General features: G+C 66.5%; 50 protein-coding genes (2 of these 50 only partly in view). 35 read left to right on the forward strand and 15 right to left on the reverse strand.

The genetic code is table 11. From position 1 onward, the window contains the following. The 8 genes from CUJ89_RS33400 to CUJ89_RS33435 all read right to left on the reverse strand — a co-directional run. A protein-coding gene (locus CUJ89_RS33400) for a MipA/OmpV family protein (protein ID WP_114181750.1) crosses the window boundary here: on the reverse strand, positions 1-120 show its beginning. The gene continues 699 nt to the left of window position 1, outside the view; 120 of the gene's 819 nt are visible here — the first part of the coding sequence; it begins with the start codon at positions 118-120; the stop codon falls past the left edge of the window. Positions 121-453: 333 nt separating this feature from the next. Further along, entirely contained in the window at positions 454-1221 is a 768-nt protein-coding gene (locus CUJ89_RS33405) for a hypothetical protein (protein WP_152036687.1), read from the reverse strand. A 359-nt stretch (positions 1222-1580) separates the two neighbouring features. Further along, positions 1581-2648 (reverse strand): porin, encoded by a 1068-nt coding sequence (locus tag CUJ89_RS33410; protein WP_114181752.1) that lies wholly within the window; start codon positions 2646-2648, stop codon positions 1581-1583. 227 nt (positions 2649-2875) lie between these two features. Next, positions 2876-4870, reverse strand: coding sequence for an acetate--CoA ligase (gene acs / locus CUJ89_RS33415; protein WP_114181753.1), 1995 nt, complete (start codon positions 4868-4870; stop codon positions 2876-2878). A gap of 238 nt (positions 4871-5108) precedes the next feature. Further along, positions 5109-6992 (reverse strand): sigma-70 family RNA polymerase sigma factor, encoded by a 1884-nt coding sequence (locus CUJ89_RS33420; protein ID WP_201752439.1) that lies wholly within the window; start codon positions 6990-6992, stop codon positions 5109-5111. After that, positions 6976-7293, reverse strand: a complete 318-nt coding sequence (locus CUJ89_RS33425; protein ID WP_114181755.1) for a high-potential iron-sulfur protein — start codon at positions 7291-7293, stop codon at positions 6976-6978. Before CUJ89_RS33425 ends, CUJ89_RS33420 begins: the two co-directional genes overlap by 17 nt. 73 nt (positions 7294-7366) lie before the next feature. After that, positions 7367-8617, reverse strand: a complete 1251-nt coding sequence (locus CUJ89_RS33430) for a c-type cytochrome (RefSeq protein WP_114181756.1) — start codon at positions 8615-8617, stop codon at positions 7367-7369. Between the two features lie 77 nt (positions 8618-8694). Next, positions 8695-10422: a methanol/ethanol family PQQ-dependent dehydrogenase gene (locus tag CUJ89_RS33435; protein WP_114181757.1), complete on the reverse strand. Its 1728-nt coding sequence runs from the start codon at positions 10420-10422 to the stop codon at positions 8695-8697. Positions 10423-10879: 457 nt separating this feature from the next. On the opposite strand from CUJ89_RS33435, the gene CUJ89_RS38740 reads away from it, so the two are divergent. From CUJ89_RS38740 to CUJ89_RS33455, 4 genes are all read left to right on the forward strand, one after another. Next, the gene (locus CUJ89_RS38740) at positions 10880-11878 is read left to right on the forward strand and encodes an energy transducer TonB (protein ID WP_236655127.1); all 999 of its coding nucleotides are present in this window, start codon (positions 10880-10882) and stop codon (positions 11876-11878) included. Positions 11879-11888: 10 nt separating this feature from the next. Then, positions 11889-12608: a MotA/TolQ/ExbB proton channel family protein gene (locus CUJ89_RS33445; protein ID WP_114181758.1), complete on the forward strand. Its 720-nt coding sequence runs from the start codon at positions 11889-11891 to the stop codon at positions 12606-12608. Further along, positions 12605-13033, forward strand: coding sequence for an ExbD/TolR family protein (locus CUJ89_RS33450; RefSeq protein ID WP_114181759.1), 429 nt, complete (start codon positions 12605-12607; stop codon positions 13031-13033). The genes CUJ89_RS33445 and CUJ89_RS33450 overlap by 4 nt, the downstream gene beginning before the upstream one ends. An 82-nt stretch (positions 13034-13115) precedes the next feature. After that, on the forward strand, positions 13116-15416 hold the full coding sequence (locus CUJ89_RS33455) for a TonB-dependent receptor (RefSeq protein ID WP_114181760.1): 2301 nt from the start codon (positions 13116-13118) through the stop codon (positions 15414-15416). On the opposite strand, the gene CUJ89_RS33460 is transcribed toward CUJ89_RS33455, so the two are convergent. Continuing rightward, on the reverse strand, positions 15401-16387 hold the full coding sequence (locus CUJ89_RS33460) for an alpha/beta fold hydrolase (protein ID WP_114181761.1): 987 nt from the start codon (positions 16385-16387) through the stop codon (positions 15401-15403). The two genes, CUJ89_RS33455 and CUJ89_RS33460, sit on opposite strands and share 16 nt — an antisense overlap. A 320-nt stretch (positions 16388-16707) precedes the next feature. Between CUJ89_RS33460 and CUJ89_RS33465 the strand changes: the two genes are divergently transcribed. The 21 genes from CUJ89_RS33465 (at position 16708) to CUJ89_RS33560 (ending at position 38875) form a co-directional block, all read left to right on the forward strand. Then, on the forward strand, positions 16708-18702 hold the full coding sequence (locus tag CUJ89_RS33465) for a sigma-54-dependent Fis family transcriptional regulator (protein ID WP_114181762.1): 1995 nt from the start codon (positions 16708-16710) through the stop codon (positions 18700-18702). A 282-nt stretch (positions 18703-18984) separates the two neighbouring features. Next, positions 18985-19059 (forward strand): pyrroloquinoline quinone precursor peptide PqqA, encoded by a 75-nt coding sequence (gene pqqA, locus CUJ89_RS33470; RefSeq protein ID WP_083302111.1) that lies wholly within the window; start codon positions 18985-18987, stop codon positions 19057-19059. A 64-nt stretch (positions 19060-19123) separates the two neighbouring features. Continuing rightward, positions 19124-20047 carry a pyrroloquinoline quinone biosynthesis protein PqqB gene (gene pqqB, locus CUJ89_RS33475; RefSeq protein WP_114181763.1) on the forward strand — a complete coding sequence of 308 codons (924 nt, stop codon included), beginning with the start codon at positions 19124-19126 and terminating at the stop codon, positions 20045-20047. 1 nt (position 20048) lies between these two features. Further along, entirely contained in the window at positions 20049-20768 is a 720-nt protein-coding gene (pqqC, locus tag CUJ89_RS33480) for a pyrroloquinoline-quinone synthase PqqC (protein WP_114181764.1), read from the forward strand. Next, complete coding sequence (gene pqqD / locus CUJ89_RS33485) at positions 20765-21046, forward strand: pyrroloquinoline quinone biosynthesis peptide chaperone PqqD (RefSeq protein WP_114181765.1); 282 nt, start codon at positions 20765-20767, stop codon at positions 21044-21046. The genes pqqC and pqqD overlap by 4 nt, the downstream gene beginning before the upstream one ends. A 1-nt stretch (position 21047) precedes the next feature. After that, the gene (gene pqqE / locus CUJ89_RS33490) at positions 21048-22172 is read left to right on the forward strand and encodes a pyrroloquinoline quinone biosynthesis protein PqqE (RefSeq protein ID WP_114181766.1); all 1125 of its coding nucleotides are present in this window, start codon (positions 21048-21050) and stop codon (positions 22170-22172) included. A gap of 493 nt (positions 22173-22665) precedes the next feature. Next, positions 22666-23166 carry a hypothetical protein gene (locus CUJ89_RS37900; protein ID WP_152036688.1) on the forward strand — a complete coding sequence of 167 codons (501 nt, stop codon included), beginning with the start codon at positions 22666-22668 and terminating at the stop codon, positions 23164-23166. Positions 23167-23576: 410 nt separating this feature from the next. Continuing rightward, the gene (locus CUJ89_RS33495; RefSeq protein WP_236655128.1) at positions 23577-24521 is read left to right on the forward strand and encodes a helix-turn-helix domain-containing protein; all 945 of its coding nucleotides are present in this window, start codon (positions 23577-23579) and stop codon (positions 24519-24521) included. 853 nt (positions 24522-25374) lie between these two features. Further along, the gene (locus tag CUJ89_RS33500) at positions 25375-26451 is read left to right on the forward strand and encodes a sugar transferase (RefSeq protein ID WP_114181768.1); all 1077 of its coding nucleotides are present in this window, start codon (positions 25375-25377) and stop codon (positions 26449-26451) included. Positions 26452-26634: 183 nt separating this feature from the next. Continuing rightward, positions 26635-27810: a polysaccharide biosynthesis/export family protein gene (locus CUJ89_RS33505; RefSeq protein WP_114181769.1), complete on the forward strand. Its 1176-nt coding sequence runs from the start codon at positions 26635-26637 to the stop codon at positions 27808-27810. Continuing rightward, the gene (locus CUJ89_RS33510; protein ID WP_114181770.1) at positions 27807-28241 is read left to right on the forward strand and encodes a low molecular weight protein-tyrosine-phosphatase; all 435 of its coding nucleotides are present in this window, start codon (positions 27807-27809) and stop codon (positions 28239-28241) included. The genes CUJ89_RS33505 and CUJ89_RS33510 overlap by 4 nt, the downstream gene beginning before the upstream one ends. A 52-nt stretch (positions 28242-28293) precedes the next feature. Further along, a complete protein-coding gene (locus CUJ89_RS33515; protein WP_114181771.1) occupies positions 28294-30531 on the forward strand; it encodes a polysaccharide biosynthesis tyrosine autokinase in 2238 nt (745 codons plus the stop codon). Positions 30532-30594: 63 nt separating this feature from the next. Beyond that, positions 30595-31827 carry a lipopolysaccharide biosynthesis protein gene (locus CUJ89_RS33520; protein ID WP_114181772.1) on the forward strand — a complete coding sequence of 411 codons (1233 nt, stop codon included), beginning with the start codon at positions 30595-30597 and terminating at the stop codon, positions 31825-31827. A 28-nt stretch (positions 31828-31855) separates the two neighbouring features. Next, positions 31856-33055 carry a capsular biosynthesis protein gene (locus tag CUJ89_RS33525; protein WP_114181773.1) on the forward strand — a complete coding sequence of 400 codons (1200 nt, stop codon included), beginning with the start codon at positions 31856-31858 and terminating at the stop codon, positions 33053-33055. 1 nt (position 33056) lies between these two features. Continuing rightward, entirely contained in the window at positions 33057-33587 is a 531-nt protein-coding gene (locus CUJ89_RS33530; RefSeq protein ID WP_114181774.1) for a serine O-acetyltransferase, read from the forward strand. Next, positions 33584-34558, forward strand: a complete 975-nt coding sequence (locus tag CUJ89_RS33535; RefSeq protein ID WP_114181775.1) for a glycosyltransferase — start codon at positions 33584-33586, stop codon at positions 34556-34558. Before CUJ89_RS33530 ends, CUJ89_RS33535 begins: the two co-directional genes overlap by 4 nt. A 54-nt stretch (positions 34559-34612) precedes the next feature. Beyond that, on the forward strand, positions 34613-35695 hold the full coding sequence (locus CUJ89_RS33540; RefSeq protein ID WP_114182432.1) for a glycosyltransferase: 1083 nt from the start codon (positions 34613-34615) through the stop codon (positions 35693-35695). A 92-nt stretch (positions 35696-35787) separates the two neighbouring features. Then, positions 35788-36642 (forward strand): 3-deoxy-8-phosphooctulonate synthase, encoded by an 855-nt coding sequence (kdsA, locus tag CUJ89_RS33545; RefSeq protein WP_114181776.1) that lies wholly within the window; start codon positions 35788-35790, stop codon positions 36640-36642. Further along, a complete protein-coding gene (locus CUJ89_RS33550) occupies positions 36642-37181 on the forward strand; it encodes a KdsC family phosphatase (protein ID WP_114181777.1) in 540 nt (179 codons plus the stop codon). The genes kdsA and CUJ89_RS33550 overlap by 1 nt, the downstream gene beginning before the upstream one ends. Beyond that, positions 37165-37962 (forward strand): 3-deoxy-manno-octulosonate cytidylyltransferase, encoded by a 798-nt coding sequence (gene kdsB / locus CUJ89_RS33555; protein WP_114182433.1) that lies wholly within the window; start codon positions 37165-37167, stop codon positions 37960-37962. The genes CUJ89_RS33550 and kdsB overlap by 17 nt, the downstream gene beginning before the upstream one ends. Continuing rightward, the gene (locus CUJ89_RS33560) at positions 37940-38875 is read left to right on the forward strand and encodes a KpsF/GutQ family sugar-phosphate isomerase (protein WP_114181778.1); all 936 of its coding nucleotides are present in this window, start codon (positions 37940-37942) and stop codon (positions 38873-38875) included. The genes kdsB and CUJ89_RS33560 overlap by 23 nt, the downstream gene beginning before the upstream one ends. Positions 38876-38939: 64 nt before the next feature. Here CUJ89_RS33560 and CUJ89_RS33565 read toward each other — a convergent pair whose 3' ends face one another. The 4 genes from CUJ89_RS33565 to galU all read right to left on the reverse strand — a co-directional run bounded on the left by CUJ89_RS33565 (position 38940) and on the right by galU (position 43168). Beyond that, positions 38940-40142, reverse strand: coding sequence for a sialidase family protein (locus CUJ89_RS33565; RefSeq protein ID WP_114181779.1), 1203 nt, complete (start codon positions 40140-40142; stop codon positions 38940-38942). Then, positions 40139-41332: a hypothetical protein gene (locus CUJ89_RS33570; protein ID WP_114181780.1), complete on the reverse strand. Its 1194-nt coding sequence runs from the start codon at positions 41330-41332 to the stop codon at positions 40139-40141. Before CUJ89_RS33570 ends, CUJ89_RS33565 begins: the two co-directional genes overlap by 4 nt. Positions 41333-41671: 339 nt before the next feature. Further along, a complete protein-coding gene (locus CUJ89_RS33575) occupies positions 41672-42259 on the reverse strand; it encodes a phosphatase PAP2 family protein (RefSeq protein WP_114181781.1) in 588 nt (195 codons plus the stop codon). A gap of 24 nt (positions 42260-42283) precedes the next feature. Continuing rightward, the gene (galU, locus tag CUJ89_RS33580; RefSeq protein ID WP_114181782.1) at positions 42284-43168 is read right to left on the reverse strand and encodes a UTP--glucose-1-phosphate uridylyltransferase GalU; all 885 of its coding nucleotides are present in this window, start codon (positions 43166-43168) and stop codon (positions 42284-42286) included. Positions 43169-43519: 351 nt separating this feature from the next. On the opposite strand from galU, the gene CUJ89_RS33585 reads away from it, so the two are divergent. The 6 genes from CUJ89_RS33585 to yjfF all read left to right on the forward strand — a co-directional run bounded on the left by CUJ89_RS33585 (position 43520) and on the right by yjfF (position 49448). Continuing rightward, positions 43520-43753, forward strand: coding sequence for a flagellar transcriptional regulator FlhD (locus CUJ89_RS33585; RefSeq protein WP_114181783.1), 234 nt, complete (start codon positions 43520-43522; stop codon positions 43751-43753). Between the two features lie 131 nt (positions 43754-43884). Next, the gene (locus CUJ89_RS33590) at positions 43885-44193 is read left to right on the forward strand and encodes an H-NS family nucleoid-associated regulatory protein (RefSeq protein ID WP_114181784.1); all 309 of its coding nucleotides are present in this window, start codon (positions 43885-43887) and stop codon (positions 44191-44193) included. 591 nt (positions 44194-44784) lie between these two features. Further along, positions 44785-45747, forward strand: a complete 963-nt coding sequence (locus CUJ89_RS33595) for an ABC transporter substrate-binding protein (protein ID WP_114181785.1) — start codon at positions 44785-44787, stop codon at positions 45745-45747. Positions 45748-45808: 61 nt separating this feature from the next. Then, the gene (locus tag CUJ89_RS33600) at positions 45809-47323 is read left to right on the forward strand and encodes a sugar ABC transporter ATP-binding protein (protein WP_114181786.1); all 1515 of its coding nucleotides are present in this window, start codon (positions 45809-45811) and stop codon (positions 47321-47323) included. Next, complete coding sequence (locus CUJ89_RS33605; RefSeq protein WP_114181787.1) at positions 47320-48363, forward strand: ABC transporter permease; 1044 nt, start codon at positions 47320-47322, stop codon at positions 48361-48363. The genes CUJ89_RS33600 and CUJ89_RS33605 overlap by 4 nt, the downstream gene beginning before the upstream one ends. Next, positions 48360-49448, forward strand: a complete 1089-nt coding sequence (yjfF, locus tag CUJ89_RS33610; RefSeq protein ID WP_114181788.1) for a galactofuranose ABC transporter, permease protein YjfF — start codon at positions 48360-48362, stop codon at positions 49446-49448. Before CUJ89_RS33605 ends, yjfF begins: the two co-directional genes overlap by 4 nt. A gap of 104 nt (positions 49449-49552) precedes the next feature. Here the strand turns inward: yjfF and CUJ89_RS33615 are convergent, their stop codons facing one another. Together CUJ89_RS33615 and CUJ89_RS33620 are read right to left on the reverse strand one after the other, a co-directional pair. Further along, the gene (locus tag CUJ89_RS33615; RefSeq protein ID WP_114181789.1) at positions 49553-50641 is read right to left on the reverse strand and encodes an aldose epimerase family protein; all 1089 of its coding nucleotides are present in this window, start codon (positions 50639-50641) and stop codon (positions 49553-49555) included. 27 nt (positions 50642-50668) lie between these two features. Next, complete coding sequence (locus CUJ89_RS33620) at positions 50669-51862, reverse strand: XylR family transcriptional regulator (protein WP_114182434.1); 1194 nt, start codon at positions 51860-51862, stop codon at positions 50669-50671. Between the two features lie 262 nt (positions 51863-52124). On the opposite strand from CUJ89_RS33620, the gene xylA reads away from it, so the two are divergent. From xylA to xylG, 4 genes are all read left to right on the forward strand, one after another. Then, positions 52125-53447, forward strand: a complete 1323-nt coding sequence (gene xylA, locus CUJ89_RS33630) for a xylose isomerase (protein WP_114181790.1) — start codon at positions 52125-52127, stop codon at positions 53445-53447. A 4-nt stretch (positions 53448-53451) separates the two neighbouring features. After that, positions 53452-54930 (forward strand): xylulokinase, encoded by a 1479-nt coding sequence (xylB, locus tag CUJ89_RS33635; protein ID WP_114181791.1) that lies wholly within the window; start codon positions 53452-53454, stop codon positions 54928-54930. A 109-nt stretch (positions 54931-55039) separates the two neighbouring features. After that, positions 55040-56068, forward strand: coding sequence for a D-xylose ABC transporter substrate-binding protein (xylF, locus tag CUJ89_RS33640; RefSeq protein ID WP_114181792.1), 1029 nt, complete (start codon positions 55040-55042; stop codon positions 56066-56068). A 60-nt stretch (positions 56069-56128) separates the two neighbouring features. Then, a protein-coding gene (gene xylG, locus CUJ89_RS33645; protein ID WP_114181793.1) for a D-xylose ABC transporter ATP-binding protein crosses the window boundary here: on the forward strand, positions 56129-57671 show its 5' portion. Its footprint extends 17 nt past the window's final position; the window shows 1543 of its 1560 coding nt (coding positions 1-1543); its start codon is at positions 56129-56131; its stop codon lies off the right edge, out of view.

Below are 57671 nucleotides of genomic sequence, written 5' to 3' on the forward strand. Positions count from 1 at the left end.
GGTGCCGTCGGTGTCGGGCGGCTCCGGGCTGGCCTCTTGCGCGCGCACCGCGCCCGCATGCAGGCATACCGAAGCCACGGCCAGCAGGAGCTGGTGCTTACGACGAAAGGTTTTTTTCACGGTCGATCCTGGAGTCGGAGAGTGGAACGGGATCGACTTTAGGACTGGCAGACTTACTCGTTACTTACTCGCGCGGATGGCTTGCCTGACACTGATCATCCACGCACGGATCGCAGAGGGTTCGCTTGATCCGCAACGGATATCGCGCGGTAAGTGAATGGTAAGCCCGCACACTTCATCATCGAACCGACCGGTTGAACGGCTCGCACATGTCGTCGCGGGTGCGGGCAGAGAATGCCCAAGTGCGACGAAAGCGTATGGCTTTGAACAGGAATTGTTGTGCTTTTCACGCAATTTCTGGCGGCTTGTATCGAAAAGCACGGATACCCCTTCTCACGCCCCCAGTGGCCGTTCGTCGTCCGCGCGTTCGATGGGAGGCGCACGCCAAATGACCAACAGCATCGTGAGTGCGACACCCGTGATTGCGGCGCTGACGACGAGAGACAGAAAAAACGCGGACATATCGCCGACGTTGGTGCCCCACCATCTGACGGCGACGACCACGGCCCAGTAACTTGCTGCGCCGACCCAGGCCATCCGCGACTTCACACTCAGGATCACGAGGAGTGCGACGGTGGCGATTGATGCGGAAAGGGGAACTCCAATCTGGACCGACGAGAACGAATGGCCAATGCCGTCCGCCATCACAGTGCCGAGCGATCCCGCAGTCAGCATCGTGAACCAGTAGAGGCTCCCCGTCGGCGGCAGCCCGGTGGTTATCGGCTTCCGCCGCAACACCTGGGGCAGTGCGATCAGGCCGATCAGAATTATCGCCAACGCGACGGAAACTTCGACGTAGGTGAAGTGCGCGTGACCTATCGAGTAATCGGCAATGTTGGTCGCAGCGGCTCGTACGATGAGGATTGCCACCCAGTAAAACACCTCGCTTCCACGCGTGGTCGCCCGCTCGGCGAGGGTGACGACCGCGAACATGATCGCGAGCATTGTGAGGCTCGCGCCCGGACTCATCTTGAGGATGTCGGAAACGATGTCGCCCTGGTTTGCTCCGCACATGCTCGCGATGGCGATCGCGGCCCAGTATCGAGGCCCGACGTTCGGAGTGATCTTGAATCGCATGTCGATCTTCTGATAGTCGTTCAAAGGGAAATGGAGAATGTCGGCGGACGAGACTCGGAAAGCCCGGGACATCGATCGATCCCATCATCTATCAATACGGCTTACTCGACACTTACGGCAGTCGCAATAGCTTCGTTAAGCGACATGGGGCCGCTTCGGAATCCGGAAAACAAAGGTTCGACCAGGCGTTTGAGGCACGCAAAATTTAGCGCACGGTCAACTCGAACGAAAAACTGAAATTCCCCTTATAGCTCAATCGTATAAGGCCATTTTGGCGAAAATTTCACGAATCCCGGCCGACCCTCGATCCGGCTTCCGTAAATGTCGTTCGGAATGCGAATAAAGAAATGAGGCGGCCCGTCGGAAAGGCCGCCGCTTGCGCATCAGAACATGTGGTGGATCCCGACGTTTGCACCGACGGTCGTGCCCGTCACCGCGTAGAGCGCGTTGTTGATCCCGAGCCCGGTGTTCATCGCGCCGTGGTTGTTGACCATTGCGACCTGCGCGTACAGCGCGGTGGCTTTCGACAGGCTGTAGCTCGTGCCGACGGCCGCGAGCAGCGAGTGATTGGCCGTGTCGTTGCGATCGCTCGTGAACCAGACGCCGCCGTTCACGTCGACGGCCGGCGTCGCCTGGTAGTCGAGGCCGCCGCCGTAGACGTTGTTGCTGAACGATCCGCCGACCTTGTAGCTCGCGAACGATGCCTTCGCGGTCACGGGGCCGAACCGGTACGCGGCGCCGATCGTGCGCCCGACGAACGCGACGGTGCTCGGGACCGGTGTCGGGGTAGTGCCGTCGTTGCCGTCGTAGAACGCGGCGTCGATCATGAAGCCGCCATGCTCGTATTTGAGGCTCGCCGAGTACTGGCGCCCGGCCTGGAAGTCGCCGGCCTTGCCGCCGAACGCGAACATCGCGCTGCCGGTGAGGCCGGCGATCGTCGGGCTCGTATACGACACGGCGTTCGCGTTGAACAGGCCCGTGACGAGCACGTTGTCGACGTAGTTGATCAGCCCGCTGCCGAAGTGCGAGAAGCTGCGCGGATCCGAATCGAAGATCGCGAGCAGGAACGGCGAATATTGCAGGCCGGCCTTGACCGTGCCGAATCCCCCGTCGAGGCCGACCCATGCCTGGCGGCCGAAGAAATTGCCGTTCGAATGATTGAACGCGCCGTTGGTGACGGCGAAGCCGCTTTCGAGCTGGAATTTCGCCTTGAGGCCGCCGCCGAGATCCTCGGTGCCGGTCATCCCGAACGTCGTCGGCGTCATGCCGGTGTCGGTCATCGCGAACTGATGGCCCGCATTCCCGCCGGTGGCGGAGTCGAGCGTCTTGCTCGTATACAGCAACGCGGCGTCGAGGTTGCCGTACAGCGTCACGCTGCTCTGCGCGAAACCGCTGGTGCTGGCCATCGCGCCTGCCAGCGCGGCGCAACCGATCAGGGTGCTGCTTTTCATTGAGTGTCTCCAGTGTTGTTGTACGTCCATGCATCGAACAGGGGATGCGACGGAAGCCGGCCAAGCGGTGTCCGTCGCGCAAGCCGTGCAGGCGGGGTGGGGCGCGGCGGGACGCACGTCCGCGGTCGGGTGTCGACCGCGCGTGACGCGTTCGCGGCGGGGATGGGCGCCGGGACGCGCGTGCGTCGAAGGTGTCGGGAGGGGCCGGTCGCTGCCGGCCGCGTCAGTTACAGTGCGTGGCCAAGCTGGTCGAGGATGGCCGGGTTCTCGAGCGTGGAGGTGTCCTGCGTGATCGCCTCGCCCTTGGCGAGCGAGCGCAGCAGGCGCCGCATGATCTTGCCCGAGCGCGTCTTCGGCAGGTTGTCGCCGAAGCGGATCTCCTTCGGCTTCGCGATCGGCCCGATCTGCTTGCCGACCCAGTCGCGCAACGTCTTCGCGAGCGCCGCGGCTTCCTCGCCTTCCGGACGCGCGCGCTTCAGCACCACGAACGCGACCACGGCCTCGCCCGTCGTATCGTCCGGACGGCCGACCACCGCCGCCTCGGCAACGAGCTCGTGCGAGACCAGCGCCGACTCGATCTCCATCGTGCCGAGCCGGTGGCCCGACACGTTCAGCACGTCGTCGATCCGGCCCATGATCGTGAAGTAGCCGGTGTCCTTGTCGCGCACGGTGCCGTCGCCGGCAAGATACAGCCGGCCGCCGAGCTCCTCGGGGTAGTAGCTCTTCCTGAAGCGCTCCGGGTCGCCCCAGATCGTGCGGATCATCGCCGGCCACGGGCGCTTGACGACGAGGATGCCGCCCTGCCCGTTCGGCACGTCCTGGCCCGTCTCGTCGACCACCGCAGCCATGATGCCCGGCAGCGGCAGCGTGCACGAACCGGGCACGGTGGGCGTCGCGCCCGGCAGCGGCGTGATCATGTGGCCGCCCGTCTCGGTCTGCCACCACGTGTCGACGATCGGGCAGCGCTCCTGGCCGACGTGCTTGTGATACCACATCCACGCTTCCGGATTGATCGGCTCGCCGACGGTGCCGATGATGCGCAGGCTCGACAGGTCATGGCTCTTCGGATGCACCTTGTCGTCGGCCTCGGCCGCCTTGATCAGCGAGCGGATCGCGGTCGGCGCGGTATAAAACACGGTGACCTTGTGATCGCCGATCATCTTCCAGAAGCGGCCGGCGTCAGGGTAGGTCGGCACGCCTTCGAACACGACCTGCGTGCCGCCGCAGGCGAGCGGGCCGTACGTGATGTACGTGTGGCCGGTGACCCAGCCGATGTCGGCCGTGCACCAGAACACGTCGTCGGGTTTCCAGTCGAAGGTCCACTTCATCGTCTGCGCGGCCCACAGCAGGTAGCCGCCGGTGCTGTGCTGCACGCCCTTCGGCTTGCCGGTCGAGCCCGACGTGTACAGGATGAACAGCGGATGCTCGGCGCCGACCCATTCCGGCTCGCAGCGCTCGGACTCGCCGTCCGCCAGCTCGTGCATCCACAGGTCGCGGCCTGCATGCCAGTCGATCTTGCCGCCGGTGCGGCGATAGACGATCACGCTCTTCACCGCTTCGCAGCCGCCCATCGCGATCGCCTCGTCGGCGATGCTCTTGAGCGGCAGCGTCTTGCCGCCGCGCGCCTGCTCATCGGCGGTGATGAGCGCCACCGCGCCGACGTCGACGAGCCGCTCGTTCAGCGATTTCGCGGAGAAGCCGCCGAACACGACCGAGTGCGTCGCGCCGATGCGCGCGCAGGCCTGCATCGCGACGATGCCTTCGATCGACATCGGCATGTAGATGACGACGCGATCGCCCTTGGCGATCCCGCGTTTCTTCAGCGCATTCGCGAAGCGCGACACGCGTGCCAGCAGATCCGCATAGGTGACGCGCGTGACGGTGCCGTCGTCGGCCTCGAAGATCACCGCGACGCGCTCGCCGTTGCCGGCTTCGACGTGACGGTCGAGGCAGTTGTACGACGCGTTCAGCTCGCCGTCGTCGAACCACGTGTAGAACGGCGCGTTGGACTCGTCGAGCACGTTCGTGAACGGCTTGTGCCACGCGAGGCCCTCGCGCGCGAGACGCGCCCAGAAGCCCTCGTAATCGCGTTCGGCCTCGGCGGCGAGCGCACGATAGGCCGGCATGCCGGAAAGGGTCGCGCGGGCGCGCGTGTCGGCCGTCGGTTCGAAGATTCGGCGTTCCTGAAAGATCGATACGAGGGCGGTCAAGGTGTTCTCCATGGAAATCGTAGGGTGTGGCCTGCCTGTCGAAACGCAACTTGCATGCCAGTCGCGAGCCGGCGCGCGGGCATCGGCGTGCATGCGGCGCCGGCAGTGCGGCGGCGTCTTTCGCGTCATGCGATACGTACTGCGAAGCATTGTCGATGGTGCGCCCGGTGCGCCGAAATGCAGCAGCGGGTGTTGCAGGCGACAACACGGCGAACGGTGCAGCGCGCACGCCGTGCCGACGCGGCCCGTGCTACGCGATGAACGACCGGAGGGCGCCGTGCGCGTCGGACGCGCGCAGCCGCGCGAGCGCCGAGGCCTCGAGCTGCCGCACGCGTTCGGCGGACAGATTCAACTGGCGGCCGATATCGCGCAGCGAGCATCCTTCGCCCGTGCGAATTCCGTAGCGCAGCCGCAGGATCATCGCCTCGCGCGGCGGCAGCCGGTCGATCGCAGTGGCGATTGCATCGCGCAACTGCGCGGCGCCGGCGGCGTCGTCGGGCGAGGGTGTCGCGGTATCGGGCACGACATCGGCGAATGTCATGTCGCCGTCCGGCGACACGGGCAGGTCCGCGGAGATCGGCTCCTTCACGATCGCCATCAGGTCGCGGACCTTTTCGACCGGCTCGCCCATGTGCGCCGCCAGTTCTCCCGGCGTCGCGGCCGTACCCGATCGCTGCCGATGGTCGCGCCCGATCCGCGTCAGCTTGTTGAGCGCGTCGACCGTATGCGTCGGCACGCGGATCGTGCGTCCGAGGTCGGCGAGCGCATGCGTGATCGCCTGCCGTATCCACCAGGTCGCGTAAGTCGAAAACCGGAAGCCGCGCCGGTGGTCGTAGCGCTCGACGGCTTTCAGCAGGCCGATATTGCCTTCCTGGATCAGGTCCGCGAACGGCAGGCCGCGATCGGGATAGCGCTTCGCGATCGATACGACGAGCCGGAGGTTCGCGTTGAAGAGTCCCGTCCTCGCCGGCTGCATCGCGCGTTCGATCGCACCGAGGCGCGCATCGAGCAACGCGGTAGCGTCGGGCGGCAGATCCTGCGCAAATGCACCGCGCACGACCGCCTCGCGCGCATCGACGAGCGCCGCCGCGCGCCGGGTCAACGCCGGCTCGCAGCCCGGATGCGCGGCAATGCACGACGCGAGCCAGCCGGCGTGGTCGTCGTCGGCGGCATGCGCGGATGACGGCGGGACGCCCGCGTCGGCCAGCATGCGCTCGAGCCGGCTCCGCAGTTCGCGATGCCGGCGTGCGCGGCCGCGCAAAGGCGCGCTCATCCGCTCGACCGCGCGCGCGGACAGGCGCAGCGTGCCGAGCAACGCGGCGGCGTCGCGTACGTATGCACGATACGCGGAAGAGGTGGTGCCGCCGGACGTCAGCGCCTCACGCATGCCATTCGCGAGCGCGTCGATGCGTGCCAGCCGCGCCAGCACCGCGTTGCGCCAGGCCGAATCCTCCGGCGGCGTGTCGTCGTCGCGTGCGGGCGCGACGACGGCCGGCGAGACACCCGTGCTCGGGCTCGCGGCAGGTGCATCCTCACGCGGACCATCGGCCAGAAAGATCACATAGGTGGATGCGGCCGTCCGGCATTCGGCGATCTCGCCGCGTATCGACACCAGCGCACCGAGCGCGTCCGGATCGCCGCACAGCACCGCGACCGATGCCGCGCGGCCGCGCTCGATACGCTGCGCGTGCGCGAATTCCTCGTCGCGCGTGAGGAGCGGCGTCGTGCCCATCTCGCGCAGATACAGCCGAACCGGATCGGTCGTGCGCGGTGCGAGCAGGTCGGCCGCGACGAGTGCGCCGGCGCCTTCGGCCCATGCGCGCGCGTGTAGCGCGGGCCGGAAGTAGCGGTCGAGCGTCCAGCTGGTCGCCGTGTCGGCGCCGTCGCACACCGCGATGCCGAGTTCACCGAGTACCGCGGCCGTCGCATCGATCCCGCTTTCGTTCGCATCGTCGTCGGGCAGCGCATCGATGATGTCGGCGCGCGTGACGAAGCCGCGTGACAGGCCGGTCGCGATCAGCGCATGGAGACGGGCGACGGCTTGCGGCGGCAAGCCGTCATCGATGCCGGCCACGAGTGCCGGCGCGCGCAGCGTCGGCATCCCGCCGCGCGATGCGTCACGCGCGCCTGGCATACACGTTGCACCAGCCGTCCGCCGCGACCGACTTGCCGCCGAACATCGGGCACGTGCCGACGGCATCCGATGCGTCCGCCTTGTAGAAGCGGCAATTCGCGCAGCGTTCGCCCGACTGGTATTTCGGGAACTTCGCCGTATCGACGGTCGATGCGCGGGCGCGATAGCCGAGCGTTTTGGCCGCGGCGTCGTTCTCGTCGACGAGCGGCGGCGCCGCAAGTGCGCGGTGTGTCGCGGCGAGCGCCGCGCACAGTCCGATGGTGTTGACGATGAAGGTTCTACGGGTGGTCGGGTGGGTCACGGTCGTTTCCTCGTGAAGATGAAATCGTGGGAAGGGCGCGGCCCGATGCGCGTGCCCGGGCCGCGTGCCGGCTTCACTGGCTGGCGTCCTTGTGCGCGGCGGGGCCGGCGACGAGCGGCGCGTTCGACGCGCGCGCCGCATCGGCCGTGAGCTTGCCGTTGCCCGCGACATAGCCGTTCGACGCGAGCAAGAAGGCCATCAGGTCGGCATAGTCGTCGTCCTTCAGCTTACCGGGCTGGTCCGCCGGCATGTTGCTGGCCATGTAGCCGAACACGCCGCCGATCGTCAGGTGCGAATGCGACAGCGGCGCGAACGACGGACCGCTCAGCGCGGGCGCCGTGTTGCCTTCGAGGTCGGCGCCGTGGCACTTCGCGCACGAATTGACGTAGAGCGTCTTGCCGTGCGCGGCCTGCGCGGCGTCGAACGCCGGGGCGGCATCGCCGGTGCTCGCGGCGACGCGGATGAAGGCGCCGCCGGCCGGCACGCCGCGCGTGCGGACGATGCCGCCGGGTGCGCGACCGGCGGACGCCATCGCGCCATCGGCGAAGCGTGAAGCCGGACGTGCCGCGCGCGCTTCGAGAGCGCTGCCGGGCAGCGCCCATTTGCGGGTCAGCGCAGCAAGCCGGCCGTTGTTCTTCATGCGCGTCAGCGCCGTATCGATGCGCTGCTGCAGCGCGACCGAGCGCGCGGCGAACGCGAAAGTCAGCTGCCAGTCCGCATACGGGGACGAGGTCGGTCCGATATGGAACGCCTGTTTCGGGTGTGCGGCCTGGTACGCGACGACCGCCGGATACCAGACGATCGCGCGGTGTGCGCGGCCGCTCGCGACGGCGTCGACTGTTCGCTCGGACGTGTTCTCGAGATCGAAGCGGGCGTTCTTCTGCTGGACGGCGATTAGTTGCGCGGGGCTCGCGTAGGTGGCCGCGACGATCTCCCGGTCGGTCGTGGGTGTGCCGGCGTTGCGCAGCGTCACGCTCACGTAGCCGGAGCGCAGGTAGCCCTGCGAGAACAGCAGCGTCGTATCGGATGCGTCGGCGATGGCCGAGCGCGGAAAGCCGGCGAGTACGTCGCAATCGCGTTCGAGTAGCTTGGCGAGCTCGTGTGCGGACACGCCGTCGTCATCGTCGCCGCCTTCGGCGCCACGTGCGGCAAACGTCGCGGCAATGCCGGCCGTGTGGAACGCCTCGCGGGCGACGGCCTTGTCGAGCGCGGCCGTCGGCGTGCCGGGAAGCGAGCAGACGCGGACCGGTGCCGCGGCCGCGGACAGCGCCGTGCCTGCCGCGAGCGCGCAGGCCACGGCGAGGTGGGGAAGTCGAATGTTCATGATCGTACGCTCGGGTGGAAACGGAGGGGGGCGCCCGCGCCGGTGGCGCGGGCGCGATGCAGGCGGGCGCGCGATGCTCAACCGTGGTCGAGGGCGAACACGTACAGCGTGCCGCCGCGCGGCACGTCGTCCGCCGCCTTGGCCATCGGGCCGCCCCAGATCGGATTGGCGCCGCCGTAGCCGGCGAGCACCGCGACATACTCCTTGCCGTCGACTTCGAAGACCGACGGCTGCGCGATGATCCCGCTCGCGAGCTGCGGGCTCTCCCACAGCACCTTGCCGGTCGACACGTCGAACGCGTACAGGTGGCCGTCGAGCGAGCCGCTGAACGCGAGCCCGCTCGCGGTCGTCGCGACGCCGCCGTTCCACGGCAGCTTGCTCCAGTGGCTCCACACCTTCTTGCCGGTGTTGACGTCGATCGCCTGGAGTTCGCCGTAGCCTTCGCTGCCCGGCTCGGGCTTGATCTCGAAGCCTTCGCCGAGATACGGCAGCCCTTCCATGTAGTTGACCGATTTGCCCGACAGGCTCATGCACGCGTGCAGCGACGGCACGATCGCCAGATGGCGTTCCGGGTCGTAGGACACCGACCACCAGTTCTTGCCGCCAAGGAAGCTCGGGCACGTGTCGATCGTGGTGCCGACTTTCGGGTACTTCGCGGGATCCTGCACCGGCGCACCGTTTTCCGTGTAGCCGGTGACCGACGTCGCCTTCACGAACGGCTCCGCGTAGATCAGCTTGCCGGTGTCGCGGTCGATCGCATGGAAGTAGCCGTTGCGGTCCGCGTGGATGATCGCGTCGTGCTCCTTGCCCTTGTATTTGATCGTCGCGAGGACCGGCGTGTTGACGCCGTCATAGTCCCAGGTGTCGTGCTTCGTGTACTGGTAGTGCCACTTGAGGTCGCCGTTCTTCGGGTCCAGCGCGAGCAGCGAATCGGAGTACAGGTTGTCGCCCGGGCGCAGGTCCGCGAGCCACGGCCCCGGGTTGCCGACGCCCCAGTACAGCGTGCGCGTCGCGGCGTCGTAGGTGCCGGTCAGCCAGGCCGGCGCGCCGCCGTGCGCCTGCATCCCGTCGGGCCAGGTATCGGCGTTCTTCTCGCCCTGGCCGGGGATCGTGAAGCGCTTCCACAGCAGCGCGCCGTCCTTCGGGCTGAGCGCCGCGATGAAGCCGCGCGCGCCGTATTCGCCGCCCGAACTGCCGACGACGATCGCGCCGTCGAGCGCGAGCGGTGCCAGCGAGAACGCGTAGCCGAGGCCCGGTTCGAACATCTGCTTCTTCCATACGAGTGCGCCGGTCTGCGCGTCGAGCGCGGCCACTTCCCCGCTGAGCATCGCGACGTAGACATTCTTGCCGTACAGCGCGACACCGCGGTTCACGACGTCGCAACAGGCCGTCTTGAACGATTCCGCACCGAGCTTCGGTTCGTATTTCCACAGTTGCGCGCCGGTGGACGCGTCGAACGCATACACGTTGTCCTTCGGCGTGGTGACGAACAGATAGCGACCATTGACGATCGGCGTGGCCTCGAAGCCCTGCTTCAGCTCGGCCGGAAACTTGTAGCTCCACGCCTGCGTGAGCTTCTTGACGTTCGATGCATCGATCTGCTTGAGCGGCGAATGCGCCTGGCCGTTGTACGTGCGGTAGTAGGTCAGCCAGCCCGGATCGCGTTGCGCGTCGGTGAGCCGCTGGTACGTGACGGCCGGGTAATCCGCGGCTGCATCCACCAGGCCGGGATTCAAGGCGATGGCGACGGCCGCCGCGATTCCGATCGTTGCCAGCCGGCTCGTCGAAGCCGAGAGTTTCTTCATGGTTGTCTCCTGAGTCATTGTGGTCGCACCGCGGCGAACATCGGCCGGGCCGGCAGGGTGGGTTCCGGATCCAGTGCACAGCCAGTTACGCAAATCGCATGCCATTGCGGCGCGCGCCGCGCGCTGCAAGGCCGAGCGGCGGATGACGCGCGATCGGGCCGAGCTATGCGACAGGTCGCGGGTGATCCGCATGTGTTGCGTTCGGGAACATCCGCGGCCGCGGTGTTGCGAAACATGACAGTGCCGGGCGCGCAGCACGCGTCGCGAAGAGGGCGGGGCGAACGACGACCTGCGGGTGATGAATCGCGCACGTGCTTGTCACGCTGCGTGCGCGGCGGTCGACGTGCGGACGATGCCATGACCGATCCGCGCAGCCGTGACGCGCACGATGGCGAACCGTCGCGTCGCTGATCCGGATTGACACAGGTGCAACAGGCGTTGGCACGAACTGCAACAGATGCGCGACGGCACGCGGCGCTGCTCCGGTGCGTGGCGGCGTCGGCCCGTTGTCGGTCGGGCGATGCGCGCATCGGCATGCTTCTTGCCGTTCGGAACGGGAAACGATTCCGCGCAGCGAGATCCCGCCATGAATGTCCCGACATCGTCCGACGCTGCTCGCCTGTCCGGTCGCCGCCATCTGGCCGCGCTCGCCTATGGCGTCGCACCTGTCGGCACGTATCCGGCGACGGTCCGGATGGCACCGGCCCGGCGGCCGCGCGAACCGCTGCATGCCGTTGCGCTGGCTGTCCTCGTGGTGCATGCGGCGATCCTCGTCGCGCTCTGGCATGCGTCCACCGACGACGCGCGCTCGACGCTGCCCCGCGCGCTCGCCGTCGAAATCGACGCGAGCGCGCCCATGAACGCTGCCGTGCCGGCCTGGCATCGCCAGCCGGACGCCACGGTCTCCCGCCCGCGGGCGCACGCGCAGGTGAGTCGCGATGTGCTCACGCATCGGGATAGTCGACCGAGCGTGCCGGCGCCGCGTCGCGCCGACCAGCGCACACCTGCGCGCACCGCGGCAACCGAGGCCGCGAAGCCGGCCGGCGAGGGATCGCGCGCCGTGTCGGCACCGTCACCGGCGCTGCCGGCTGCCGCTTCTGCGCCGACCGATACCACCGCAGCGGCGGCACGCACGGTGCCAGCCTCGCCGGCCACAACGGCCGCCGAACCCGTTACCGCGCCGCGTTTTGCGGCGGCCTATCTGCGCAATCCCGCGCCGGATTACCCGGACCTCGCGCAGCAGCGCGGCTGGGAGGGCACCACGTTCCTGAACGTGCATGTGCTCGCAAACGGCCGGCCCGATCAGGTCCTGCTGTCGGCAACGAGCGGACACGACGCGCTCGACGACGCGGCTGTCGCGGCGGTCCGTGACTGGCGTTTCGTGCCGGCGAAACGTGGCATGGAACCGACCGACGGGTGGGTCAAGGTGCCCGTCGTCTTCAAACTCGGAAACTGAGGAATCCATCATGTCCGACTTTATCCACCATGCGGTTGTCGGCGCCTTCGCGCTCCTTGCGGTGCTGTCGGCGATCACCTGGACGCTGATCGTCGCCAAGGCGCTGCTGTATGCGCGCGTGGCACTCGGCAACCGGCGTTTCGCCGCGCGACGCGGCGATGGCGCCGCGTTGTCGATGCCGGCGGACGACGATGCGGCCGCCAGCCAGAACGCACGCCTGCAGCGAGCGGTGTGCCATGCGTTGCGCCATGCGCCCGCGGCCGATCCGGATGCGCCGGCCACGCTCGTCGCGTGGGATCGCCGCGACATGCTCGAGCGCACGCTCGCGCGCGAGATCGGGCGCGAGCGGCGGCCGCTCGAGCGCGGGCTCACGGCGCTTGCATCGATCGCGAACGTCGCGCCGTTTGTCGGGCTGTTCGGAACGGTGTTCGGCATCGTGCACACACTGCAATCGATGACGGCGTCGGGCGCGAACGGGATCGACGCGATCGCGGGCCCGATCGGGCAGGCACTGGTCGCGACCGGGATCGGCATCGGCGTCGCGATTCCGGCCGTCCTTGCGTACAACCTGTTCCTGCGACGGCTCAAGACTGTCATGACCGAGCTCGACGACTTCGGGCAGGATCTGGTCGCGCTTGCCGAGCAGCGCGATTTCCGGATCGACGCGCCGGTGCATGCGGCGATACCGGAAGCTCGCGCCACGGGCGCCGCGCGCCGGGCGGCCGTATGAAATCCGATTGCCGTGAAGCCGACGGGGGCGAACCGCTCGGCGAGATCAACGTGACGCCGCTGGTGGATGTCGTGCTCGTATTGCTGGTGATTTTCCTGGTCGCGGCACCGCTGATGACGCATGCGATACGTGTCGACCTGCCGAAGGCGGCGGGCATCGCGCGCGATTCGCCTGCGCGGGCCGTCATCGTGACCGTCGACGCGCATGGCGCGATCGATATCGACGGCCGCCCGACAACACCGGCCGACGTCGAATCCGCGCTCGCCCGCCGCGTCGCGCAGGACCCGCGGACGAGCGTCAGCCTGCATGCCGACCGCGGCGAGTCGTTCGGTGCCGTCGCCGCGGTCATTGCGTCGATCGGACGCGCACACGTGGCGCACGTCGCGATCGCGACCGCGGACGGCGAAGCCGGCGCAACGCCATAGGCCAACCATGCGGGGCGGCCATTGCCGTCGACGCATCGTTACGGATAACGATACAAAAGACACCCGCAGAGGAGGCAGGAAGATGAAGGAAGCCGATACGTCGAAGCACCGCTTCGTCGCGCGACGTGCAAGCGTCACGCTGTGTTTCGGCGGCATGCTCGGCGGGCTGATGATGCCCGCGTCGGCGCAGGTCGCGCCATCCGGCAACGCCGATGCGCCGACGCTCGCGCCGGTTGTCGTCGTCGGCACGACGCCGCTGCTCGGGATCGGCACGCCGCTGTCGCGCGTGCCGGCCAACGTGCAGACGTTTCGCGGTGGCGACATCGAGCGTCAGCACAAGAGCGTATTGACCGACTACTTCGAGAAGAACGTGTCGAGCGTCGATATCAACGAGGCACAGGGCAACCCGTACCAGACTGACGTGAACTATCGCGGCTTCACGGCATCGCCGGTCGTCGGCACGCCGCAGGGGCTGTCGGTGTTCGTCGACGGCGTGCGCGTCAACGAGCCGTTCGGCGACGTCGTGAACTGGGATCTCATTCCGCAGTCGGCGATCGACACGCTGCAACTGATCCCCGGTTCGAACCCGACCTACGGGCTCAACACGCTCGGCGGCGCATTCGCGATCACGACGAAGAACGGCAAGACGAGCCCGGGTGGCGCGGCGCAGGTGTCGGCCGGCTCGTGGGGGCGCAAGACCGTGCAGATCGAGCAGGGCGGACGCATCGGCAGCCACCTCGACTACTACGTGACGGGCAACGTCGCGAACGACAATGGCTGGGCCGATCACAACGCGAGCCGCGTGCGGCAGGGGTTCGGCAAGCTGCGCTATACGGACGCCGATACGACGCTGTCGATCTCGGCCGGCGGCGCGGACAACGCGCTGCAGGGCACGCAGACCATTCCGCGCTCGTTTCTCGACAATCGGACGCAGGCCTATACCTATCCCGACCTGAATCGCAACCGCGCCGGGTATGTCACCGTGTCGGGCGACCATTCGTTCAACGACCACGTTCAGCTCAGCGGCAACGTGTACTACCGCCACTACCGCAACACCAATATCAGCAGCAACGTGAACAACGATTTCGGCAACGTGGACGACAGCGGCGCCACCGACACCGTGCAGGCGACCAACGACCGGTCGGTCATCACGACCGACAGCTACGGCGCGAACCTGCAGCTCACGCTGCTCGGCAAGCTGGCCGGGATGGACAACCAGTTCGTCGTGGGCGCGTCGGCCGATCTCGCGAACTCGGGTTTCGAACAATCGTCGCAGGATGCGTCCTTCACGGCGCCGCGCGCGACGATCGGCCTCGGCGATTTCACGCAGACGACCCGTGCGAAGACGCGCAACGCGAACTATGGCTTCTATTTCGACGACACGCTGTCGCTGACGCGGCAGTGGTCGCTGACGCTGGCCGGGCGCTACAACAGGTCGCGGGCGGCCATCGAGGATGTGAGCGGCCTGCAGCCGTTGCTCACTGCGCGTCACACGTTCTCACGGTTCAATCCGGCCGTCGGCGTCACGTGGAATCCGGTCCCGGGTTTCACCGCCTACGCGACGTACAACGAAGGCATGCGTTCGCCGACCGCGATCGAGCTCGCGTGCGCCGATCCGGCCGCGCCGTGCTCGTTGCCGAACGACTTTCTCGCCGATCCGGCGCTGAAGCCCGTCATCGCGAAGACATTCGAATTCGGCGCGCGCGGCCGCGCCGGGCAGGCGACGACCTGGAGCGCGGCGGTCTACCGCACGACGCTCGACGACGATATCCAGTTCATCAGCAGCAACGGCGGCGCGAGCACGCTCGGCTATTTCCAGAACGTCGGCCAGACGCGCCGGCAAGGTTTCGAACTCGCCGGGCATACGCGGCTCGGGCCGGTCGGCATCGGGGCAAGCTACAGCTATGTCGACGCCACCTATCGCTCGACGTGGACCGAAAGCAGCGCGAGCAATTCGAGCGCCGATGCGCACGGCAACATCGTCGTCCGTTCCGGCGACCGCATTCCCGGCATTCCGTCCAGCACCGTGAAGCTGCGGCTCGACTATGCGGCGACGCCGAAGTGGAACGTCGGCACCAACATCACCTATCGCAGCGGCGTGTTCGCGCGCGGCGACGAGAACAACCAGGACGCGAACGGCAAGATTCCCGGCTATTTCCTGATCGACGTCGACACGACTTGGCAGGTCACGAAGCACCTGCAACTGTTCGCGTCGATCACCAACCTGCTTGACAAGCGCTACGCGAGCTTCGGGCTGCTCGGCCAGAATTTCTTCAACGGGCCGAATCATTCGTTCGATGGACTCAATCCCGTCAACGAGCAGTTCGTCGGGCCGGGCGCGCCGCGCGGCGCGTGGGTCGGCGCGCGCTATGCGTGGGATTGAGCGTGGGGCGGTGCGTCCGCTGTGACCGCCAGCATCTCGCGCACCGCATTGTCGACGCCGCGGGCCAGCGCGTCGTCGCTCTCGAGATGCCCGGCCGGCACGCGCTCGATGACGGCGGCCGGCACGGCGCGCGCGAGACGGTCGACGTTGTCGACCGGGCATACGCGGTCGCGCGTGCCGTGCACGGCATGCAACGGCACGCCGGCTTGCGCGGCCCGGCGCGCCAGCGCGAGCAGCCGGTGCTCGCCGAGCCAGCATGCTCGTTGCAGGTAGTGCGCCTGGATCCGGTACTTGTCGATCAGCCGGTCGACCGTGCGTTGCGTCGTGCGTGCGGCGAGCGTCGGCCGCCCGGACAGGATCGCGTCTTCGTACGCATGCCACGCGAGCGCGACCGCGCGTTGCCGTGCCTTGCCGGCGCCCGCTTGCAGACGGCGCGCGCAGCATGCCATCAGGCGATCGGCGCGCGCGGTGCCGGCGGCGGCCGTCAGGCGCTGCCATTCCCGGGGCGCCCGCGTGCGGGCGCCGACGAACAGGCCGCGCACTTCGCGCGACGACGTCAGGAACAGGCCGCGCAGCACGACGCCCGTGACGCGCGCCGGGTGCCGTCCCGCATACGCGAGCGCGAGGGCCGCGCCCCACGATCCGCCGACCACGCCCCAGCGTTCGATCCCGAGCTGCGCGCGCAGCGCCTCGAGATCGCCGATCAGCCGCATCGTGCTGTTGTGGCGCAGCCCGCCACGCGGCGTCGATGCGCCGGCGCCGCGCTGGTCGACGAGCACGACGCGCGCGCGCTCGAGGTCGAACAGGCGCAGCATCGCGGGCCGGCTGCCGCTGCCGGGGCCGCCGTGCAGCACGACGACAGGCTGGCCGAGCGGGTTGCCGGCGGCGCTCCACGCGATCGCGCACGCATCGCGGGACAGCCGCGCGCGGCGGCCGGAGGAGGAGGGGAATCGGTCTGCTGATGGCGTCATGTCGGCTGTGGTGCGGGGAAAAGGAGGCGGTTGGTCCGCGCGGGATCCGTGCGGTGACGAAGCCAGAATCGCGCCAGCGATGAGGATCGGGATTCGTCCGGGTGGGCGGCGGGCGGCCGAATCGCGATACTGCATCGACCGTGCTCGCGTAGCGCCATCCGGCGCGCGCGGCGTTGTTCGTCTTGCATTTTCCTTTCGGCTCGGGGCGTGCGGCGGTGCAGGGATGCCGGTTCGAACATCGATCGCAGTATGGCCCGATGTTTGCTTGCATCAAGGACAAAGAGTCCGGCGACCGACCGGCAGGATCCCCGGAGGAGACAATGCGCGATGACGTTCACCCGACGGCCAACGCACGGGCCATGCCTGCGCCCGGCTGGCCGACGCCCACGATCCAGAAATCCCATGAGCGGTCCGAGACGTTCGGCCTGCAGGCGACCGCACGCCCCGACTACGACCTGATCTCGGGTGCCGCGCTGGCGCTCAAGCGCGAGCAGAATCGCGTGCTGTGCGTGCACGCGATGCCCGTGATGGAAACGCTGCACGAGCAGATCGTCAATACGCAGAGCATGATCGTGCTGACCAATGCGGAAGGCCTGATCCTGCATTCGATCGGCGACGACGACTTCCTGCGGCGCGCGGAACGGGTCGCGCTGCGCCCCGGTGCGAACTGGGCGGAGAGCCGGCAGGGCACCAACGCAATCGGCACGGCGCTCGCCGAGCTGTGTCCGATGGTCGTGCATGGCGACCAGCACTTTCTGGCCGCCAACCATTTCCTGACCTGCTCGAGCGTGCCGATTCTCGATCCGTACGGCGACGCGATCGGCGTGCTCGACGTGACGGGCGACCACCGCAGCTTTCACCAGCACACGATGGCGCTCGCGAAGATGTCGGTGCAGATGATCGAGAACCACCTGTTCACCACGACCTTCCAGGAGACGCTGCAGGTGTCGTTCCATGGCCGCCCCGAATTCCTCGGGACATTGATGGAGGGCATCGTCGCGTTCACCGCCGACGGCCGTTTCCTGTCGGCCAACCGCAGCGCGCAGTTCCAGCTGGGGATGCCGCTTGCCGCGCTGCGCGCGCATACGCTGGCATCGCTGTTCGACGTCACCAGCGCGCAGCTGATCGACCGGATGCGCGCGAGCACCGAGCCGCACGTGGCGTTGAACCTCGGCACCGGCGCGGTGGTGTGCGCGCGCGTGCAGTTCCGGCGCGCGTTGCGGGCCGAGGGCAGCCGTCCGGCGGAAGTGCACGGCGGCGCGGCCGCGGCCGCGCGGCCGGCCGCCGCGCAGAACGCGGCGAGCCTGTCGCGGCTCAGCTATCTCGACACCGGCGACCCGCAGGTGGCGGCGGTGATCGCGAAGGTGCGCAAGGTCATCGGCAAGGACATTCCGGTGCTGATCACCGGTGAGACGGGCACCGGCAAGGAACTGCTCGCGCAGGCGATCCACAACGACTCGCCGCGCCGCGACGGGCCGTTCGTCGCGGTCAACTGCGCATCGATTCCGGAGACGCTGATCGAATCCGAGCTGTTCGGCTATGAGGAGGGCGCGTTTACCGGCGCACGCCGCAAGGGCGCGACCGGCAAGCTGCTGCAGGCGAACGGCGGCACGCTGTTCCTCGACGAGATCGGCGACATGCCGTATCCGCTGCAGGTGCGGTTGCTGCGCGTGCTGCAGGAGCGGATCGTCAATCCGCTGGGTTCGACGAAGGCGATCGGCGTCGATATCGCGATCATCTGCGCGACGCACCGCGGCCTGCGCGACATGATCGCCCAGAACCGCTTCCGCGAGGATCTCTACTACCGGCTCAACGGCCTCGTCGTGCGCCTGCCGCCGCTGCGCGACCGCACCGATCTCGCGGTCGTCGTGCAGAAGATGCTGCAGCGCGAGACGCTGTCGGGCCCCGGACGGCGGCCGCTGAGCGTCGCGCCCGACGTGATGGCGCTGTTCGAGCGCTGCGCGTGGCCCGGCAACTTCCGGCAACTGGCGAACCTGCTGCGAACCGCCGCCGCGATGGTCGACGACGATTGCGAGATCCGCTGCGAACATCTGCCTGATGATTTCTTCGACGACATCCGGCGCGACTGCGCGCAGGTGACGCAGGACGCATGCGTGCCGCGGCCCGCGATCGATGTGCCCGCGCCGGGCGACGCGCGGCTGCAGGACGTGGCCGCGTCCGCGATCGCGGCCGCGCTGGCCCGCCACGGCGGCAACGTATCGGCCGCGGCGCGTGCGCTCGGCGTGTCGCGCAACACGATCTACCGGAAGATGCCGGCCGCCGGATCCGAGCCGGTCGAGCCGGACGAACACTGACACGCCGATGTCGATGTAACACCGGTGTACCAGGTTGCAACACCCGGTGCTCAAGGATGCAACACCTGCCGCGCCGCGCGCGCATGCCACGAGCCGTCGTCCGACGGCTTCTGAAAACATTTCGTCTGGTGATCGTAATCATTCCGGCGTCATGACCGCGCGGCGGACGCCGTCGGCCGTCGCGCGAGTGGAATGCAGCCCCGGCACGCTCCTTGCTGAACAGGTATCGGCCGCTCGATCGACGCGGTTCTTCAACTCACTACCTCAACCAGGAGACACATCATGCAATGGACGCCCCCCGCCTACACCGACCTGCGCTTCGGCTTCGAAATCACGATGTACATCGCCAACCGCTGAGCGCCGCGCGCAGTGCCGCCCGCGTCGTCGTAGGCGATGCGGGCGGCATCGGGAGCACAAGCCAATGAAGATCAAGATACTCGGCTCGGGTGCCGGCGGCGGGCTGCCGCAATGGAACTGCAATTGCGGCAATTGCCGGCGCGCACGCGAGGGCATGGACGGCATCGCGCCGCGCACGCAATCGTCGATCGCGGTCAGCGGCGACGGCACCGGCTGGGTGCTCGTCAACGCATCGCCGGACCTGCTTGCGCAGTTGCGCGCCGCGCCGGAGCTGCAGCCGGCGCGTGCGATGCGCGACAGCGCGATCGTCGCGGTCGTGCTGTGCGACGCGCAGATCGATCACGTGACGGGGCTGCTGATGTTGCGCGAGCGCACGGCGCCGCTGCCGCTGTACGCATGTGCGCCGGTGCTCGACGACCTGTCGACGGGGCTGCCGCTCGTGCCGCTGCTCGGCCATTACTGCGGCGTGGACGCACACCCGATCGAACCGGGCGAACCGTTCTCGATTCCGGGCGCCGGCGGCCTACGCTTCACCGCCGTGCCGGTCGACAGCAAGGCGCCGCCTTATTCGCCGCGTCGCGCGGCGGCCATGGCCGGCGACAACATCGCACTGCTGATCGAGGACGTCGCGAGCGGCCGGCACGCGTTCTATGCGCCGGGGCTCGCCGAGGTCGACGACACCGTACGGGCCGCGATGCACGACGCCGATCTCGTGCTGGTGGACGGCACGTTCTGGACCGGCACCGAGATGATCGATCTCGGGCTGTCGACGAAGCATGCGGCCGACATGGGCCATCTTGCCCAGTGCGGCGACGGCGCGCAGCCGGGGATGATCGACCGGCTTGCTGCATTGCCGGCCCGCACGCGCAAGGTACTGACGCACATCAACAACACGAATCCGATTCTCGACCCCGGTTCCGCGCAGCGCGCGCAGTTGCGCGCGCACGGCATCGACGTTGCCCACGACGGCATGCAATTCGAGGTTTGATATGACCGCACCGATTCCCGCCGCGTCGCTGCACGCGGCGCCCTGGAGTGCGCCGGAATTCGAGGCGCGCCTGCGCGCGCTCGAATCGCGCTACCACATCCACCACCCGTTCAACCGGCGCCTGAACGCCGGCGCATGCTCGCCGGCGCAGATCCGCGGCTGGGTCGCGAACCGCTTCTACTATCAGGTCAGCATTCCGCTGAAGGACGCGGCGATCCTGTCCAACTGCCCGGATCGCGACACGCGCCGGCTGTGGGTGGAGCGCATTCTCGACCACGACGGTCACGGTGACAACGAAGGCGGGATCGAGGCCTGGGCGCGGCTCGGCGAGGCGGTTGGCATCGATCGCGCGGAGCTGTGGTCGCTCGCGCACGTGCTGCCCGGCGTGCGGTTCGCGGTCGACGCGTATGTCAGTTTCGCGCGCAGCGCGCCGTGGCAGGAAGCCGTGTGCTCGTCGCTGACCGAAATGTTCGCGCCGCAGATCCATCTCGATCGGCTGGCCGGCTGGCCGTCGCACTATCCGTGGATCGACGCCGACGGGTTGCAGTATTTCCGCAGCCGCGTGCCGCTCGCGCAGCGCGACGTCGAGCATGGGCTCGCGGTGACGCTGAGCCACTTCACGACACCGGGCGCGCAACAGCGCGCGCTCGACATCCTGTCGTTCAAGCTGGATGTGCTGTGGTCGATTCTCGATGCGATTGAAAAGGCATACCCAGCATGAATTCCACCGACATCGTCAGCGGCGTGCCGCTGCGCCCCGCGTTGAGGGGCATGTACCGCCTGCAGTGGGAGGTGGCCCAGGATGCCTACGTGCTGCTGTATCCGGAAGGCATGGTCAAGCTCAACCCGAGCGCGGGCGAGATCCTCGCGCGTTGCGACGGCACGCGCGAACTCGACGACATCATCGGCGAACTCGAGCGACTGTTCAGCACGTCGGATCTCGCGTCGGACGTCTACCGCTTCCTCGATCATGCGCGGCTGCGCGGCTGGCTCGACTGACATGGACACGACACCCGCTCCGAACCGGCCGTCCGCGCCGCTGTGGCTGCTCGCGGAACTCACGTACCGCTGTCCGCTGCATTGCGCGTTCTGCTACAACCCGGTCGATTTCGCGACGCACGGCGCCGAGCTCGATACCGATGCATGGCGCACGGTGATCAGCGATGCGCGCGCGCTCGGCGCCGCGCAGATCGGGTTTTCCGGCGGCGAGCCGTTGCAGCGCGGCGACCTCGAAGTGCTGGTCGAGCACGCGCGGTCGCTGGGCTTCTACACGAACCTGATCACGTCGGGCGTGGGCCTGAACGCCGCGCGCATCGAACGGCTCAAGGCCGCCGGGCTCGACCATATCCAGTTGTCGCTGCAGGATTCGACCCGCGAGCTGAACGACTTCCTGACCAGCACGCGCACCTTCGAACTCAAGCGCAGCGTCGCGCGGCTCGTCAAGTCGCACGGTTACCCGATGGTGCTGAACTGCGTGCTCCATCGCTACAACCTGCCGCATGTCGACCAGATCATCGAGATGGCGCTCGACCTCGGCGCGGATTTCCTCGAACTCGCCAATACGCAGTACTACGGCTGGGCGATGCTCAATCGCGACCAGTTGATGCCGACCGCCGAACAGCTTCGCGAAGCGGAGGAAACGGTCAACCGCTACCGCAAGCTCGTCGGCGAGCGGTGCAAGATCCTGTTCGTCGTTCCCGACTATTTCGAGCAGCGGCCGAAGGCCTGCATGAACGGCTGGGGCTCCGTGTTCCTCGGCGTCGCGCCGGACGGCACCGCGCTGCCGTGCCATGCCGCGCGCGCGCTACCGGGCCTCGCGCTGCCGAACGTGCGCGACCGGTCGCTGAAGGACATCTGGTACGACAGCGACGCGTTCAACGCGTTTCGCGGCGACGCGTGGATGCGCGAGCCGTGCCGCACGTGCGACGAGCGCCATGACGATCACGGCGGCTGCCGCTGCCAGGCCTACATGCTGGCAGGCGATCCGGCGGAAGCCGATCCGGTGTGCGCGAAATCCGCGCATCACGGGCAGGTCGAGCAGGCCGTGCGATTCGCGCGACGGGCAGAGCGGCAGGACGAACGGCCGCTGATCTTTCGCAGTGCTGCCAATTCGGTCGGGCGTTGAGCGATACACGTTGTCGCATGGATGCCAGAAATCCGAACGCATGTTTGACGCGTGCGCGGTGCGTTGGTGCAACGCGCCGTGCCGCGAACGCGATACGGTTCGCCCGCAGGCGCGGCTGCGAGTGACGGATCGCGCGTGCCTGCCCGCCTGCCTGTAACCGATTTCCCCTTCCGCCGATCCCGCGCTGTCAGTTCCACGCGACGGCTATTACCGCCGACCGCAATCCATTGAACGCGTCGAGCCGAGACGCGAAAGCATTGTCGGCGCGAACATGGCGACGCGCGCATCGCATACGCGGCATTTGACCGGAGCGCAACAGTCATGAAAACGATTCAATCTGAATTCGATTCCGCTGACGCGCATGCCGGACGAAATCTCATATGACGATTCCGCACCGACAAGTCCGGTAGATGACAGAGGATTCGGCTGGCACCCGAATCCCATGTAATTCCGCGTAATCCAGAGTAATCCCGTACGGACCATGTGTTCGTTCATGGGTGAATCCGTTTCAATGACAACGTTTGCGCGGCACTATATCGGAAGATTCGACGATGACACCGGTATTTCATTGTCGACACGAGACGAAACACTGTCTGAATTTCCATTAACGTTCGACGAAAATTGCCGACGCGGACGTTTACGCGAAATCGATGCGTGTACGATGCAAAAGCGGCATCACCGATTCGCATTCAGCGATCCCGGACCGACCGCGCTCAATTCGGCCGACTGCTGCTCGCATGACGTTAAAAGCCGGTACGTTCGGCTTCGACGTAAACATTCGCCGGATTGCACGATTAATCGGAGCGGCGGCCCGGATCAGGGCTCGACGGCACGCCAGTGCGTGTTGCCGCGCGCCCCGTTTGCCGGCCGGCTTCATTCGAACCTGAGCGGCATTCGACCATGCATCATTGAAACGGTTCTCAACAGTATCGGCGTCGTGTCGCCGCGATACTGTCCCTTCATCCGTTCCGGCAGTGCCAGCGGGAATGAATGACTCATCCGATCGATTTCGGCTTCTCTTCATTCGTATGGTGATAAGCCGGCCCGCGCTATCCCGATTCAAATTTCGGGGCATTGATGCACGTCAATTTTTCGAGAAATCGCATGAATGTATTTCCGCCGAATGTGACGAATCTCAATAAATAGTGCCATACCATTGGCTTGATTGAATCCGACAACAACACGGCGAAAACAGACATTGGTAAATCGGCGGGCGAGGGTCGCCCCTATGATGCGGCGCAGAAAACAAGAAATGTAAGAAATTGTTAAAGGGCCGTAATGATGCAAACAGTGTCGAATCATTCATCGACGGGGTTAAGCGTGAATCGTGGTAGAAGCGCCGGCAACGGGCATCAACGAGCAAGCGTAATCGTACTGTTGCTCGAGGGTTTTTCCATTATGCAGATGGGCAAGCTGGCTGCCGTTTTCGAACTCGCGAATCAGCTCGGGCGGGCCGATGGCGCATTCGTCGACCGTTACGAATTGCGACTGTATTCCGTGCATGGCGGCCCGGTTCGCTCGTCGTCGGGCGTCGGCATCTGGACGGAAGCGGCCCGCACGCTTGAAGCGAGCACGGTGCACGCGATGTTCGTGTTGAGCGGTCAAGGCGGGATCGACGAGCTCGACGAGCAGTTGATCACGTGGGTCAGGCATGCGCACCAGCGCGCACGTGTCGTCAGGGGCAGCGGTGGCGGCCGAAAATTGCTGACGCAGATTCATCTGGCGCAGAAGGAGGCCGAGAAGGCCGCGCCGGCCGCGGACGGCGGCGGTGCATCGTCCGCCGGGCGCGATGACGGCGAACCTGCCGGCGATGAAGACGACGGGCCGTTCTCGGATGCGCTGTCGATCGTCCGGGTGGACATGGGCTACGAAATCGCGCAGGAAATCGTGATGTGCATGGTGTCCGGCGCGAACCGGAAGCTGACCGACGTGCTGTTCGGCGCACGCGTCGCACGCGCGAGCAAGTTGATCCGGATGGCCGCGCATCACCTGCGCGTGAACAGCGAGAACCGGATTTCCATCGCCGACGCGGCGCAGGCCGCCGCGATGAGCGAGCGCAATTTCCTGCGGCGTTTCAAGAACGAAATCGGCGTCACGCCCACCGAGTTCGTGTTGAGAATCCGCCTTGAAAAGGCGTGCCGCATGCTGATCGAAACGGATCTTCCGGCGGACAAGGTTGCGCGACGCACTGGCCTCGGCAGCGGCGACCGGATGGCGAAACTGTTTCGCCAGCACTTGCAGACTTCGCCGACCGAATATCGGGCGGCCGCACGAAAAGACGGCGACGCTTCGACGGACATGCTGTACGCATCGGACCTGGGTGACTGGATGAACGGCGCGCCATCCTAGACCGGACGATCGCGATTCGCCGTCCGCCGTCAATCGGCGGAATTTCATTGCGCGAATCCAAATCAATATCCAGATATCAATGTTTCGCCAGAATAGCAGTGCCGTTATTCTGGAATGGACAATACCGGATATAAGCCAGTCTCCATGCGACGAAGGCGGATTCAGCCACAATCGTGGCGCGGTCCGACACAGGTCGCTCAAAACCCGTATCTACTGGATTAATTTATCGACTGGCCTTTCGAGGAGTCGGCACCCCGGCACTCCTCGGAATTTTGCCTGTCGTGTCGCCGTGAGCGCACTGTGCAGGCCTTTTTATTCGTTGAGCGAGCATCCGGTCGATCCAGTCCGGCCGATGCTCGCTTGCAGGTTGCAGGTTGCAGGAGGCGCCAGACAGGCACGCGCTACTCGATGCGCCGGCGATGGCGGGCGCCATGAATCGCGAATCGGCATGAATGACATGTCGTTCATCCGATTTAAATTCGAGCATGAATCCTGGCGTGTGCACGTTATTCGTGCATGGAACATGCATCGCTTAATTCGTGAAATCGATCGAATAATTCGCTCGCGGAATCGGCCTTGATTTGTTCCGCCATCAACAAGGCGGATTCGGACGCAAGCGATAAAAACGCGAGTCGCGACGAATATGATGCGCTGCGGAAACATTGAAAAAACGGCGTCGCGACGAGCGCACCACGTGAAACGCGTATCGCATCCGGCTGGATCGTGATGTGTCGCAGCCCCGGCAGGCCGCCGCGGCGAGTTCGAGCGTACACCCCGGACGACACGCGTAGCAGACGTGATGCACCGCTGCACCGCGAACGGGTGTTGGATGATGAATTAGGAGTTCATATCAATGAATTCGATGATCAATCGAGCGACCGATATCGGACTGATCGTGCTGGGCGCGTTCATTCCCGCGTTGATCGGCGCGACCGGCGGTGCGCGCGGGACCCTGTTCGACGGTGCGCTCGTCGCCTTTGCCGCCGCGCTGGCCCTGTCGGTATTTCCCGCCTGCGGTATTTACGAGGCGGCGCGGACGCGCTCGGCGCTGCACGTGCTCGGCCGCACGGTGCTCGCATGGATCGTCGTGCAGGGCATGAGCACTGCGCTGCTGTACGTGCTGCATCGTGCGCACGTGCTGTCGAGCGAGTGGTTCGTGTACTGGACGCTCGCCAGCGGGATCGGCCTGATCGCATTTCGCGCGCTGACGCTCGCGATCTTCGGGATGATCGAGCGTGCGGGCGACCAGGTGCGTGCGGCGGCAATCGTACACGCGGACCTGCGCGGCCAGCTCGAGATCGGCCACCGGACGGTCGGGCGCATCAAGCGGATGGTCAAGCGCGGCTTCGACCTGGTCGGCGCATCGATGCTGCTCGTCGTGCTGGCGCCTGTATTGCTGGGCATCGCTTGGACCGTGCGGCGCGACGGCGGCCCGGCGATCTTCGGGCACGAGCGCGTCGGCCGCAACGGCAGGCGGTTCAAGTGCCTGAAATTCCGCTCGATGGTGACGAACGCCGATGCGGTTCTCAAGGCGCTGCTGGAGCGCGACGCCGACGCCCGCGCGGAATGGGGTCGCGAATTCAAGCTGAAGAACGATGTCCGCATCACACCGATCGGCCGCTTGCTCCGCAAGACGAGTCTCGACGAACTGCCGCAGCTGCTGAACGTGTTGAAGGGCGACATGAGCCTGGTCGGGCCGCGCCCGATCGTCGAGGCGGAACTCGAACGCTACGGCGCCGACGTGCGCTACTACCTGATGGCGAAACCCGGCATGACCGGCCTCTGGCAGGTCAGCGGGCGCAACGACACCGACTATTCGACGCGCGTGTCGCTCGACGTGTCCTACGTTCGCGAATGGTCGCTGCGCCGCGACATCGGCATTCTGTTCCGGACGATCAACGTGGTGGTGCGCGGGTCGGGCGCGTATTAGCCGCTGCCGCGCGCACGCCGCGAAGGATGCGCGGCGGCGGCGCGTGACGGCAGCAGGCGCGGCAGGGGTCAGCAGTATGCAGTGGCAGCAAGCATGTCCGGTCTCGACAGGGGTGCTGTACTCGCGGTCGACACGGCGCGAGGCGACCGGCGCAATTTCAAATTAAAAAAGTGCGAGGTTGTAATGCAGAGGTTGCGTCAAATGGAGTCGGCGCGCGCGTTCGCGCCGCGCCGACCATCGCGTGTCGGTCCGCTCGTGATGATCCTGCCACTGTGTGCATTGCTGGGCGCGTGCGGTATCGCGCCGGGCATGCGCATGCAGCAGCCGGCGTCGATTCCGCTGCAAAGCGGCGCCACGCCGGCCGAAAGTGCCGCGCTGCCGGTTCCGGTCACGAACATCGACCTGTCGCTGATCCGGCGGATGCGCGATACCGAGCGCAGTACGCGCGGCGAAGCCCGCGATATCGTCGCGGCGCCGGACGCGTACACCATCGGCCGCGGCGACGTGCTGCAGATCACCGTCTGGGACCACCCCGAACTGGCGGCGGCGCTCGGCGCGCCGGCGCAGGCCGCACCGCGCGCGGCGGACGCGCCCCCGGGTTTCGTCGTCGACCAGGACGGCACGCTGCAGTTTCCTTATGCGGGCCGGCTGGCGGTCGCCGGACTGACGGCCGAGCAAGTGCAGACGCAGCTCACGCGTCGCCTCGACAAGACGTTCAGGAATTCGCAGGTCACGGTGCGCATCGCATCGTTCCGCGCGAAGCAGGTGTATATCGAGGGCGAGGTGCATACGCCGGGCTCGCAGCCCGTGAACGACATCCCGATGACGCTGTATGACGCGATCGGACGAGCCGGCGGCTTTTCGGCGGCGGCCGACCAGAGCCGCATCGTGCTGGTGCGCGACGGCGTCGAGCGCCGGATCGACCTGACCGAGATGGCCGAGCAAGGCCGCAATCCGTCGAAAATCGTGCTGAGGAACGGCGATCTGGTGCGCGTGCTGCCGCGCGACGAGAGCGGCGTATTCGTGATGGGTGAGGTCAACAAGCCCGTGACGGCGTTGCCGATGCGCAATGGCCGGCTGACGCTGAGCGAGGCGATTGCGCAGGCCGGCAGCCTGAACGCGAACACGGCCGACGCCGCGCAGCTCTACGTAGTGCGCGGGATGCAGGACGAGCAGCCGCAGGTCTATCACCTCGATGCGCGCTCGCCGGTCGCGATGGTGCTCGCGAATCAGTTCCAGCTGAAGCCGAAGGATGTCGTGTACGTCGACGGCAACGGGCTCGTCCGCTTCAGCCGCGTGCTCAGCTTGTTGCTGCCGGCCATCAATGCCGGCCTGACCGCGGCGATTGCGACCAAATGATCGAATCCATCCTGATCGTCTGCGAGGGCAACATTTGCCGCAGCCCGATGGCCGAAGCGATGCTGCGTCAGACGATGCCCGGGCGCCGCGTCGCGTCCGCCGGCCTGAATGCGCTCGTCGGCATGCCAGCCGCGCCGTATGCGCAGGACGTCATGCGCCTGCGCGGATTCGACGTGTCGACGCATCGTGCGCAGCAGATTGGCCTGTCGCTGTGTACCGACGCCGACCTGATCCTCGTGATGGACAGACGGCAGCGCACGTCGCTCGAGAACCAGTTTCCGTTCGTGCGGGGACGCGTGTTCCGTATCGGCGAGTACACGGATTTCGACGTGCACGACCCTTACCGCCAGCCCAGGTTCGTATTCGAACGCTGCGCGCGACTGATCGAGCTCGGCGTGTCCGAGTGGTCGAAGCGCCTTCGTATCGTCTGAATCGGCCGTTGGTCGATGCCCCACTGAAACTCATTCGTCTCATATCGTTGCCATGACTCAACAATCCGCCCCGCCGCAGCAACCTGTCGAAGACGGCAGCGAGACCGATTTCGTCGCGGTGCTCGACATCCTGCTGGAAAGCCGCTGGCTGATTGCGGCAGTCACGTGCGTGTTCCTGGCCGCAGGCCTCGCGTACGCGATTCTCGGCAAGCCCGTGTTCGAAGCGAACATCATGGTCCAGGTCGAGGACAGTCCCGACACGTCGGCCGCCAAGTCGTTGCTGGGCGATGTGTCCGCATTGTTCGACGTCAAGTCGTCGGCCGCCGCCGAACAGCAGATCCTCGCGTCGAGGCTGGTCGTCGAACGCGCGGTCGACAAGCTGAACCTCTTTATCGACGCCTCGCCCAAGCGCTTTCCGCTGATCGGCGACTGGATCGCGCGCCACAGCGACGGACTGTCCGACCCTGGCCTGGCCGGGTTCGGCGGCTATGCATGGGGCCGCGAGCGCATCGACGTGCCGCTGTTCGATGTGCCGCGCAAGAATGAAGGCGACACATTCACGCTGACGAGCCTCGGCGGCAAACGCTATCGGCTCGAAGGCGGCGATCTCGATGCCGCGGTCGACGGAACGGTCGGCACGCTCGAGCGGTTCAGGTCGCCGCGCGGCCCGATCTCGCTGCGCGTCGACGCGATCGCCGCGAAGCCCGGCGCCGCATTCGTGCTGATCCGAAATTCCCGGTTGAAGACGATCGAGGATATCCGGGACCGCCTCAACGTCCAGGAGCGCGTGAAGCAATCGGACGTCGTCGTCGCCAGCCTGCAGGATACCGATCCGAAATGGGTGAGCGACACGATGAACGAGATCGGCCGCCAGTACGTGCGGCAGAACATCGAGCGGAAATCGGCGGAGGCCGCGCAGTCGCTCGAATTCCTCACCGCGCAACTGCCGCAGCTCAAGCAGCAGCTGACCGATTCAGAGGCGCGTCTGACGAAGGTGCGCAACGAGCACGGCACGGTCGATCTCACCGAGGAAGCGAAGCTCGCACTGGCCCAGACCGCGGACGCGAAGACGCGCCTGCTCGAACTGCAGCAGAAGCGGCAGGAGCTGATGTCCCGTTTCACCGAACGGCATCCGAGCGTGACCGTCATCGACGAACAGATCGCTGCGCTGAACGGCTATCGGAACACCGCCGAGCTTCAGATCCGGCGGTTGCCGGACCTTCAGCAGGAAACCGTGCGCCTGATGCTCGACGTCAAGGTCAACACCGACCTCTACACGGCATTGCTGAACAACATGCAGCAACTGCAGCTCGTGCAGGCCGGCAAGGTCGGCAACGTTCGTCTCGTCGACACGGCGGCGGTGCCGGAACTGGCAGTGCGGCCGAAGAAGGCGCTCGTCGCGCTGGCGTCGCTGCTGCTCGGGCTGCTCGCCGGCTGCGGCACCGCGATCGTCCGCTCGATGTTGTTCCACGGCATCTCGGATCACAACGAAATCGAGCGACGTCTCGGCCTCACGGTGTACGCGACCGTACCGATCAGTGACCGTCAGCACGATCTGGCCGAGGAGGCCGCGCGTAAGAGCGGCCACAAGTCGATCCTGTCGATCGACTTCCCGAACGAACCGGCCGTCGAGTGCCTGAGGAGCCTGCGGACCGCGCTGCAGTTCGCGATGCTCGAGGCGAAGAACAACATCGTGCTGATCGCCGGCCCGGCGCCTGGCGTCGGCAAGACGTTCATCTCGTCGAATCTCGCGGTCGTGATGGCCAGCGCCGGAAAGCGCGTGCTGTTGATCGACGGCGACATCCGCAAGGGCCGGCTGCACGACTATCTCGGCTTCCCGCGCGGCAGGGGCTTTACGGAACTGATCGCAGGCGGCGCGCGCGCGGAGGATGTGACCCATCGTCAGGTGGTCGACGGTCTCGACTTCATTTCGACCGGGACGATGCCGAAGAATCCGGCCGAACTGCTGCTGAACCGGAACCTCGCGCCCTTGGTCGACGATCTGTCGTCGCGTTACGACATCGTCATCATCGACTCGGCGCCGGTTCTCGCCGTGCCCGACACAGGCATTCTTGGTGCGTTCGTCGGCACGGCGCTGCTGGTCACGATGGCGGGCAAGACGAAGCTCGGCGAGATCGGCGAATCAGCGAAGCGATTCGCGCAAAACGGCATCCGCCTGAACGGCGTCATCTTCAACGGCGTCAATCCGCGGCTCGGACAATACGGGTACGGCTCGAAGTACGGCGGTTACCGGTATGTCGCGTACGAATACGGTGCGCACGATGCATGACGTGCGCAGAACCGTCGGCGGCCCGTCACGCGATCGTGGTTACGCGTTGCGCAGGGAGGCGAGATGATCAATCCGAGGGATTCGATCGTTTCGCTGGCCGGCGTCGTGATCGGGCAGATCGCGCTGTTCGTCTGCATTTTCGTGATCGGACGACGGTTCGGGCCGGAGTCGCTCGGCCAATTCAACTATCTGCTCGCACTGGCGACCTTCGGCGGAACGCTGCTTGCATTTCGCTACGAACTGGCATGCGTCGACGACGAGCCGGGCGAGTCGTTCAACGCGTTCGTCAACGTGACGGCGCTGAGCCTGGTCGTCGTTACCGTGTTCGTGCTGCTGATCCGCATCGCCGGCCGCGTCGACCTGTATATCGTCGCCGTCTATGCGCTGGCATCGTTCGTCCAGCTGGCCGCCGCATCCTACCTGAACAGCCTGAGACGCTACGGATGGATTGCAGTGTCGCGCGTGGTCGTCAACGGTGCGTTCCTCGCCGGCCTCGTGCTGGCGCTTGCGTGCCCCGCGTGCGGGCGCGTCGACGTGTTCCGGCTGTATGCGTCGGTGACCGCGGCGGTCTCGATCGTGATGGTCGGTGCGATCCTGCTGACCGGCTATCGGGCCGGCCATTCGTTCAGGCTTTCACGCGGCTTCTTTACCCGGAACCGCCGTTTCGCGCTGTATATCCTGCCGTCGACGCTGTGCGCATCGGTGCTGACGTACGCGCTGTCGATCGCGATTCCGCACTGGTTCGATGCGCAGAGCGCCGGCTACTTTGCCGCGGCTTACCGGCTGGGGTTCTTTCCGGTTTCGCTGATCGCGCAGAGCGTCGGCGGGGTCTTCCGGCGCGACGCCATCGGAGCGATGGCGCGACCGGATGCGTCCACGACGGTGCCGAGGGTGTACCGGGCCTACGCACGCGCGCTCGCGGGGCTTGCGGCCGTTTATATGGCCGGCGGGGCGTTGCTGTTCGGACCGCTTGTCAGTCTGTTTTTCGGCGAAACCTGGCGAGGCTCGGTCGGGTTCTATCACAGCCTGATGCCGCTCTTCGCGCTGCAGCTGATCTACGTGCCGCTGTCGCAAATCTTCCTGGCCACGCGCGCGCAGCGTGTCGATTTCCTGTTTCAGCTGACCTGCGGCACCTGTCTCGCCGGTGTGTTGGGCGCGGGGAGACTGATGAACCTGTCGGCCCCGGCGAGCGTGCAGATTTTCTCGCTGACGGGCGCGGCGCTGATGGCGGTCGGCATCGCGCTGACGTACCGGGTACTCAACACGAATCTGTCCGGATCCCGGGCGCTGGCGTGAAATCGCCGATACGACGAACGAGCACACCATGATCCTGCTAGTCATCGATTCTCTCGAGCGATACTACTTCGCCACCCGCCTGGTGAACGCGGTCAGGCACGAGTATGAGTTCGCATTCCTGACGAGCGAACCCGTCGCGCATCTCGGCTTGCTGCTGAACGGATTCCGGTCGGTGTACCTGAACCAGATGATGCCGATCGACGTGCCGGACGGGCAGCCTGTCGACCGAACGCCGTACCAGCTATCGATCGAGGTGCTGAACGGGCAGATGACGCAGGCACGCGCGAAGCGCGAGTCGGCGGCGATCTTTCATATCGCGTCGGAAGTCCTGCGCGGCCTGCGCGTCGAGCAGTGCGTGATGTGGAACGGGCAGCAACTGGTGTGTCGCGCGGTGCGGCAAGCATGCACGGTGCACGGCGTGGCGACCCGCTTCATCGAGATTTCGAATCTGCCGGGCAAGCTGTTCGTCGATTCGCTGGGCGTCAATGCGCTGTCGACGATCAGCCGCAACCCCGAGGTCATCGATCGCCTGCCGCTGCCCGACGAGGACACGCATGCGCGCTGGCTGTCGACCTATGAACGCGACAAGCAGATGCCGTTGCCGCAGGCCAGAACGTCGCTCGCGCGCAAGGCGACGTCCGCGACCAACTACGTGCTGAAGGTGGTCAGCCGCGGGGTTGCCCGAAGGCGCCTGGCCAGCGTGCGCGCGCGCAATGGGATACCGGCGCTGCGGCAAGCCACGTACATGTCGGCCGATACGCTGTCGACCTGCCGCTACGTGTTTCTCCCGCTCCAGGTGTCCGGCGACACGCAGATCAAGCTGCACTCGGACGTCGGCAATCTCGACGCGATTCGCCACGCATTCGAGTTCGCGGCGAACGAGAGTGCCGACCTGTTCGTGAAGCTTCATCCGGCCGAGACCGATGCGGCCGAGATCGACGCGATCGTGCGCCTGCAGGAGGTCTATCACTTCGAAATCGTCACGTCGCCGACCACTGACCTGCTCAGGCACGCGTATGCGGTCGTCACGATCAATTCGACGGTCGGCCTGGAGGCGATGCTGTACGGCAAGCGCGTGGTGTCGCTCGGCCGGTGCTTCTACAAGGATTTCGACCGCGATCGTCTGCTGAAGTACATCCATTCGTTCCTGATCGACGGAATCGACTACTTCGGCACCGCGCGCATCCCCGCCGACGCGGCCCGGCGCGTGTTTGCGAGGCGGCACTGACATGGCCATCACATTGCGACAGACCGCCGAGGCGATCGCCGAAGACTGCCGCCGCAATGCGTTCGTCAAGACACGCAGCGTCGTGGTCTTCTACCGCGTCGTGCATTACCTCGCGTGCCGGAACCGCCTCACGCTGCTGGCCGGCGCGCCGCTGATCCTGATGTACATCGTGCTGTGCGATTGGCTGATGGGCATCGAGATTCCCGTGAAGACGAAGATCGGCAAGGGGCTCGCGATTTATCACGGCACCGGGCTCGTGATCAACGGATACGCGGTGATCGGCGACTACTGCACGCTGCGGCACGGCGTGACCATCGGCAACACCATCCTGAAGGACGGCACGATCGGCGGTGTTCCGACGATCGGCGATTACGTCGAGTTCGGCGTCCACAGCGTCGTGCTCGGTGCGATCCGCGTCGGCGATCGCGCCCGCATCGGTGCCGGGGCGGTGGTGTTGAGCGACGTGCCCGACGGCCGCGTCGCCGTCGGCGTCCCGGCGCGCATTCTCGACAACGGACAGGAACCGAAATGAAAGTGTTCATTCTGCATCCCGGCAAGGCGAACTATCCCGAGATCGCCGCCTATGGGCGTAGTCTGAGAGCGCACGGATGCGAGGTATTCGACGGCGACCTCGACGCCTACGCGCGTTTTCCGGATCGGAACATGTGCATCCTGTGGTGCATCATGGGTTTTTATCGTTCGTTGCCGCCCGCGAGGTTCGTGATTCACGACTATCGCTCGCTGTCGGTCGGCAGGCTCGCGGCCATCAAGGACCGTGTGAAGCGCGTGCTCAATGTCCGGCCCGATCTGAGGATCTTCCAGAACGCGCGTATGCGCGAAGCGATGGCGTTTCGCGACGACGTGCGGTCGTTGCTGCTGCCGATGGGCGTGCCAGGCTGGATCTTCGATCCTGCCGACGCCGATGTCGCCGCCGAGGTCGATGCTGATGCCGATACCGTGCAAACTCCGTCGGGAAGGTTCTGCTATATCGGCGAAATGAGCCGTGAACGCGGCTTTCACAAGGTGCTGGCCGCCTACCGCGACGCGCGGCGCGACGCGACGGACACGCTCGTGCTGGTCGGCCACCCGGAGCCCGAAATCCGCGCGGCGTTCAGCGATACGCCGGGCATCCGGTTCGTCGGCCGCGTGCCGCAGCCCCAGGCGCTACGCATCGTCCGCGATAGCGAATACGCGGTGTGCTTCTTTCCGTATCACCGGCCGCATTGCTTCCAGACGCCGACGAAGCTGCTCGAATACGCGTCGCTCGGCAAAAAAATCGTCTGCAACGACGCGCCGTCGAACGTGCGAACCGCTAACGAGCTCGGCATCCAGTGCCACGTCACCGGTGCGACGATCTTCGACGAACTGTTTCCGCTGTCGCGGATCCGCGCGAGCCATACCGATTCGGCGGCGATGAAATCGCTCGAATGGGGGCGCGTCATCGAGCGGTCGGGCGTGCTCGCGTATATCGACTCGGTCGCGGGGCATCGTCCCGGCATCTGACGACGTCGTTCGCCGTCCTTGCGCGACGGCCCACCCCTCATGGAATGGATCCCGATGAAGATCGTCCACATAGTCGAATCCAGCGCGACGGGCACGTTGTCGATGGTGTGCCTGATCGCGAATCGCCTTGCTCGCGAAGGCCATGATGTGCATGTCATTTACTCGGTGCGACCGGATACGCCGCCCGGGCTTGCCGTGATGTTCGATGCGCGGGTTTCGTTGCGCCATGTCCAGATGAAGGGCGCGGGCCTGCTGCGAACCGTAGGTCGGCTGCGCGCAACGCTGAACAAGATCGGCCCGGACGTCGTACATCTGCATTCGTCGTTCGCCGGCTTTCTCGGGCGTCTGTCGACGCTCTTCGCGTTGCCGAAGACGGCGTTCTTTTACAGTCCGCACTGCATTTCATTCATGCGCCGCGATATCTCCGGCGTCAAGCGCCTCGCATTCGTGGCCCTGGAACGGATCGCATGTGTCCGGAAGTGCCTTTACGTCGCTTGCTCGGAAAGCGAGGGCCGCGCGATCCGCGCATGGCTTCGTCAGCCGGTGGTGGTGGTCGAAAACGCGGTGTGCGACAGCCCGTCGTCTGCACGTTCGGGCGGCGCGCAGCGGTCTTCGGGCGGCTCCGCATGCGTGGTGACCGTCGGCGGAATCCGTGCGCAAAAGAATCCCGCTCTGTTCGCGCGGATCGCGCACGGCATGCGCGCGCGAGGCATGCGCTTCGTCTGGATCGGCGACGGCGACGATGCATTGAAGGCCGAACTGGCACAAGCCGGCGTCGAAGTGACCGGTTGGTTGCCGCGCGACGAGGTGGCGTGCAGGCTCGAACGCGCGGATATGTACCTGTCGACGTCGTCATGGGAAGGCATGCCGGTGTCGGTCATCGAAGCCATGCTGGCTGGCCGGCCAGTCGTCGTGTCCGACTGCGCCGGCAACGTGGACGTCGTGCGTCATCAGCAGACCGGCGCGATCTATGCGACGGCGGCTGACGCGGTCGCGTGGCTGGAGCGTCTCGCCGGCGACGAAACATTGCGCCGGGAACTGGGTCGGCGGGCGAGCCGCGAGGCGCGGCAGCGTTTCGGCGAGGAGCGTTTGTTTGGAGAGCTCGCACCGCTCTATGCAGCCTGGGTGGCCCGCTGACAGCCCTAGCGACCTCGATCAACCGACGCGACCGCGCGGCGTCCGCCGCGGCGCGACGCGAACAACGCCGATTCCATTTCGTGGAGAACTGTATGAATGTATCGATTACCCCGGGCGTCACGGTCGGCAACAGCTTGCCGTTCGTGCTCTTCGGCGGCCTCAACGTGCTCGAAAGCGTCGAGTTCACGCTCGACGTCTGCAGCACGTTTGTCGAGGTCACGCACCGTCTCGGCATTCCGCTGGTGTTCAAGGCTTCCTTCGACAAGGCGAACCGTTCGTCGATCCACTCGTATCGTGGTGTGGGATTCGACGAGGGGCTCAGGATCTTCGACGAGATCAGGAGCCGGTTCGGCGTGCCGGTGATTACGGACGTGCACGAGGTATGGCAGGCCGAGCCGGTCGCGCAGGTCGTGGATGTGCTGCAGGTGCCGGCGTTTCTCGCGCGCCAGACGGATCTCGTGGTGGCGATCGCGCAGACCGGCAACGCCGTCAATATCAAGAAGCCGCAATTCATGAGCCCGACGCAGATCGAGCACGTTGTATCGAAGTGTCGTGAAGCCGGCAACGACAGGGTGATCCTGTGCGAGCGCGGCTCGTCCTTCGGGTACGACAATCTGGTCGTGGACATGCTGGGCTTTCGCCAGATGCGCGACGCGACCGGCGACTGCCCGGTGATCTTCGACGTCACGCACAGCCTCCAGATGCGCGATCCGCACGGCGCCGCATCGGGCGGCCGGCGGCGGCAGGTGCTCGACCTAGCACGCGCCGGAATGGCGGTCGGCCTGGCCGGACTGTTCCTCGAAGCGCATCCGAGCCCAGACCACGCACGCTGCGACGGCCCGAGCGCACTGCCGCTCGCGCAACTCGACGCATTCCTGCGGCAGGTCAAGGCGGTGGACGACCTGGTCAAGTGGCTTCCGCCGCTCGATATCCGGGGAGCAGCGTGATGTATCGCGGAGCCGTACGCCTGGTGCTGTTCGACGTCGACGGCGTGTTGACCGACGGTTTATTGCACATGACCGCCGAGGGCGAGTTCATGAAGAGTTTTCACGTGCGCGACGGCGTCGCGGTCGCGCTGCTGCGCGCGCACGGCATCCGCAGCGGCATCCTGTCGGGCAAGCACAGCGGCGCGCTGGCGTGTCGGGCGGCCCAGCTCGGCGTCGACGTGCTGGTGACCGGCTGCGACGACAAGGCGGCGGGCTACGAGGATATCAAGGCGCGGCAGCAGTGCGACGACAGCGAGATCGCATATGTCGGCGACGACGTGAACGATCTCGCGGTCATCGAACGCGTCGGCGTGTCGTATGCGCCGGCCGATGCACATCACCTCGTCCGCGCGTGCGTCGATCACGTCGCGAGCACGGCCGGCGGCCGCGGCGTGGCGCGCGAGGTGGCCGAGCACCTGTTGATCCGTGCCGGTCTGTCGCTCGACGACGCATACCGGCCGTTACTCGAACAATGGAGAAGCCATCATGTCGTTCAATAGCGGGCGGCCGGTGCGCGTCGTGATTCCCGCGCGGTACGGTTCGACGCGCCTGCCCGGCAAGCCGCTCGTCGACCTGGACGGCGAACCGATGATCGTCCGTGTGCACACGCGCGTGAGCCGCGCGCTGCCCGATACGGAAATCGTCGTCGCGATCGACGACGCGCGCATTGCGGATGCGCTCGACGCGCGCGGCATCCGTTTCGCGATGACCGGCACCCATCACGCATCGGGCACCGACCGTGCGGCGGAAGTGGCGCGTGCATGCGGCTGGCGCGACACCGATGTGGTGCTCAACGTGCAGGGCGACGAACCGCTCGTGCCGACAGCGCTGCTGCAGGCGTTCGTCGGCTTCTGCGGCGCGGCGCTGAATCTCGACGTCGCGACGGTGGCTTGCCCGATTGGCGACGCCGCGCTGATCGACGAACCGGGCATCGTCAAGCTCGTCGTCGACCGCCGGTGCCGTGCACTGTACTTCTCGCGCGCGGCGATCCCGTTCTGCCGCGATGGCCGACCGGCGGGCGCGAACGGCGGCGGGTTCCTGCGGCACATCGGTCTCTACGGCTATTCGAATACGGCATTGCAGGCACTGGCTAGCACCGCGGCATGCGAACTCGAGCAGTTGGAAAAACTCGAGCAGTTGCGCGCGCTATGGCTCGGCATGCCGATCGACGTGATGGGATGGCCCGATGCGCCACCCGCCGGTGTCGATACGCCAGACGACGTCGCCCGTATCGTCTCCCTTCTCAAACGGCAAACTCATGATGCGACAGAACCATATTGAATCCGCCCGGCAGGTCTTCGAGATCGAGTCACGGGCCTTAGCCGGCGTTGCCGCGCGGCTCGACGCGAATTTCGACGAGGCGGTCGAGACCATCCTCGGATCGAGCGGGCGCGTCGTCGTGTGCGGGATGGGCAAGTCCGGCATCGTCGGCAGGAAGATCGCCGCGACGCTGTCGAGCACCGGAACGCCCGGCTTCTTCATGCACCCGGGCGAGGCCTATCACGGCGATCTGGGCATGGTGACGCCGGATGATACGTTTCTCGCGATCTCGAATTCCGGAGAAACGGACGAGGTGATCAAGCTGATTCCGTTCCTGCGGAACAACGGCAACGACCTGATCGCGCTGACCGGCAATCCTGCGTCGACGCTTGCGAGCGCGGCGCGGGTCCATCTCGACATCGGCGTCGAACGCGAGGCGTGCCCGCTGCAGCTCGCGCCGACTGCGTCGACGACAGCGACGCTCGCGATGGGCGATGCGCTGGCGGTGACGCTGATGCGCGCGCGCGGCTTCCAGCCGGAACACTTCGCGCGCTTCCATCCGGGCGGCTCGCTCGGCCGCCGGCTGTTGTCCACGGTCGACGACGAAATGGCGTGTCGGGATCTGCCGTTCGTGACGGAGGACATGTCGACGCTCGACGTACTGGACGCGATGACGCGCGGGCGGCTCGGACTCGCGATCGTGAAGCGGGATGTCGGCTGGGGCATCGTGACCGACGGCGACATTCGTCGCGCGATCGAGCGGCATGGCGACGACGTATTGCGGCGCACGGCCGCCGACATGATGTCGATCGAACCGTCGACGGTGCCGCCTGGCACGCGGGTCGAGGATGCGTTGCTGCTGATGCAGCAGCAGCGGATCGGCGCGCTGCTGGTGGTCGACGGCGCGAACATCGTCGGCGTATTCAAGAAGTAGGCGCCGGCTCCCGCTCCCGCGGCACGGATTGACGCGCGGAAGGCGCGCCCGATACCGGCGCGGGCTACTGCAGGCTTTGTATCAGTGCATTGGACGCGGCGTCCTGGCGGAAACGGCGGACTCGCAGGAACGTGATGAAATTCGAGTCGTGCTGGCTTGCCGCACCGCCTTCCAGGTCGTCGAACGCCACGCGGAGTACCGCGACGATATCGGTGCCGTCGAATTGCCAGTCGACGTATTGAAAGCCGTGCCGTTTCGTGTCGGCGTGTTGCAACAGGATCCGCCGGGCGGCCCACTGCCGAAGATCGGGGGAGGACAGCAGTACCAGCGTGTTGCGGACGCGCTCGAGGTTCACCCTTCCGACGCTTTTCGGTACCGCGTTCGTGATCGTCCAGTATTGCTTCGACTGCGGATCGAAGCGAATCGTGAATTTCTTTCCGGCGCCCGGCAAGTCGACGAAATCGCGCGCGGGGTCGAACGACAGCGTTCGGCCGTCTTCGCCGGTCGCTACCAACGCGGCCTTCTCCGGGCCGTTTGCCGTGTTCACGCGAAGCATGATGGCCGGCGAAGTGCCTTGCCTGCCGACGACGTTGCCTTCTTCCCAGGACTCGAATTTGCCGTCGAGCCACTGCTTGTCGGACGGCAGATGAGCGGACACACGCCAGTTGCGCGCATCGAGGAGATCGCGATTGGCGGGCGCGGACATCACCAGCGCGCGCAGGTCGCCGTCCTCGACGCTTTCATACGCGCGCCAGACACGCCCGCGATCGACGAGAACCGGGACCGGCCCGGTGATATAGCGTCCGGAATACGGCAACAGCCCGGTGGACGCGTCGACCGGTGTGGTCCACGAGGCGCCGCCGTCGTCGGATCGGCGAATGGAGGGCGTTCCCATCGAGCGGGTGGTGCCCATCAGGTACAGCGCGCCGTTCAGCACGAACAGCGACGACCAGTATTGGTCCGGCACGTCGCCGAGCCTGGACCAGGTCGAGCCCTTGTCGTGCGACGCGAAGACGGACACCCTGTTCTGCGACGCGGCGGCGCCGAACGTGTCGAAGGTCGCGACATACTCGCCGTTCGGCAGCACGGCCAGCGACGGGGAGCCGAGATACACGCGCGTGGCTGCCCGGCTGTGCGCGATCACCTGGCCCGGCGGGGCGGGCACGGGTTCGGCGCGGGATACCGTTGTCGCGCAGAACACGTACAGCGCTGCAATGATCGACCGCTTCATCGCGTGAAACGTCGACGAGTATCGGAGTGATGTCATGTCAGTTGCGCCAGCGGTTTGCCGCCGGACGCGCGCGGGATTTGACGGGGGACGGCGCGCCTGCGCGGCGCGTCCTGATCGGCCAGTACGACGAACAGCAGGATGGTGAGCCAAAGCATGCCATAGAGAACGTGATACTTGAACAGCAGAATCGGCAGCAGATAGAGCAGATATTTCCGTCGGCCCTTTCGGCGGAACAGCACGATCAGCGTACCGAAGAACACGACGAAACCGGCGATTCCCGCGGCGAACACGAGGTAGATGTAGAACGAGCTGTCTCGCACCTGATAGCCGCGCAGGTGTGTTTTCCCGACGTTGTTCCGCTCGTCCCAGAAAAGACCGCCACCGAACACGCCCGCGACGACGTCGCGCTCGGTCAATTCGGTCAGCACGAGTGTGCGGCTGCCGACCGCATCGTAGTCGACGGACTGGTTGATGCGCTGGTCGTACACGCTGTAGAGCCACGGGATACAGGCGAGCGCGACGACGACGACGGCGACCCTGGTCCGGAGCCGCCCGCGCCCGGCGAGGACGTGCAGCCCGCACAGTGCGGCGCAGACGGCCATCGACGCGATCGAGAAGCTGAGCAGCGCGGTGGCGAACGCAACGACGGGCGCGGGCGTGATGCGTCGCTGCGACAGCAGCAGGACCACCGCGCTCGGGACGACGGTCATCGCATAGAAGGACGGTTCGGAATACAAGCCCAGCGCGCGGATCGAGATCAGGCTATCGGTCAGCGCCTTGGTCGCGTAGAGCGCTTCGGAGTCGGATTCGCGGACATAGCTGTCGAAGTCGATGAAGTTGCCGCTCGCGAGGTAGTAGACGAGCTGAAAGGTGAAGAACGCGGCGTGGACGTAGATGAGCGTCTTGCATGCCGTGTCGAGCGAATGCCGCGTGAGCACGCCGCCGGCAAACATCCAGTAGCTCAGTGCGATATATGTCTGGATCAGCAGGAACTTGATATAGAAGTTCACGTAGAAGTCGCCGAACGCGGACAGGATGAACGCGAAGCAGGTGCTGATCAGCCAGTACGCGCAGACCGGAAACAGGTGCCGCTGCTGCTTCATCAGCGTCGGCGCTCTGAGAAAGGCGAGCGCGCAGAGCAGGAAATACGCGGCGAAGGTCGCCCGTACGCTGAACGCATTGAGGGAGAAGAACAGTACGCTGGCTGAAAAGAGCAAGGTCGACATGCGTGCGCCCGATCGGAGAATCCGGATTCGCCGCGTGCCGGCAGTTCCGGCGCCGCGCGGCGAGATGCCGTGCGACCGGGGGCAAGACGCCTGTCGGGCAGGGCTGGCTTGCTCGCCGGTTCGCACGCGGAAGATGCGCCCGTCATTGGGGGCGAAGCGATTCCGGCGATCAAGCATAGACGGTAGGAGGGACTGGCGAGCCGGGTTGTCCGATCACGGCGGCATTCTGTCTTTTTCCGGCGGGGTTCGCCTATCGGGTATGCGCGGACCTGCACCGGGCGGCTCGTCAACCGGGTTCGCACCGCGCCGTGCCTGTCCGGCGACGCGAGACCGCGCGCATCAGGGTTGCATCGCGAACCGCCCGCACAGAAACGGCGAATACAGCTCGATCGCCGCCTGAATCGGCGCATGTCGACCATAGGCGACGGCCGACACGGCCAACAGCGAGCCGGCGACGAGCGCGCGATACCGGGCGTCGACGCGCGGCGCGCCATGCCGCCACACGAACGTCAGCGCAACCGCCGAGCCGACGATCCAGCCGGCGACGACTTCCGACGGCGTATGCGCGTCGTCGAATACGCGTGCGACGCCGATCAGCGCGCCGAGCGCGAGCCCGAGCGACAGCGACGTGCCCGGCCGCAGTTGCGCGCAGCCATTCAGCGCAAGCACGCATGTCATCGGCCAGACCGCGGACGCGAGCATCGTGTGCCCGCTGATCACGCGGAAATCGATCGCGCGAATCTGGATCCCGCAGCCGGCGTACAGCATCTTGGTGATGCCGACCAGCGCCATGCCTGCAGCGAGCATCAGCGTCCATGATGCCGCGCCATGCCGCCCCGTCGTCGACCTTGTCAGCCAGCCGATGCACACGACGGCAAGCGGCAACGTCATCGCCGCGTCGCCGAGATCGCTGACGGCCGTCCACATGAGTGCGCTCCTGTCGGAGTCCGGTCAGGCGACCAGCAACGCCGACATGCGCGCGGCCAGATAGCTTTCGAAGTCCGCGGCAACTTCCGGGTGCCGCAGCGCGAACTCGACCGTCGCCTTCAGATACCCGAGCTTGCTGCCGCAATCGAAACGCGTGCCGTCGTAGCGATGGGCGAGCACCTGCTCGTCCGTCAGAAGCGACTGGATCGCGTCCGTCAGTTGCAATTCACCGCCGGAACCTGGCCGGATCGCGCGCAGATGCTCGAATACCTTCGGTTTCAGCACGTAGCGACCCACCACACCGAAATTCGACGGTGCTTTCGCCGGCTCTGGTTTCTCGACGATGCCGGACAGCTTGAAAAGATTGTCCTCCCAGCGCTTGCCGTCGATTACGCCGTACGACCGCGACTCTTCCGGCGCGATTTCCTCCACGCCGATCACCGACGCGTGATAGTGATCGAATACGTCGATCATCTGGCGCAACACGGGCGTCGGGCCATCCAGCAGATCGTCGGCGAGGATCACCGCGAACGGCTGGTTGCCGACGAGCTTTTCCGCACAGAGCACGGCATGGCCGAGTCCCAGCGCTTCGGCCTGGCGAACGTAGATGCAGTCGACGTGGCTCGGCTTGATGCTGCGCACGAGGGAAAGCAGCTTTTCCTTGCCACGCGCTTCGAGTTCGGCTTCGATCTCGTAGGATTTGTCGAAGTGGTCTTCGATCGCGCGCTTGCTGCGGCCGGTCACGAAGATCATTTCGGTGATGCCGGCGTCGATGGCTTCTTCGACCGCATATTGAATGAGCGGCTTGTCCACGACTGGCAGCATCTCTTTCGGGCTGGCTTTGGTCGCAGGCAGAAATCGCGTGCCGAGACCGGCGACGGGAAATACGGCTTTCGTCACTTTCAACATGATTTTCGGATTCCATCCGTTCGGGATCAGGCATCAACAATGCCGATGGAAGGCGGCGATTCAGGAATGCAATCATCGCTCGCCGGTGCTGTGCCGCTCGCGCAAATGGACCCGCGCGCCGTCGGAAAATCGTATGGGCGTTCCGGTTTCGGGTGGTGACCGAATCTAGGCTGAATCCGACAGCGACGAATCGCGATATGCGATTGCCGATTTCCGGTGTGTCGGATGCCATCTAGGAATTGTCGGCATGACGTCGATCGCATGACATAGATTCGGGCATCGACTACCGGGCGGTCCGGTAACGGCGCCGCGCTCGCGGCACACGGAACCGCCGTCGACTCAGGAGCGTTCATGACTGGACACGGCGACATCTTCGATGCAATCGCGGAATTCAATCGCGCGTATCTCATGCTGGCGCAGCGCATATTGCGTATCGACCGCGAGCAGGGCAAGCGGCAATTGGGTATCTCGGACGAAATTGCCGCGTCCATTGTCGCGTTGACGCTGGATCAGATCGATGAACTGGCGGCTGGCGGCGAGCTGGTCTGTGAATTTCGCGCCGAAAGCGCGCCGGGACGTGCGTGATCCATTTTCCGGTTTTTCCGAATGGACGTTCCCGCCGCGCCGTTTCAAGACATTGCATCGTGAAAATTTGGCGTTCGTATTGTCGCGCCCGTTCGGATTTTTATGACATCACAAAAATGTGAAGGAAACGCATGTCCGGTTATCGCGAATTGAAGGCGCAAGCCGACGAGTTGATGAAGCGCGTCGAGGAAGCGAGACTCGCCGAACTCGAGGCCGTCATACACGAGGTTCGCACTCGGGTCGCCGAATATGGCCTGACCGCCAGGCAGGTATTCGGCCGCCAGGGCGGCGCGGGAAAAGCGATCGCGCGAAAGACTGCGGCAGCGCCCAGGTATCGCGATCCGGAGACCGGCGCGACGTGGAGCGGGCGCGGTCGCGAGCCCGACTGGATCAAAGGGGGCCGTCGCGACCGTTTCCTGATCGAACGCAACTCCGGTTGAACGCGTAGCGGCGAACCTCGAGCGTCACGAGCATGCCGGCCTCGAATGTGTCGAGCACCACCGGATGGATGCAGCCGCGCCGGCAGCCCGTACGACGCGTTGTCGCGCGCGAACGCCGTCACCCGCGCATATTTGTTCGCGTCGCGCGTCGCCGCGCGGCAGTCACGCCCGATAGGTTCTGGACCCACAACAACCGGGATTTCAATACGGTCGGCGCGATCTACGAGAGACGCACTGGGGCGCGACTGACCTCGAAGCGGATGGGCCAAACGAAGATGGAAAAGCGGGTGTCGCTGGTCGAGTCGGGGGGGAACGCGGCGCGTCCCGAATAGGCGTGCTGTCGCGGCCGGGCCGCGCCGCGCCGTCGCAAGAGGGTCCATCCACCCGCTTAGGTGTTTATACGTATGCCGATTTCGGTATCGCCTCAATCCAAGATTTCATTGGAAGGTTATCGGACTTGTTCCTAGACTGATCCGGGGTATGCATACCGGGCCGGCCGGAACCACTGGCCAGCACAGCCCCGCACCGCCCCCGCGCCATGCAGAAACAGAACAGCGCCGCGGCATACAACGACATCATCGGAGACGGACCATGACATTCATCAGGAAACTGGCGGCCGGTGCGCTCGTCGCCGCGGCGACGGTACTGGCGCCGGGTGCGTTCGCGCAGCAAAAGCCGATCACGCTCGGGTTCTCGCAGGTCGGTGCGGAGAGCGCGTGGCGCACCGCGAATACCGTGTCGGTGAAGGGCGCGGCGAAGGAGGCCGGCATCAACCTGAAGTTCTCGGACGCGCAGCAGAAGCAGGAGAACCAGATCCGCGCGATCCGCTCGTTCATCGCGCAAAAGGTCGACGTGATCGCGTTCTCGCCGGTCGTCGAATCGGGCTGGGAGCCCGTGCTGACCGAAGCGAAGGCCGCGCACATCCCGGTGATCCTGACCGACCGCGGGATCGACGTGAAGGATTCGTCGCTGTACGTGACGATGATCGGCTCGGACTTCCTCGAGGAAGGGCGGCGCGCGGGCCACTGGATGGAAGAGCACTACAAGAACGACGCGGGCCCGATCAACATCGTCGAGCTGCAGGGCACGGTAGGCTCGGCGCCGGCCAACGATCGCCGCGCGGGCCTGCTCGAAGTGATCAAAAGCAATCCGAAATTCAAGGTGATCGCATCGCAGAGCGGCGACTTCACGCTCGCCGGCGGCAAGCAGGTGATGGAAGCGTTCGCGAAGACCTACGGCAAGCAGATCAATGTCGTCTACGCGCACAACGACGACATGGCGCTCGGCGCGATCCAGGCGATGGAAGAGGCCGGGATCAAGCCCGGCAAGGACGTGAGCGTCGTGTCGTTCGATGCGACGAAGGGCGGCTTCCAGGCGATGGTCGCCGGCAAGATCAACGTCGACGTCGAATGCAGCCCGCTGCTCGGCCCGCAGCTGATGAGCGCGGTGAAGGACGTCGCCGCCGGCAAGTCGCTGCCCAAGCGCATCGTGACGAACGAGACGGTGTTCCCGATGAACGTCGCGGCGCAGGTGCTGCCGACCCGCAAGTACTGACCGGTCCGCACGGGCGGCGGCGTGGCGGCCGCTGTCCGGCAACCGCTTCGAAGGAAGGTTCATGACGAATCCGCCGGTGGTCGAGATGATCGGCATCGACAAGACGTTCCCGGGCGTCAGCGCGCTGCAGCGCGTGAGTTTCCAGCTGTTTCCGGGCGAGATCCACGCGCTGATGGGCCAGAACGGCGCGGGCAAGTCGACGCTGATTAACGTGCTCACCGGCGTGCACACGCACGACGCGGGCGAGATTCGCGTTGGCGGCCGGCCCGTGCGCTTCGCCGCGCCGCGCGAGGCCGAGGCGGCCGGGATCCAGACGCTTTACCAGGAAGTGAATCTGTGCGCGAACCTGTCGGTCGCCGAAAACATCTTCGCGGGCCGGCAGCCGATGCGGCGCGGCGCGATCGACTGGAACACGATCCATGCGCGTGCACGCGCCGCGCTGGCCGAACTCGATCTGTCGCTCGACGTCACGCGTTCGCTCGATGCGTATCCGATCGCCGTGCAGCAGATGGTTGCGATCGCACGCGCCGTGTCGGTCGACGCGCGCGTGCTGATTCTCGACGAGCCGACCTCGAGCCTCGACGACGGCGAGGTCGCGCGGCTGTTCGACGTGCTGCGCCGGCTGAAGGCGTCGGGTATCGCGATCCTGTTCGTCACGCACTTCCTCGAGCAGACCTATGCGGTGTCCGACCGGATCACGGTGATGCGCAATGGCGAGCGCGAAGGCGAGTACCTGGCGCGCGACCTGCCGGTCGACGTGCTGGTCGCGAAAATGACCGGCCGCGAACGGATGTCAGACACGCTGCAGGCAGGCGCTGCGGCCGTCGAGCGCACGGCCGCCGCGGCCGCGCCGTTCCTGTCGATGCAGCGAGTCGGCAGGCGCGGGATGATGAGTGCGCTCGATCTCGACGTGCGACCCGGGGAAATCGTCGGGCTGGCCGGGCTGCTCGGCTCGGGACGCACCGAAACCGCGCAGCTCGCGTTCGCCGCGGAGCGCTCGGACACCGGCGCGATCGAGATCGACGGCACGCGCATGCGGCTGGCTTCGCCGCACGATGCGGTGCGGCACGGGATCGCGTATTGTCCCGAAGACCGCAAGAAGGAGGGCATCGTCGCCGCGCTGTCGATCCGCGAGAACATCATCCTCGCGCTGCAGGCGCGGCGTGGCTGGTGGCGGCTGATCGGGCGCGCGCGCCAGCGCGAGATCGCCGACACGTATATCGCGCGGCTCGGCATCAAGGCGCGCGACGCGGAGCAGCCGATCGGCCTGCTGTCGGGCGGCAACCAGCAGAAGGTGCTGCTCGCGCGCTGGCTCGCGACGGACCCGAAGCTGCTGATCCTCGACGAGCCGACGCGCGGGATCGACGTCGCCGCGAAATTCGACATCATGGAGCGGGTGCTCGCGCTGTGCGCGACCGGGCTCGCGATCCTGTTCATCTCGTCGGAGATCGGCGAGGTGGTGCGCGTGAGCCACCGGATCGCGGTGCTGCGTGATCGGCGCAAGGTGGCCGAACTGACCGGTGCCGACGCGTCCGAGGAACAGGTTTACCGGCTGATCGCGGGAGGCCAGTCATGACGTGGTTGCGCACGCTGTTCCGTCATTCGCTGGTGTGGCCGGTGCTGACGCTCGCGCTGCTGTTCGCGCTCGACGTCGCACATCGCCCCGGTTTCCTGTCGATCGCGCTGCTCGACGGCCACCTGTTCGGCGCGCCGATCGATATCCTGAACCGCGCGGCGCCGCTCGTGATCGTGTCGCTCGGGATGACGCTCGTGATCGCGACGCGCGGGATCGACATTTCCGTCGGCGCGATCGTCGCGATCGCCGGTGCGGCCGCGGCGATCGTGCTCGACGCCGATCCGTCGCGGGTCGGCACGGCGCTGGCCGCGGCGCTCGGCGTCGGGCTGCTGGCTGGCGCGTGGAACGGCCTGCTCGTCGCGTTCGTCGGAATGCAGCCGATCATCGCGACGCTGATCCTGATGGTGGCCGGCCGCGGCGTCGCGCAACTGCTGACGGGCGGCCAGATCATCCCGATCGGCGCGCCCGGCTACCTCGCGCTCGGCGGCGGCTATCTCGCTACCGTGCCATGCTCGGTGTGGATCGCGCTCGCGACGATCGCCGCGACCGCGCTGCTGGTAAACCGCACGGCGCTCGGGCTGTTCATCCGCGCGATCGGTGTGAACCCGGTCGCGACGCGGCTCGTCGGGTTGCGCTCGGGCGCGGTCGTGTTCGGCGTGTATCTGTGTTGCGGCGTGATGTCGGCGATCGCCGGCATCCTCGCCAGCTCGAACGTGCGCAGCGCGGACGGCAACAACGCGGGGCTGCTGCTCGAGCTCGATGCGATCCTCGCGGTGACGCTCGGCGGCACGTCGCTGCTCGGCGGCCGCTTCAGCCTCGCCGGCTCCGTGCTCGGCGCGCTGATCATCCAGACGCTCACCTACACGACCTATTCGATCGGCGTGCCGCCGGAGGCGACGCTGGTCGTCAAGGCAGTCGTCGTGATCGTCGTGACGCTGATCCAGTCGGACGCGGCGCGCGCGCTCGTGGTCCGGCATGCGTCACGACTGCTGCCTTCCGCACGTTCTTCGCGTGCCACGCCCGGAGCGACACCGAGATGACCCGATTCCTTGGCCGGCTCGCCGACCCGCGCACGCTGCCGATCGTCGTGACGATCGTGCTGTTCGCCGCGCTGTTCGGCTTCGGATCCGTGATGTACACGGGCTTCTTCTCGATGCAGGTGCTTACCGGGCTGCTGGTCGACAACGCGTTCCTGCTGATCGTCGCGATCGGGATGACGTTCGTGATCGTGTCGGGCGGCATCGACCTGTCGGTCGGCTCGGTCGTTGCGCTGACAACTATCTTATGCGCGGTCGGCGCCGAGCGGCTGCACTGGCCCGTGTGGGTGATCGTGCCGCTCGTGCTCGCGTTCGGCGCGCTGTACGGCGCGGCGATGGGCGCGCTGATCCACACCTTCCGGCTGCAGCCGTTCATCGTCACGCTGGCCGGGATGTTTCTCGCGCGCGGCGCGTGCTTCCTGATCACGACGCAGTCGATCACGATCAACGAGCCGACGTTTCATGCGATCGCCGGCATCAGCGTGCCGCTCGGCGGCGGGATGCTGAGCGCAGGCGCGCTGATCGCGCTCGCGACGCTGGCCGCTGCGATCTACGTCGCGCATTTCACGCGTTTCGGCCGCAACGTCTATGCGATCGGCGGCAACGAGCGCTCGGCGCTGCTGATGGGGCTGCCGGTCGCGCGCACGAAGATCGGCGTCTACGCGCTGAGCGGGCTGTGCTCGGCGCTCGGCGGCGTGGTGTTCACGCTGTACGTGCTGTCGGGCTACGGGCTGCAGGCGCAGGGGATGGAACTCGATGCGATCGCCGCGACCGTGATCGGCGGCACGCTGCTCACGGGCGGCGTGGGCTACGTGGTCGGCTCGGTGTTCGGCGTCGGCATCCTCGGCACGATCCAGGTGCTGATCACGTTCGACGGCACGTTGAGTTCGTGGTGGACGCGGATCGTGATCGGCGCGCTGCTGTGCGTGTTCTGCGTACTGCAGCGGATCATCGAGCGGCACGCGGCGCGGCGGCGCACGGGCGGCACGGGGCTCGATGCGCAGCGGCCGAAGCGCGACACGGCGCCGGCGCGGCCGGCCGAGCCCGGCGAGGACGAGGCGCTGGTGTCGACGATGCGGCGCGTGTAGTGGATCACACGACGCGCGCCGCGCCGTGACGGGCAGCAAGGCAGCGGCGCGCGGCGTGGCCGATGCTTGCTGCGGGTGCCTATCGAAGGCGGCCGGCGCGCGCGTTACGCGCGAACGGCAACTCGGTACAAGGTGGTCTGTCGATAGACGGTGCCCGGATGAAGGATGACGTCGTCGTGCAGGCCGGCCATGTTGACCTGATCCGGAAAGCCGCCCGCTTCGACGCATAGCGCGGCGTGTCGCGCGCAACGCGTGCCACCGCTCACGCGCACGCCGTCCAGATAGTTGCCCGTATAGAGTTGCAGGCCCCGCTGATCGGTCGACACGATCAGCTCGCGGCCGCTTTCCGGATCGTAGATGCGTGCGACGGGCCTCACCGCGCGCGCACCGTCGCGCAGCACGAAGCAGTGATCGAAGCCGCGCGCCCGCGCCAGTTGGGCATGCGGCCAGTCGAGGCGCGCGCCGAGCGGCGCGCTCTGCCGGAAATCGAACGCCGTGCCGGTCACGTCCGCGGTGCCGGTCGGGATCAGCGCGTCGTCGACTTCGAGGAAGGCGTCGGCGTCGATGCTCAGCACGTGGCCGCGCACATCGCTGCCCGCGCGGCCGCTGAGGTTGAAATAGCTGTGATTCGTCAGGTTGAGCGGCGACGGTGCGTCGGTGATGCCGGTGTAGTCGATCGTCAGCGTGCCGTCGTCGTCGAGCGCGTAGCGAACCTGCACGCTCACGTTGCCCGGAAAGCCCGCGTCGCCTTCGGGCGAATCGAGTCGCAGCGTCAGCCCGCCGCAGTCGTCGACGACTTCCCAGCGCTGGCGGTGAAAACCGTTTGCGCCGCCATGCAGCAGATTGCCGTTCTCGTTGCGATCGAGCAGGTAGTCGACGCCGTCGAGCGTGAAGCGCGCGCCGGCGATCCGGTTCGCCCAGCGGCCGATCGTCGCGCCGAGATAGGCGCCCGATTCGACATACTCGGCGGGCGTGTCGTGCGCGAGCACGATATCGGCGAAGCGTCCGGTGCGATCGGGCGCGAGCCACGACACGACGGTCGCGCCGAGGTCGCTGACGACGACGCGCATCCCGTGCGTGTTGCGCAGCGTGTAGCGCCGCACCGCGTCGCCGTCGGGCAGCGTGCCCCACGGCTCGGAACGCACGCGTGCGACGCCGGGCGTCAGGCGGGAGGAATCGGTATCGATGTGCATGGGTGGATTCGATGTGAACGGCGAGATTCAGTGCGCTGTGACGGCGCGTTCCTGGTATTCGCGCGGCGTGCAGCCCAGCTCGCGCCGGAACACCGCGTACATGTACTGGAGCGACGTAAACCCGCAACGGATCGCGACTTCCGCGCTCGACACCTGCCGGCCCGCGAGCAGCGCCTGCGCCGCTTCGAGCTTGTGGCGCAGGATTTCCTGGTGCACGGTGCGCTGCAGTTCGCGCCGGAAGTGCTCTTCGAGCAGCGAGCGCGATACGCCGACGTAGTCGGCGACCTGCTCGGTCTTGATGCCCTGGCACGCGTACTGGCGAATGAAGTGGCGCGCGCGCATCACGTGCGGGCTCGCGAGCGGTTGGTAGCGGGTCGATTCGAGCACGTTGATCCCGACCGGCGGCACGAGAATCCGCCGGTCGGGAAAACGCGCGCCGCGCAGCATCTGGTGCAGCAGGTGCGCGGCGGTACGGCCCATTTCCTCGGTGCCCTGGATGACGGACGACAGCGGAATGCGTGTCAGCGTGCGCGTGAGCGGATCGTTGTCGATGCCGATGATCGCGACCTGTTCCGGCACCGCGAGGCCGGCGATCAGGCACGCCTGCAGCAGGTGCCGCGCACGCGCGTCGGTCACCGCGATCACGCCGACGGGCTTCGGCAGCGCATGCAGCCAGCCGATCAATCGCTCGATCGCGTGGTTCCACCCCGATGCGCTCGTCGACAGCCCGCGGTAGATCGGCGCATCGAGCCCGTCCGCGCGTGCGAGCCGGTCGAACGCCAGCTCGCGCTGCTGCGCCCAGCGGTTCTGCTGCGCGACGGGCAGGCTGTACATCGCGAAGTGCGGCAGCCCGGCGCCGATCAGGTGCGTGTAGGCGAGCGACACGAGCTTCGGGTTGTCGGTCGCGATATACGGCACGCCGTCCGGATACTGCGCCGGATGCTCGTACGACGAGCCGACCGCGACGATCGGCAGCGGCGAACCGGCGAGCGCGTCGGCGACGGCCGGATCGTCGAAGTCGGCGATGATGCCGTCGCCGTCGAAGCGCTCGATGCCGGCGAGCCGGCAGCGGAAGTCGTCTTCGAGGAACAGGTCCCAGACCACGCGCGTCGAGCGAAGGTACTGGCCGATGCCGCTGATGATCTCGCGGTCGTAGACCTTGTTTGCGTTGAACAGCAGCGCGATGCGGTGCGGCGTCTGGGCGGAAGGGGCGCGGGTCATCTCGGTCTCGAAGCGCGCGCACCGAGGTGTCGCGCCGTTGTCTCCGGGCGCGCGGGCAGTGCCGCGCGGCTGTATGGTGTCCGGCGATTGTAGGACGGAACGCGCGCGGTGCGCAGTGCGCTGGCAAGAAACGTTAAGCCTCCTGCGCAATTTCGCAATTGCGGGCACGGGGGCGCGGGGGCACGATCCAGCCAGACCGAATTCGGCCCGCGCGCCATCGCGATGCGCGCCGCACCGCAACAAGACACCGGACGGAGACGCCATGTCGTATTTCGAACATATTCCCGCGATTCGCTACGAAGGCCCGCAATCGGACAATCCGCTTGCGTACCGGCATTACGACCGCACGAAGCGGGTGCTCGGCAAGACGCTCGAGGAACACCTGCGGATCGCGGTGTGCTACTGGCACACGTTCGTGTGGCCGGGCCACGACATCTTCGGCCAGAGTGCGTTCCTGCGGCCGTGGCAGCAGCCGGGCGACCCGCTCGAGCGGGCCCGGCAGAAGGCGGATGCGGCGTTCGAGTTCTTTACGAAGCTCGGCACGCCGTTCTATACGTTCCATGACACCGACGTCGCGCCCGAGGGCGACAGCCTGCACGCGTACGCCGAGAATTTCGCGCGGATGACCGACTATCTGGGCGAGCGCCAGCAGGCGACCGGCGTCCGGTTGCTGTGGGGCACTGCGAACGTGTTCTCGCATCCGCGCTTCGCGGCGGGTGCGGCGACCAACCCGAACCCCGACGTGTTCGCGTGGGCGGCCACCCAGGTGCGCCACGCGCTCGACGCGACGCATCGGCTCGGCGGCGAGAACTACGTGCTGTGGGGCGGCCGCGAAGGCTACGAGACGCTGCTCAATACCGATCTCGTGCGCGAGCGCGAGCAGCTGGCCCGCTTCCTGTCGATGGTCGTCGAGCACAAGCACCGGATCGGCTTCGACGGCGCGCTGCTGATCGAGCCCAAGCCGCAGGAGCCGACGAAGCACCAGTACGACTACGATGTCGCGACCGTACACGGTTTCCTCACGCAATATGGATTGCAGAACGAGATCCGCGTGAATATCGAGGCGAACCACGCGACGCTCGCCGGCCATTCGTTCCATCACGAGATCGCGAACGCGTTCGCGCTCGGTGTGTTCGGCAGCGTCGATGCGAACCGCGGCGATCCGCAGAACGGCTGGGACACCGACCAGTTCCCGAACAGCGTCGAGGAGCTGACGCTCGCGTTCTACGAGATCCTGCGCCACGGCGGCTTTACCACCGGCGGCATGAACTTCGACGCAAAGGTGCGCCGCCAGAGCGTCGATCCGGAAGACCTGTTCTACGGCCATGTCGGCGCCATCGACGTGCTCGCGCTTGCGCTCGAACGGGCGGCCGTGCTGGTCGAGAACGACCGGCTCGACGCACTGCGCCGCCAGCGCTACGCGCAGTGGGACAGCGCGTTCGGCCGCGAGATCCTGTCGGGCGGCTACACGCTGGAGCAGCTCGCCGCCGACGCGCTCGCGCGCGGCGTGAATCCGCAGCACGCGAGCGGCGCGCAGGAACGACTCGAGAACATCGTGAACCAGGCGATCTACGGGCTGCGCTGACACCATGTACATCGGACTCGATCTCGGCACGTCGGGCGTGAAGGCCGTGCTGCTCGACCGCGACGGTGCGGTACGGGCAAGCGCGAGCCGCACGCTGGCGGTGAGCCGGCCGCGGCCGCGCTGGTCCGAACAGGCGCCCCGCGAATGGTGGGACGCCGCGTGCGGCGCGCTGGCGGCGCTCGTCGCGGACGCGCGCACGGCCGGCATCGACCCGCACGACATCGGTGCGCTCGGCCTGACCGGGCAGATGCACGGCGCGACGCTGCTCGATGCGCACGGCGACGTGCTGCGCCCCGCGATCCTGTGGAACGACGGTCGCGCGGATGCCGAGTGCGCGGAGCTCGAGCAGCTGGCGCCGGCGCTGCGTGCGGTCGCCGGCAACCTCGCGATGCCGGGCTTCACCGCGCCGAAGCTGCTGTGGGTGCGCCGGCACGAGCCGGACATATTCGCGCGGATCGCGCAGGTGCTGTTGCCGAAGGATTATCTGCGCTACCGGTTGACCGGCGCGTTCGCGACCGATCCGTCGGATGCCGCCGGCACGCTGTGGCTCGATGTCGCGAAGCGCGATTACGACGACACGCTGCTCGCCGCGTGCGGGCTGTCGCGCGCACAGGTGCCCGCCGTGTTCGAGGGCAACCGCATCACCGGCACGCTGCTGCCGGCAGTCGCGCGCATGCTGGGGCTGCGCGACATCCCGGTCGTCGCGGGCGGCGGCGACAACGCGGCCGGCGCGGTCGGCGTCGGCATCGTGCGGCCCGGCGATGCGCTGCTGTCGCTCGGCACGTCGGGCGTCTATTTCGCGGTATCGGACGGTTTTCGCGCGAATCCCGAATCGGCCGTGCACAGCTTCTGTCACGCGCTGCCGGACACGTGGCACCTGATGTCCGTGATGCTGAACGCGGCCGGCTGCCTCGACTTCACCGCGCAACTGACCGGTTACGACGGCGTCGCGGCGCTGCTCGGCGATGCGGAGACGAACGCGCGCGCGAATCGCCCGTGGTTCCTGCCGTATCTGAGCGGCGAGCGCACGCCGCACAACGACGTGAATGCGAAGGGCGTGTTTTACGGGCTCACGCCCGATACGCAGCGTGCGGACCTCGCGAATGCGACGCTCGAAGGTGTCGGCTTCGCGCTGCTCGACGGGATCGACGCACTGCATGCGGCCGGGCTCGCCCCCGACAGCATCACGGTGATCGGCGGCGGCTCGCGCAGCACGTACTGGACGCAGATGCTCGCCGACCTGAGCGGCCGCGCGCTGACGCTGCGCGCGGGCGGCGAAGTCGGCCCGGCGCTCGGCGCCGCGCGGCTCGCGCATCTCGCGCTCGAACCGGATGCGCCGCTCGACGTCGTGTGCCCGCAGCCACCCGTCGTGGCTGTGCGTGAGCCCGACATGGCGCGCCACGCGTGGTATCGCGACGTGCGGCGGCCGACGTTTCGCGCGCTGTATCGCGCACTCGAAACGGTGTTTGCACAGGGCGCGTGAACGGCAGTTTGCCGGCACGGTGCCGTACGTTGAAGTGATGCGATACGGGCGGCGCATTCCGGAGATCGCCCGGCGTTCGTGAGGTTGTTCGATAACAAGGAGCGGAGACATGAAAACCGTAACGCGTCGTACCGTGTTGAGTGCGCTGGCAGGCGCCGCTACGTTGGCGGCCCTTGCGCTTGGCGCACCGCTCGCGCATGCGAGCAAGGACAAGCCGGAGATCGGCTTCTGTATCGACGACCTGCGCGTCGAGCGCTGGTCGCGCGACCGCGACTATTTCGTGGCCGCTGCAACGAAGCTCGGCGCGAAAGTGTCCGTACAGTCCGCGGACGCGAGCGAGGAGCGGCAGATCTCGCAGATCGAAAACCTGATCTCGCGCGGCGTGGATGTGATCGTGATCGTGCCGTTCAATTCGAAGACGCTCGGCAACGTCGTCGCCGAAGCGAGGAAGGCAGGCATCAAGGTGGTGTCGTACGACCGGCTGATCCTCGACGCCGACGTCGATGCGTACATCTCGTTCGACAACGAGAAGGTCGGCGAACTGCAGGCGCAGGGCATCTACGACGCGAAGCCGAAGGGCAACTATTTCCTGCTCGGCGGCGCGCCGACCGACAACAACGCGAAGATGCTGCGCGAAGGGCAGTTGAAGGTGCTGAAGCCGGCGATCGATCGCGGCGACATCAAGGTTGTCGGCCAGCAGTGGGTGCCCGAATGGAGCGCGTCGACCGCGCTGCGGATCGTCGAGGATGCGCTGACCGCGAACAACAACCGCATCGACGCGATCGTCGCGTCGAACGACGGCACCGCGGGCGGCGCGATCCAGGCGCTCGCCGCGCAGCATCTGGCCGGCAAGGTGCCGGTGTCGGGACAGGACGCGGACCTCGCGGCGGTCAAGCGCGTGATCGCCGGCACGCAGACGATGACCGTCTACAAGCCGCTCAAGCTGATCGCGAGCGAAGCGGCGAAGCTCGCGGTGGATCTCGCGAAGGGCGCGAAACCCGCGTTCAACGCGCAATACGACAACGGGAAGAAGAAGGTCGACACGGTGCTGCTGCAGCCCACGCTGCTGACGAAGCGCAACGTCGACATCGTCGTGAAGGACGGTTTCTATACCCAGGCGCAGCTGGCGAGCCAGTAACGGCGCGACGCGCGGGCAGCCCACCGGCGCGTCCGCGCGCATCCTGCGAGGCATGAACGAATGACCGAACCCTTGCTGACGATGCGCGGCATCGTCAAGGACTTCGACGGCGTGAAAGCGCTCGACGGCATCGACCTGACCGTGCGGCCCGGCGAATGCGTCGGGCTGTGCGGCGAGAACGGCGCGGGCAAATCGACGCTGATGAAGGTGCTGTCGGGCGTCTATCCGCATGGCACGTGGGACGGCGAGATCCGCTGGGAAGGTGCGCCGCTGGTTGCATCCGGCGTGCGCGACACCGAGCGCGCGGGCATCGTGATCATCCACCAGGAGTTGATGCTCGTGCCCGAGCTGTCGGTGGCCGAGAACATTTTCCTCGGCAACGAAATCACGCTGCCGGGCGGGCGCATGCACTATGCGGCGATGGTCCGGCGTGCCGAGGAACTGCTGCACGAGTTGCGGATCGACTCGATCAACGTTGCGCAGCCGGTGATGAACTACGGCGGCGGCCACCAGCAGTTGATCGAGATCGCGAAGGCGCTGAACAAGCGCGCGAAGCTGCTGATCCTCGACGAGCCGTCGTCGTCGCTGAGCGCCGCAGAGACGCGGATCCTGCTCGACATCGTGCGCGACCTGAAGCGCCGCGGTGTCGCGTGCGTGTACATCTCGCACAAGCTCGACGAGGTCGAGGCCGTATGCGACACGGTGAGCGTGATCCGCGACGGCCGCCATGTCGCGACCGAGCCGATGCGCGCGCTGACGACCGACCGGATCATCGCGATGATGGTCGGCCGCGAGATCCGCGACCTGTATCCGCGCGAGCCGCACGAAATCGGCGACGTCGTGCTGGAAGCACGCCACGTGACCTGTCGCGACGTGACGAACACGCGCCGCAAGCGGGTCGACGACGTGTCGTTCAGCGTGCGGCGCGGCGAGATCCTCGGTGTCGCCGGGCTCGTCGGCGCGGGCCGTACCGAACTGATGCAGGCGATTTTCGGCGCGTATCCGGGCGCGTGCACGGCGACCGTGCTGATGAACGGCCGGCCGCTGTCGATTCGCTCGCCTGCCGACGCGATCCGCGCCGGCATCGCGATGGTGCCCGAAGACCGCAAGCGCCACGGCATCGTGCCGCAGCTCGGCGTCGGCCACAACATCACGCTGGCGGTGCTGCGGCGTTTCGCGGCGCGCGGCCGGATCGACGCGGCCGCCGAGCTGGACGCGATCCGCACCGAGATGCAGCGGCTGTCGGTGCGCGCCGCGCATCCGTTTTTGCCGATCGCGAGCCTGTCGGGCGGCAACCAGCAGAAGGCGGTGCTCGCCAGGATGCTGCTGGCCGAGCCGCAGGTGCTGATTCTCGACGAGCCGACGCGCGGCGTCGACGTGGGCGCGAAGGCGGAGATCTACCGGCTCGTGTTCGCGCTCGCGAAGCGCGGCGTCGCGCTGATCGTCGTGTCGTCGGAACTGCCCGAGGTGCTCGGGCTGGCCGACCGCGTGCTGGTGATCGGCGAAGGCGAACTGCGCGGCGATTTCGCCAACGATGGCCTCACGCAGGAACAGATCCTCGGCGCTGCGCTGAAGCCCGGCCGGCGGCCTACCGAACCCACCG

This window comes from Burkholderia pyrrocinia, from assembly GCF_003330765.1.
In the GTDB taxonomy this organism is placed as follows: Bacteria; Pseudomonadota; Gammaproteobacteria; order Burkholderiales; family Burkholderiaceae; genus Burkholderia; species Burkholderia pyrrocinia_B.

Excerpts from the sequence above, each read along its gene's own strand:
- CUJ89_RS33410 (WP_114181752.1), bottom strand. The coding sequence starts at position 2,648 with ATGAAAAGCAGCACCCTGATCGGTTGCGCCGCGCTGGCAGGCGCGATG.
- acs (WP_114181753.1), bottom strand. The coding sequence starts at position 4,870 with ATGGAGAACACCTTGACCGCCCTCGTATCGATCTTTCAGGAACGCCGA.
- CUJ89_RS33420 (WP_201752439.1), bottom strand. The coding sequence starts at position 6,992 with ATGCCAGGCGCGCGTGACGCATCGCGCGGCGGGATGCCGACGCTGCGC.
- CUJ89_RS33430 (WP_114181756.1), bottom strand. The coding sequence starts at position 8,617 with ATGAACATTCGACTTCCCCACCTCGCCGTGGCCTGCGCGCTCGCGGCA.
- CUJ89_RS33435 (WP_114181757.1), bottom strand. The coding sequence starts at position 10,422 with ATGAAGAAACTCTCGGCTTCGACGAGCCGGCTGGCAACGATCGGAATC.
- CUJ89_RS38740 (WP_236655127.1), top strand. The coding sequence starts at position 10,880 with ATGCGCGACGGCACGCGGCGCTGCTCCGGTGCGTGGCGGCGTCGGCCC.
- CUJ89_RS33445 (WP_114181758.1), top strand. The coding sequence starts at position 11,889 with ATGTCCGACTTTATCCACCATGCGGTTGTCGGCGCCTTCGCGCTCCTT.
- CUJ89_RS33450 (WP_114181759.1), top strand. The coding sequence starts at position 12,605 with ATGAAATCCGATTGCCGTGAAGCCGACGGGGGCGAACCGCTCGGCGAG.
- CUJ89_RS33455 (WP_114181760.1), top strand. The coding sequence starts at position 13,116 with ATGAAGGAAGCCGATACGTCGAAGCACCGCTTCGTCGCGCGACGTGCA.
- CUJ89_RS33460 (WP_114181761.1), bottom strand. The coding sequence starts at position 16,387 with ATGACGCCATCAGCAGACCGATTCCCCTCCTCCTCCGGCCGCCGCGCG.
- CUJ89_RS33465 (WP_114181762.1), top strand. The coding sequence starts at position 16,708 with ATGCGCGATGACGTTCACCCGACGGCCAACGCACGGGCCATGCCTGCG.
- pqqB (WP_114181763.1), top strand. The coding sequence starts at position 19,124 with ATGAAGATCAAGATACTCGGCTCGGGTGCCGGCGGCGGGCTGCCGCAA.
- pqqC (WP_114181764.1), top strand. The coding sequence starts at position 20,049 with ATGACCGCACCGATTCCCGCCGCGTCGCTGCACGCGGCGCCCTGGAGT.
- pqqD (WP_114181765.1), top strand. The coding sequence starts at position 20,765 with ATGAATTCCACCGACATCGTCAGCGGCGTGCCGCTGCGCCCCGCGTTG.
- pqqE (WP_114181766.1), top strand. The coding sequence starts at position 21,048 with ATGGACACGACACCCGCTCCGAACCGGCCGTCCGCGCCGCTGTGGCTG.
- CUJ89_RS37900 (WP_152036688.1), top strand. The coding sequence starts at position 22,666 with ATGGGTGAATCCGTTTCAATGACAACGTTTGCGCGGCACTATATCGGA.
- CUJ89_RS33495 (WP_236655128.1), top strand. The coding sequence starts at position 23,577 with ATGGGCAAGCTGGCTGCCGTTTTCGAACTCGCGAATCAGCTCGGGCGG.
- CUJ89_RS33500 (WP_114181768.1), top strand. The coding sequence starts at position 25,375 with ATGAATTCGATGATCAATCGAGCGACCGATATCGGACTGATCGTGCTG.
- CUJ89_RS33505 (WP_114181769.1), top strand. The coding sequence starts at position 26,635 with ATGCAGAGGTTGCGTCAAATGGAGTCGGCGCGCGCGTTCGCGCCGCGC.
- CUJ89_RS33510 (WP_114181770.1), top strand. The coding sequence starts at position 27,807 with ATGATCGAATCCATCCTGATCGTCTGCGAGGGCAACATTTGCCGCAGC.
- CUJ89_RS33515 (WP_114181771.1), top strand. The coding sequence starts at position 28,294 with ATGACTCAACAATCCGCCCCGCCGCAGCAACCTGTCGAAGACGGCAGC.
- CUJ89_RS33520 (WP_114181772.1), top strand. The coding sequence starts at position 30,595 with ATGATCAATCCGAGGGATTCGATCGTTTCGCTGGCCGGCGTCGTGATC.
- CUJ89_RS33525 (WP_114181773.1), top strand. The coding sequence starts at position 31,856 with ATGATCCTGCTAGTCATCGATTCTCTCGAGCGATACTACTTCGCCACC.
- CUJ89_RS33530 (WP_114181774.1), top strand. The coding sequence starts at position 33,057 with ATGGCCATCACATTGCGACAGACCGCCGAGGCGATCGCCGAAGACTGC.
- CUJ89_RS33535 (WP_114181775.1), top strand. The coding sequence starts at position 33,584 with ATGAAAGTGTTCATTCTGCATCCCGGCAAGGCGAACTATCCCGAGATC.
- CUJ89_RS33540 (WP_114182432.1), top strand. The coding sequence starts at position 34,613 with ATGAAGATCGTCCACATAGTCGAATCCAGCGCGACGGGCACGTTGTCG.
- kdsA (WP_114181776.1), top strand. The coding sequence starts at position 35,788 with ATGAATGTATCGATTACCCCGGGCGTCACGGTCGGCAACAGCTTGCCG.
- CUJ89_RS33550 (WP_114181777.1), top strand. The coding sequence starts at position 36,642 with ATGTATCGCGGAGCCGTACGCCTGGTGCTGTTCGACGTCGACGGCGTG.
- CUJ89_RS33560 (WP_114181778.1), top strand. The coding sequence starts at position 37,940 with ATGATGCGACAGAACCATATTGAATCCGCCCGGCAGGTCTTCGAGATC.
- CUJ89_RS33565 (WP_114181779.1), bottom strand. The coding sequence starts at position 40,142 with ATGACATCACTCCGATACTCGTCGACGTTTCACGCGATGAAGCGGTCG.
- CUJ89_RS33570 (WP_114181780.1), bottom strand. The coding sequence starts at position 41,332 with ATGTCGACCTTGCTCTTTTCAGCCAGCGTACTGTTCTTCTCCCTCAAT.
- CUJ89_RS33575 (WP_114181781.1), bottom strand. The coding sequence starts at position 42,259 with ATGTGGACGGCCGTCAGCGATCTCGGCGACGCGGCGATGACGTTGCCG.
- galU (WP_114181782.1), bottom strand. The coding sequence starts at position 43,168 with ATGTTGAAAGTGACGAAAGCCGTATTTCCCGTCGCCGGTCTCGGCACG.
- CUJ89_RS33585 (WP_114181783.1), top strand. The coding sequence starts at position 43,520 with ATGACTGGACACGGCGACATCTTCGATGCAATCGCGGAATTCAATCGC.
- CUJ89_RS33590 (WP_114181784.1), top strand. The coding sequence starts at position 43,885 with ATGTCCGGTTATCGCGAATTGAAGGCGCAAGCCGACGAGTTGATGAAG.
- CUJ89_RS33595 (WP_114181785.1), top strand. The coding sequence starts at position 44,785 with ATGACATTCATCAGGAAACTGGCGGCCGGTGCGCTCGTCGCCGCGGCG.
- CUJ89_RS33600 (WP_114181786.1), top strand. The coding sequence starts at position 45,809 with ATGACGAATCCGCCGGTGGTCGAGATGATCGGCATCGACAAGACGTTC.
- CUJ89_RS33605 (WP_114181787.1), top strand. The coding sequence starts at position 47,320 with ATGACGTGGTTGCGCACGCTGTTCCGTCATTCGCTGGTGTGGCCGGTG.
- yjfF (WP_114181788.1), top strand. The coding sequence starts at position 48,360 with ATGACCCGATTCCTTGGCCGGCTCGCCGACCCGCGCACGCTGCCGATC.
- CUJ89_RS33615 (WP_114181789.1), bottom strand. The coding sequence starts at position 50,641 with ATGCACATCGATACCGATTCCTCCCGCCTGACGCCCGGCGTCGCACGC.
- CUJ89_RS33620 (WP_114182434.1), bottom strand. The coding sequence starts at position 51,862 with ATGACCCGCGCCCCTTCCGCCCAGACGCCGCACCGCATCGCGCTGCTG.
- xylA (WP_114181790.1), top strand. The coding sequence starts at position 52,125 with ATGTCGTATTTCGAACATATTCCCGCGATTCGCTACGAAGGCCCGCAA.
- xylB (WP_114181791.1), top strand. The coding sequence starts at position 53,452 with ATGTACATCGGACTCGATCTCGGCACGTCGGGCGTGAAGGCCGTGCTG.
- xylF (WP_114181792.1), top strand. The coding sequence starts at position 55,040 with ATGAAAACCGTAACGCGTCGTACCGTGTTGAGTGCGCTGGCAGGCGCC.